The sequence below is a fragment of the Streptomyces sp. bgisy100 genome (assembly GCF_057709105.1).
In genome coordinates, this window is record NZ_JBYITE010000051.1 from 1 (window position 1) to 47,175 (window position 47,175).

45 protein-coding genes and 2 pseudogenes are annotated in these 47,175 nt (G+C 72.4%); 25 read left to right on the forward strand and 22 right to left on the reverse strand.

Features of this window, described 5'->3' with window-relative positions:
• Positions 1–113: 113 nt before the first annotated feature.
• Entirely contained in the window at positions 114–755 is a 642-nt protein-coding gene (locus tag AC3EQ1_RS26205; RefSeq protein WP_432096803.1) for a DNA-3-methyladenine glycosylase, read from the reverse strand.
• A 150-nt stretch (positions 756–905) separates the two neighbouring features.
• Between AC3EQ1_RS26205 and AC3EQ1_RS26210 the strand changes: the two genes are divergently transcribed.
• The 3 genes from AC3EQ1_RS26210 (at position 906) to AC3EQ1_RS26220 (ending at position 3,022) form a co-directional block, all read left to right on the forward strand.
• On the forward strand, positions 906–1,688 hold the full coding sequence (locus AC3EQ1_RS26210) for a sporulation protein (RefSeq protein WP_432096804.1): 783 nt from the start codon (positions 906–908) through the stop codon (positions 1,686–1,688).
• A gap of 79 nt (positions 1,689–1,767) precedes the next feature.
• On the forward strand, positions 1,768–2,307 hold the full coding sequence (locus AC3EQ1_RS26215) for a YbhB/YbcL family Raf kinase inhibitor-like protein (protein WP_432096805.1): 540 nt from the start codon (positions 1,768–1,770) through the stop codon (positions 2,305–2,307).
• Positions 2,308–2,518: 211 nt separating this feature from the next.
• Positions 2,519–3,022, forward strand: coding sequence for an HNH endonuclease (locus AC3EQ1_RS26220; RefSeq protein ID WP_432096806.1), 504 nt, complete (start codon positions 2,519–2,521; stop codon positions 3,020–3,022).
• Positions 3,023–3,135: 113 nt separating this feature from the next.
• Here the strand turns inward: AC3EQ1_RS26220 and AC3EQ1_RS26225 are convergent, their stop codons facing one another.
• The 4 genes from AC3EQ1_RS26225 to AC3EQ1_RS26240 form a co-directional block, all read right to left on the reverse strand.
• On the reverse strand, positions 3,136–3,903 hold the full coding sequence (locus tag AC3EQ1_RS26225; protein ID WP_432096807.1) for a sulfite exporter TauE/SafE family protein: 768 nt from the start codon (positions 3,901–3,903) through the stop codon (positions 3,136–3,138).
• A 60-nt stretch (positions 3,904–3,963) separates the two neighbouring features.
• Complete coding sequence (locus AC3EQ1_RS26230; RefSeq protein WP_432096808.1) at positions 3,964–4,917, reverse strand: SPFH domain-containing protein; 954 nt, start codon at positions 4,915–4,917, stop codon at positions 3,964–3,966.
• 92 nt (positions 4,918–5,009) lie between these two features.
• The gene (locus tag AC3EQ1_RS26235; protein ID WP_432096841.1) at positions 5,010–5,420 is read right to left on the reverse strand and encodes an NfeD family protein; all 411 of its coding nucleotides are present in this window, start codon (positions 5,418–5,420) and stop codon (positions 5,010–5,012) included.
• A 179-nt stretch (positions 5,421–5,599) separates the two neighbouring features.
• Positions 5,600–6,391: an ABC transporter ATP-binding protein gene (locus AC3EQ1_RS26240; protein ID WP_388855494.1), complete on the reverse strand. Its 792-nt coding sequence runs from the start codon at positions 6,389–6,391 to the stop codon at positions 5,600–5,602.
• 111 nt (positions 6,392–6,502) lie between these two features.
• Here AC3EQ1_RS26240 and AC3EQ1_RS26245 point away from each other — a divergent pair, with 111 nt between their 5' ends.
• Positions 6,503–7,315 (forward strand): hypothetical protein, encoded by an 813-nt coding sequence (locus AC3EQ1_RS26245; RefSeq protein WP_432096809.1) that lies wholly within the window; start codon positions 6,503–6,505, stop codon positions 7,313–7,315.
• Between the two features lie 222 nt (positions 7,316–7,537).
• On the opposite strand, the gene AC3EQ1_RS26250 is transcribed toward AC3EQ1_RS26245, so the two are convergent.
• The 3 genes from AC3EQ1_RS26250 to AC3EQ1_RS26260 form a co-directional block, all read right to left on the reverse strand.
• Positions 7,538–7,783, reverse strand: a complete 246-nt coding sequence (locus AC3EQ1_RS26250; RefSeq protein WP_432096810.1) for a chaplin — start codon at positions 7,781–7,783, stop codon at positions 7,538–7,540.
• A 144-nt stretch (positions 7,784–7,927) separates the two neighbouring features.
• Positions 7,928–8,578 carry a response regulator gene (locus tag AC3EQ1_RS26255; protein ID WP_432096811.1) on the reverse strand — a complete coding sequence of 217 codons (651 nt, stop codon included), beginning with the start codon at positions 8,576–8,578 and terminating at the stop codon, positions 7,928–7,930.
• A complete protein-coding gene (locus tag AC3EQ1_RS26260; protein WP_432096812.1) occupies positions 8,571–9,722 on the reverse strand; it encodes a GAF domain-containing sensor histidine kinase in 1,152 nt (383 codons plus the stop codon). Before AC3EQ1_RS26260 ends, AC3EQ1_RS26255 begins: the two co-directional genes overlap by 8 nt.
• 449 nt (positions 9,723–10,171) lie before the next feature.
• Between AC3EQ1_RS26260 and AC3EQ1_RS26265 the strand changes: the two genes are divergently transcribed.
• The 4 genes and pseudogenes from AC3EQ1_RS26265 (at position 10,172) to AC3EQ1_RS26280 (ending at position 13,703) form a co-directional block, all read left to right on the forward strand.
• A complete protein-coding gene (locus tag AC3EQ1_RS26265; RefSeq protein WP_432096813.1) occupies positions 10,172–10,870 on the forward strand; it encodes an SDR family NAD(P)-dependent oxidoreductase in 699 nt (232 codons plus the stop codon).
• Positions 10,867–11,121: pseudogene (locus AC3EQ1_RS26270) on the forward strand (S-adenosylmethionine:tRNA ribosyltransferase-isomerase); the annotation flags it as partial. The gene AC3EQ1_RS26265 and the pseudogene AC3EQ1_RS26270, both read left to right, overlap by 4 nt.
• A 618-nt stretch (positions 11,122–11,739) precedes the next feature.
• Positions 11,740–12,390: pseudogene (locus tag AC3EQ1_RS26275) on the forward strand (S-adenosylmethionine:tRNA ribosyltransferase-isomerase); the annotation flags it as partial.
• A 554-nt stretch (positions 12,391–12,944) separates the two neighbouring features.
• Positions 12,945–13,703 carry a transglycosylase SLT domain-containing protein gene (locus AC3EQ1_RS26280; protein ID WP_432096814.1) on the forward strand — a complete coding sequence of 253 codons (759 nt, stop codon included), beginning with the start codon at positions 12,945–12,947 and terminating at the stop codon, positions 13,701–13,703.
• 148 nt (positions 13,704–13,851) lie between these two features.
• Here AC3EQ1_RS26280 and AC3EQ1_RS26285 read toward each other — a convergent pair whose 3' ends face one another.
• On the reverse strand, positions 13,852–16,488 hold the full coding sequence (locus AC3EQ1_RS26285) for an ABC transporter ATP-binding protein/permease (RefSeq protein WP_432096815.1): 2,637 nt from the start codon (positions 16,486–16,488) through the stop codon (positions 13,852–13,854).
• A 757-nt stretch (positions 16,489–17,245) separates the two neighbouring features.
• Between AC3EQ1_RS26285 and serB the strand changes: the two genes are divergently transcribed.
• Positions 17,246–18,487, forward strand: a complete 1,242-nt coding sequence (serB, locus tag AC3EQ1_RS26290) for a phosphoserine phosphatase SerB (RefSeq protein ID WP_432096816.1) — start codon at positions 17,246–17,248, stop codon at positions 18,485–18,487.
• 185 nt (positions 18,488–18,672) lie between these two features.
• Here the strand turns inward: serB and AC3EQ1_RS26295 are convergent, their stop codons facing one another.
• From AC3EQ1_RS26295 to AC3EQ1_RS26310, 4 genes are all read right to left on the reverse strand, one after another.
• Positions 18,673–19,224, reverse strand: coding sequence for a SixA phosphatase family protein (locus AC3EQ1_RS26295; protein ID WP_432096817.1), 552 nt, complete (start codon positions 19,222–19,224; stop codon positions 18,673–18,675).
• 188 nt (positions 19,225–19,412) lie between these two features.
• Positions 19,413–19,556: a hypothetical protein gene (locus AC3EQ1_RS26300; RefSeq protein ID WP_432096818.1), complete on the reverse strand. Its 144-nt coding sequence runs from the start codon at positions 19,554–19,556 to the stop codon at positions 19,413–19,415.
• A 525-nt stretch (positions 19,557–20,081) separates the two neighbouring features.
• Positions 20,082–20,198: an SGM_5486 family transporter-associated protein gene (locus AC3EQ1_RS26305; RefSeq protein WP_388855531.1), complete on the reverse strand. Its 117-nt coding sequence runs from the start codon at positions 20,196–20,198 to the stop codon at positions 20,082–20,084.
• Between the two features lie 153 nt (positions 20,199–20,351).
• Positions 20,352–21,683 carry a CynX/NimT family MFS transporter gene (locus AC3EQ1_RS26310; RefSeq protein ID WP_432096819.1) on the reverse strand — a complete coding sequence of 444 codons (1,332 nt, stop codon included), beginning with the start codon at positions 21,681–21,683 and terminating at the stop codon, positions 20,352–20,354.
• 172 nt (positions 21,684–21,855) lie between these two features.
• Here AC3EQ1_RS26310 and AC3EQ1_RS26315 point away from each other — a divergent pair, with 172 nt between their 5' ends.
• A complete protein-coding gene (locus tag AC3EQ1_RS26315) occupies positions 21,856–22,545 on the forward strand; it encodes a FadR/GntR family transcriptional regulator (RefSeq protein WP_432096820.1) in 690 nt (229 codons plus the stop codon).
• Positions 22,546–22,812: 267 nt separating this feature from the next.
• Here the strand turns inward: AC3EQ1_RS26315 and AC3EQ1_RS26320 are convergent, their stop codons facing one another.
• The 3 genes from AC3EQ1_RS26320 to fabG form a co-directional block, all read right to left on the reverse strand.
• Positions 22,813–23,202, reverse strand: a complete 390-nt coding sequence (locus AC3EQ1_RS26320; RefSeq protein WP_432096821.1) for a hypothetical protein — start codon at positions 23,200–23,202, stop codon at positions 22,813–22,815.
• Between the two features lie 181 nt (positions 23,203–23,383).
• Positions 23,384–24,163 carry an enoyl-ACP reductase FabI gene (fabI, locus tag AC3EQ1_RS26325; protein ID WP_388855543.1) on the reverse strand — a complete coding sequence of 260 codons (780 nt, stop codon included), beginning with the start codon at positions 24,161–24,163 and terminating at the stop codon, positions 23,384–23,386.
• Between the two features lie 4 nt (positions 24,164–24,167).
• Positions 24,168–24,872, reverse strand: coding sequence for a 3-oxoacyl-[acyl-carrier-protein] reductase (fabG, locus tag AC3EQ1_RS26330; protein ID WP_432096822.1), 705 nt, complete (start codon positions 24,870–24,872; stop codon positions 24,168–24,170).
• A gap of 257 nt (positions 24,873–25,129) precedes the next feature.
• Here fabG and AC3EQ1_RS26335 point away from each other — a divergent pair, with 257 nt between their 5' ends.
• The 5 genes from AC3EQ1_RS26335 to tyrS all read left to right on the forward strand — a co-directional run bounded on the left by AC3EQ1_RS26335 (position 25,130) and on the right by tyrS (position 30,499).
• Positions 25,130–25,483: a hypothetical protein gene (locus tag AC3EQ1_RS26335; protein WP_351515087.1), complete on the forward strand. Its 354-nt coding sequence runs from the start codon at positions 25,130–25,132 to the stop codon at positions 25,481–25,483.
• On the forward strand, positions 25,480–25,752 hold the full coding sequence (locus AC3EQ1_RS26340) for a hypothetical protein (RefSeq protein WP_432096823.1): 273 nt from the start codon (positions 25,480–25,482) through the stop codon (positions 25,750–25,752). The genes AC3EQ1_RS26335 and AC3EQ1_RS26340 overlap by 4 nt, the downstream gene beginning before the upstream one ends.
• A gap of 161 nt (positions 25,753–25,913) precedes the next feature.
• Positions 25,914–27,437 (forward strand): TldD/PmbA family protein, encoded by a 1,524-nt coding sequence (locus AC3EQ1_RS26345; RefSeq protein ID WP_432096824.1) that lies wholly within the window; start codon positions 25,914–25,916, stop codon positions 27,435–27,437.
• Positions 27,434–28,825, forward strand: a complete 1,392-nt coding sequence (locus tag AC3EQ1_RS26350) for a metallopeptidase TldD-related protein (protein WP_432096825.1) — start codon at positions 27,434–27,436, stop codon at positions 28,823–28,825. The genes AC3EQ1_RS26345 and AC3EQ1_RS26350 overlap by 4 nt, the downstream gene beginning before the upstream one ends.
• A 264-nt stretch (positions 28,826–29,089) precedes the next feature.
• A complete protein-coding gene (gene tyrS, locus AC3EQ1_RS26355) occupies positions 29,090–30,499 on the forward strand; it encodes a tyrosine--tRNA ligase (RefSeq protein ID WP_432096826.1) in 1,410 nt (469 codons plus the stop codon).
• Between the two features lie 69 nt (positions 30,500–30,568).
• On the opposite strand, the gene AC3EQ1_RS26360 is transcribed toward tyrS, so the two are convergent.
• Positions 30,569–30,844 carry a GlsB/YeaQ/YmgE family stress response membrane protein gene (locus AC3EQ1_RS26360; RefSeq protein ID WP_432096827.1) on the reverse strand — a complete coding sequence of 92 codons (276 nt, stop codon included), beginning with the start codon at positions 30,842–30,844 and terminating at the stop codon, positions 30,569–30,571.
• A 299-nt stretch (positions 30,845–31,143) separates the two neighbouring features.
• Between AC3EQ1_RS26360 and AC3EQ1_RS26365 the strand changes: the two genes are divergently transcribed.
• Together AC3EQ1_RS26365 and AC3EQ1_RS26370 are read left to right on the forward strand one after the other, a co-directional pair.
• Entirely contained in the window at positions 31,144–31,521 is a 378-nt protein-coding gene (locus tag AC3EQ1_RS26365) for a DUF3099 domain-containing protein (protein ID WP_432096828.1), read from the forward strand.
• A 224-nt stretch (positions 31,522–31,745) separates the two neighbouring features.
• Positions 31,746–31,967 carry a hypothetical protein gene (locus AC3EQ1_RS26370; protein WP_432096829.1) on the forward strand — a complete coding sequence of 74 codons (222 nt, stop codon included), beginning with the start codon at positions 31,746–31,748 and terminating at the stop codon, positions 31,965–31,967.
• Between the two features lie 308 nt (positions 31,968–32,275).
• On the opposite strand, the gene moaA is transcribed toward AC3EQ1_RS26370, so the two are convergent.
• The 3 genes from moaA to AC3EQ1_RS26385 form a co-directional block, all read right to left on the reverse strand.
• Positions 32,276–33,265 carry a GTP 3',8-cyclase MoaA gene (gene moaA, locus AC3EQ1_RS26375; protein WP_432096830.1) on the reverse strand — a complete coding sequence of 330 codons (990 nt, stop codon included), beginning with the start codon at positions 33,263–33,265 and terminating at the stop codon, positions 32,276–32,278.
• 151 nt (positions 33,266–33,416) lie between these two features.
• Positions 33,417–35,039 (reverse strand): solute symporter family protein, encoded by a 1,623-nt coding sequence (locus tag AC3EQ1_RS26380; RefSeq protein ID WP_432096831.1) that lies wholly within the window; start codon positions 35,037–35,039, stop codon positions 33,417–33,419.
• Positions 35,036–35,365 (reverse strand): DUF485 domain-containing protein, encoded by a 330-nt coding sequence (locus AC3EQ1_RS26385; protein ID WP_351515090.1) that lies wholly within the window; start codon positions 35,363–35,365, stop codon positions 35,036–35,038. The genes AC3EQ1_RS26380 and AC3EQ1_RS26385 overlap by 4 nt, the downstream gene beginning before the upstream one ends.
• Before the next feature lie 192 nt (positions 35,366–35,557).
• Between AC3EQ1_RS26385 and AC3EQ1_RS26390 the strand changes: the two genes are divergently transcribed.
• The 3 genes from AC3EQ1_RS26390 (at position 35,558) to AC3EQ1_RS26400 (ending at position 39,540) form a co-directional block, all read left to right on the forward strand.
• Positions 35,558–35,755 (forward strand): hypothetical protein, encoded by a 198-nt coding sequence (locus AC3EQ1_RS26390; RefSeq protein WP_432096832.1) that lies wholly within the window; start codon positions 35,558–35,560, stop codon positions 35,753–35,755.
• A 549-nt stretch (positions 35,756–36,304) separates the two neighbouring features.
• Positions 36,305–37,846 carry a S8 family serine peptidase gene (locus AC3EQ1_RS26395; protein WP_432096833.1) on the forward strand — a complete coding sequence of 514 codons (1,542 nt, stop codon included), beginning with the start codon at positions 36,305–36,307 and terminating at the stop codon, positions 37,844–37,846.
• Between the two features lie 143 nt (positions 37,847–37,989).
• Positions 37,990–39,540 carry a S8 family peptidase gene (locus AC3EQ1_RS26400; RefSeq protein WP_432096834.1) on the forward strand — a complete coding sequence of 517 codons (1,551 nt, stop codon included), beginning with the start codon at positions 37,990–37,992 and terminating at the stop codon, positions 39,538–39,540.
• A gap of 219 nt (positions 39,541–39,759) precedes the next feature.
• Here AC3EQ1_RS26400 and AC3EQ1_RS26405 read toward each other — a convergent pair whose 3' ends face one another.
• The gene (locus AC3EQ1_RS26405; protein WP_432096835.1) at positions 39,760–40,803 is read right to left on the reverse strand and encodes a zinc-dependent alcohol dehydrogenase family protein; all 1,044 of its coding nucleotides are present in this window, start codon (positions 40,801–40,803) and stop codon (positions 39,760–39,762) included.
• Positions 40,804–40,846: 43 nt separating this feature from the next.
• A complete protein-coding gene (locus tag AC3EQ1_RS26410) occupies positions 40,847–41,797 on the reverse strand; it encodes a sterol desaturase family protein (RefSeq protein ID WP_432096836.1) in 951 nt (316 codons plus the stop codon).
• A 429-nt stretch (positions 41,798–42,226) separates the two neighbouring features.
• Here AC3EQ1_RS26410 and AC3EQ1_RS26415 point away from each other — a divergent pair, with 429 nt between their 5' ends.
• The 5 genes from AC3EQ1_RS26415 to AC3EQ1_RS26435 all read left to right on the forward strand — a co-directional run bounded on the left by AC3EQ1_RS26415 (position 42,227) and on the right by AC3EQ1_RS26435 (position 46,975).
• Positions 42,227–43,225: a DEDDh family exonuclease gene (locus AC3EQ1_RS26415; protein ID WP_432096837.1), complete on the forward strand. Its 999-nt coding sequence runs from the start codon at positions 42,227–42,229 to the stop codon at positions 43,223–43,225.
• Positions 43,226–43,288: 63 nt separating this feature from the next.
• A complete protein-coding gene (locus AC3EQ1_RS26420; RefSeq protein WP_351515071.1) occupies positions 43,289–43,522 on the forward strand; it encodes a hypothetical protein in 234 nt (77 codons plus the stop codon).
• A 52-nt stretch (positions 43,523–43,574) separates the two neighbouring features.
• A complete protein-coding gene (locus AC3EQ1_RS26425) occupies positions 43,575–44,357 on the forward strand; it encodes an SURF1 family cytochrome oxidase biogenesis protein (RefSeq protein ID WP_432096838.1) in 783 nt (260 codons plus the stop codon).
• Positions 44,358–44,436: 79 nt separating this feature from the next.
• Positions 44,437–46,215, forward strand: a complete 1,779-nt coding sequence (locus AC3EQ1_RS26430; protein WP_432096839.1) for a glycoside hydrolase family 15 protein — start codon at positions 44,437–44,439, stop codon at positions 46,213–46,215.
• A 4-nt stretch (positions 46,216–46,219) separates the two neighbouring features.
• Complete coding sequence (locus tag AC3EQ1_RS26435) at positions 46,220–46,975, forward strand: SDR family oxidoreductase (RefSeq protein ID WP_432096840.1); 756 nt, start codon at positions 46,220–46,222, stop codon at positions 46,973–46,975.
• Positions 46,976–47,175 lie beyond the last annotated feature (200 nt).

The window sequence follows — 47,175 nt, forward strand, 5'->3', positions numbered from 1 at the left end:
TGCCGTAGTGATGGTTGTGCCGCTTGCGGGTGGTCCGGGGTGGCCGTACGGCCTTCCCGAAGCACTGCCCGTTCAAGCGGCTCGGGCTACGTTAGGCGGTCGTCCAACCGGAGTCAAGCCCCGCTCGGGCGTCGGCGGCGTGGCGTGTGGGCCCGGTAGGGGCTCACCGTCGGGTCGCCCTCGATCCAGAACCGCCAGGGGTGGGTGGCGCCTTCGCCGCCCACACCCGTCCGGGGGCCGTTGCGCACCCGGTCCACGGACGCGGGTGCGCCGGTCAGGACTCCGAGGGGGGCGTCCGGGCCGGCGCAGATGTCGAAGCCGTTGAGGCCGCGGTCCACATCCAGAGCCGCGGCCAGGCGGGCGGGCCCCTTCGCCAGTTCGTTCTCCTTGCGGGCGGCGGGGCGGCGCTTCTGGGCCAGTTCGGCGCCCGTGGTGATCTCACCCGCCCGGAGCAGCACCCCGCTCGCGGTGCCGACCGGACCGCAGACGAGGTTGAGACTGAACCACATCCCATAGATGAAGTAGACGTACGCATGGCCGGGCGGACCGAACATCGAGGCGTTTCGCGCGGTGCGACCGCGGTAGGCGTGGGAACCGGGATCCGTCGAGCCGTTGTAGGCCTCGACTTCCGTCAGACGCAGTTCGATCGGGCCGTCGGGGGACGTACGGACGAGCGTCCGGCCGAGGAGGTCGGGGGCGACCTCCAGGACGGGCCGGTCGAAGAAGTCGCGTGTGAGCGGCGTACGGTGCGGCATGGACTCCGAGCGTAGTTGAACGCGTACGGCCCGGCCGCTGGTCATGCGACCTTCCGCTTGGAAGGCTGAGGTACGCGGAACCAGCGACGGCCGTTCCGCGTATGTACGGAGAGATCACGCGAGAATCAGGCTCTGCCTGGGAGGAAGAACATGGGCTTCAAGAAGCTGCTGGCGAGTCTGGGTGCCGGCGGGGCGTCGGTGGAGACGGTGCTCACCGAGGAGAACGTCGTGCCGGGCGGAGTCGTCCAGGGCGAGGTCCGGATCCAGGGCGGTTCGGTGGCCCAGCAGATCGAGGGCCTGACGGTCGGGCTCCAGGCCCGGGTCGAGGTGGAGAGCGGCGACAACGAGTTCAAGCAGGACATCGAGTTCCACCGGCAGCAGCTGGGCGGGGCGTTCGAGGTGCAGCCGGGGGCCGTGCACGCGGTGCCGTTCGGGCTGGAGATCCCGTGGGAGACCCCGGTGACGACGTTCCTCGGCCGTCATCTGACGGGGATGAACGTCGGCGTCACCACCGAGCTGCAGATCGCGCGCGCCGTGGACTCGGGCGACCTCGACCCGGTCAATGTGCACCCGCTTCCGGCGCAGCAGGCGATCCTGGACGCGTTCGGCGCCCTCGGGTTCCGCTTCAAGAGCGCGGACCTGGAGCGCGGTCACATCCGCGGGACGCGGCAGCGGCTGCCGTTCTACCAGGAGATCGAGTTCTTCGCGCCGCAGCAGTACCGGGGGCTGAACCAGGTCGAGCTGACCTTCGTCGCGGACGACCGCGAGATGGACGTCATCCTGGAGATGGACAAGAAGCCGGGCCTGTTCACCGAGGGCAGCGACTCGTACCGGGCGTTCACCGTCGGTCTCCACTCCTTCCAGGAGACCGACTGGGCCGCGTACCTCAACCAGTGGCTCGCCGAGGTCGGCGGCCGTCGCAACTGGTTCTAGTCACACCCCGGCGCCCGTGGGAGGCCGACGACAGGATCTAGGCTCGGAGGGCAAGATCCACCGAGCAGGAGGTTTTGACGTGACCGAGCTCAAGAGGCCGCCGCTTCCGCATGACTTCCACCCGTCGGTGCCCTCGTTCACCGTGGTGAGCGAGGACATCGCGCCGGGGGCCACGCTGAGCGACGCCCAGCTGCACGCGGGTGGGAACACCTCGCCGCATCTGCGGTGGGAGGGCTTCCCCGCGGAGACCGAGAGCTTCGCGGTGACGTGCTTCGACCCGGACGCCCCGACGGGCAGCGGGTTCTGGCACTGGGTGCTGTTCGACATCCCCGCGACGGTCACCGAACTCCCCGCAGGGGCGGCGGGCGGCGCGTTCGAGGGACTGCCCCCGGGTGTCGTGCACGCGCGGAACGACTTCGGCACCAAGGAGTTCGGCGGTGCGGCGCCGCCGCCCGGAGACCCGGCCCACCGCTACGTCTTCACCGTGTACGCCGTGGACACGGAGAAGCTGGGGCCGGACGCGGACGCCTCTCCGGCCGCTGTGGGCTTCAACCTCCGGTTCCACACCCTGGGGCGGGCCCAGCTGATCGGTGAGTACGGCGCCCCGGCGGGGAGCTGACCACCGGATCCGCTTCCGCTTCGGCACGCCGCTGCTGCCCCGGCCACCTCTCCGGTGGCCGGGGCAGTCGTCTTTTCACCGCGCCGTCGCCCGCCGTACAGGAAATTGCGTTGTCCCGACCGGGGCGTCCGGCCAGAGTTGATCCAGCCCGCCGAGCGGGGGGCGGCGCCGCGGAGCGGCACATGGACGACTGCCGGGAGGGTGGGCCGGGATGCGCGAGACCCTGGTGCTGAATGCAAGCTTCGAGCCGCTGTCGACGGTGACGCTGCGACGGGCCGTGGTGCTGGTGATGCAGGACAAGGCCGTGGTGGAGCAGGCCCATCCCGGGCTGCGGATCCGGGCCGCGGCGGTCGATCTGCCGGTGCCGCAGGTGATCAGGCTCTGCCGGTACGTCCGGGTGCCGTTCCGAAGACGGGCGCCGTGGTCGCGGCGCGGGGTCCTGGTGCGGGACCGGCACCGGTGCGCGTACTGCGGGCGCCGGGCGACGACCGTGGACCACGTGGTGCCGCGTTCGCACGGCGGTGGCGACACCTGGCTGAACACGGTGGCGGCCTGCGCCGAGGACAATCACCGCAAGGCCGACCGGACGCCGGAGCAGGCGGGGATGCGGCTGCTCGGCAAGCCGTTCGAGCCGACGCCCTCGGACGCACTGCTGCTGGCGCTGGGCGTCTCGGGCCGGGAGGTCCTGCCGGATTGGCTGCCGCTGCCGGCCTGATCGGGGCCGACCTGAAGGGGGCCGACCTAGTGGGGGCCGACCTAGTGGGGGCCGGCCTGATGGGGTCGTCCTGATCGGGGGCGGCCCGGCCGCCGGGGTCGTCCGGTTGCTGTTCAGCCGAGCAGCAGCTGGACGATCGCGGCGATGCCGACGGCGACGATGACCCCGCGCAGCACGGTCGGGGGGAGCCGTCGGCCGACCTTGGCGCCGATCTGGCCGCCGACGGCCGAGCCGGCGGCGATGAGCAGCACGGCGTACCAGTCGAAGTCGGCGACGAAGAGGAAGAAGACGGCGGCGACGCCGTTGACGATCACGGCGAGGATGTTCTTGACGGCGTTGATGCGCTGCAGGTCCTCGTGGAGCAGCAGGCCCATCAGGGAGAGGTAGAGGACCCCCTGGGCGGCTCCGAAATAGCCCCCGTACATGCTCGCCAGGAGCAGGCCGACGAGGAGGACGGGGCCGCCGTCGGGGTGGGCGTCCGTTCCGTTCTGCTCCCGGTGCCGCTGGACGGCGCGGGAGAGCCGGGGCTGGAGGACGACCAGGACGAGGGCGATGGCGATCAGGGCCGGCACGATCGCGTCGAACGCCGCCGAGGGCAGGGTGATCAGCAGGGCGGCGCCGGTGAGTCCGCCGATGAGCGCGGTTCCGCCGAGGCGGAGGACGCGTTGCCGCTGGCCGCTCAGTTCGCGCCGGTAGCCGATGGCGCCGCTGATGGCGCCGGGGACCAGGCCGAGGGTGTTGGAGACGTTCGCGGTGATCGGCGGCAGTCCGGTGGCCAGCAGCACCGGGAAGGTGATGAGCGTGCCGGAGCCGACCACAGTGTTGATCGTGCCGGCGCCGATGCCCGCCACGAAGACGGCGACTGCCTCCCAGATGCCCACGCTGCTCCCTCACTCGTGATCGGTGCCCGCTGCACCGATCATGCCCGAGGGCCGGAGGTGTCAGTCGATCGGGGGCTGCTCACGGCGCGGACCAGGGGTCTTGGCGATCGGGGTGCTGCCCCCGCCACCGCCGCCGCCCATGGGTCCGAAGTTGCCGATGGCTCCGCTGAGCCCCTTGAGGGCGTCGCCGATCTCGCTGGGCACGATCCAGAGCTTGTTGGCGTCGCCTTCGGCGATCTTCGGCAGCATCTGGAGGTACTGGTAGGAGAGCAGCTTCTGGTCCGGGTCACCGGCGTGGATGGACTCGAAGACCGTCCGGATCGCCTGGGCCTCGCCCTCGGCGCGCAGGGCCGCGGCCCGGGCCTCACCCTCGGCACGGAGGATGGCCGACTGCTTCTCGCCCTCGGCGGTGAGGATCTGGGACTGCCGGATGCCCTCGGCGGTGAGGATCGCGGCGCGCTTGTCACGGTCGGCGCGCATCTGCTTCTCCATCGAGTCCTGGATGGAGGTGGGCGGCTCGATCGCCTTGAGCTCGACGCGGTTGACGCGGATGCCCCACTTGCCGGTGGCCTCGTCGAGGACTCCGCGGAGCGCGGCGTTGATCTCCTCGCGGGAGGTCAGGGTCCGCTCGAGGTCCATGCCGCCGATGATGTTGCGCAGGGTGGTGACGGTCAGCTGCTCGATCGCCTGGATGTAGCTGGCGACCTCATAGGTCGCGGCCCGGGCGTCGGTCACCTGGTAGTAGATGACGGTGTCGATGTTGACGACCAGGTTGTCCTGGGTGATCACCGGCTGCGGGGGGAACGGCACGACCTGCTCGCGGAGGTCGATCCGGTTGCGGATGGAGTCGATGAAGGGGACGACGATGTTCAGGCCCGCGTTGAGGGTGCGGGTGTAGCGGCCGAAGCGCTCCACGATGGCGGCGCTGGCCTGCGGAATGACCTGCACCGTCTTCATGAGTGCGATGAAGACGAGCACCACCAGGATGATCAGGACGATGATGATCGGTTCCATGGATGCTCTCCGTACCCCTTCGGTTGCCTGATGATCAGTCTGTCAGAGATCGGTGGTCCGCGTCGGCCGTTCCGGTCCGCCCTGGCGGAGCGTCATATGACCACGGCCGTCGCGCCGTCGATCTCGACGACGTCCACCTGCTGGCCCACTTCGTACACCTGGTCGCCGTCGAGCGTGCGGGCCGACCAGACCTCGCCCGCCAGCTTGATGCGGCCGCCGCTGCCGTCGACCCGTTCGAGCACGACGGCCTGCTTGCCGCGCAACGCGTCCACGCCACTGGCGAGTTGGGGACGCTGCTGCCGGTGGCGGGCCGCGATCGGGCGCACCACGGCGATGAGCGCGACGGAGACGAGTACGAAGACCAGTACCTGGGGCACGGTCCCGCCGCCCAGCGCGGCGACGACGGCGCCCGCGACGGCTCCGACCGCGAACATCCCGAACTCGGGCATCGCGGTCACCACAAGGGGAATTCCCAGTCCGACGGCGGCGATCAGCCACCACACCCATGGATCCACGGGTTCATGGTAGGCGTGGTGACCTCGTCGCGGACAGTGGTCACTCAGGACCCGTTGACCGAAGGCATGGCCGAAAGACGGCGGTTGGGGGCGCGCGACGCGGCCGGGCCCTCGGGCGGGCGGTCCGCCGGGGCGGCCGGTGGGCCACCGCGGGCGGGGGCCGCGGGTCAGGACAGCGGCAGCCCCTGGGCGGTCCAGCGGTGGCCGTTGCGCTCGACGACGAGCGGCAGCCCGAAGCAGAGCGAGAGGTTGCGGGAGGTCAGCTCGGTCTCGACGGGGCCGGCCGCGAGCACCTTGCCCTGACGGATCATCAGGACGTGGGTGAAGCCCGGCGGGATCTCCTCGACGTGGTGGGTCACCATGATCATGGAGGGCGCGAGCGGGTCGCGGGCGAGCCGGCCCAGACGGCGGACGAGGTCCTCGCGGCCGCCGAGGTCGAGACCGGCCGCCGGCTCGTCGAGGAGCAGCAGCTCCGGGTCGATCATCATGGCGCGCGCGATCAGAGTGCGCTTGCGCTCGCCCTCGGAGAGGGTGCCGAACTTCCGGTCGAGATAGTCGTTCATGCCGAGGACGTCGAGGAAGGCGCGGGCGCGCTGCTCGTCGACGGCCTCGTAGTTCTCGTGCCAGTGCGCGGTCATGCCGTACGCGGCGGTGAGCACGGTCTGCAGCACCGTCTGGCTGCGGGGGAGCTTGTCGGCCATGGCGATGCCGGCCATGCCGATGCGCGGCCGGAGCTCGAAGACGTCGACGCCGCCGAGCTTCTCCCCCAGGATCTGTGCGGAACCGGCCGTCGGGAAGAGGTAGCTCGAGGCCACGTTGAGAAGGGTGGTCTTGCCCGCACCGTTGGGGCCGAGGATCACCCAGCGCTCCCCTTCGGCGACCGACCAGGAGACCTGGTCCACCAGAGCCCGGCCCTCGCGGACCACGGATACGTCCACCAGCTCCAGTACATCGCTCATGAGCGCGTTTTCTCCCATGCAGTCTCGGATGTCGCGTGTGCGCCCCGTCGGCGCAGCCCCCAGGGAAAACCTACGCCACCGCCCGACGGGGCAAGTCCCTAGGCTGGTCCCATGCTCACCGAACCCCGCTCAGGACGGCTGGCCGCATGGGGAAATGCCCTTTTGGCCGGACTTATCTCCCCCGATGACGCGGTGCACCGCGTGGTCGCGGAGGACGCACCGCACCGGATCGACGGGCTGCCGGGCGAGGACGGCCCCGTCGGGCTCAGCCTGGGGCTGGGGCGGCTGCGGGCGCTGGGGACGACCGGACTGCGGGTGGCGCTGCCGGTGGCGGGCCATCCGCTGGGGCTGAGCGGGCCGCCGGACTTCAACGCACGGGCGCTGGCCGCGCAGGAGGCGGTGATCGCCACCGGCGGGCATCCGCTGGGGCTGGTCCCGGAGGTGTACGAGGCGGGGCCGGGGGGTGCGGCGGCCGACGCGGACGTGCACCGCGAGGTGGTGTGGCACTGCCTGCCCGTACGGGACGCGCCGCCGGCGGACGTGCCGTCGCTGGGCGAGGCCGAGCGGGAGCTCGCGGAGGCCCTGCGGGACGCGACGGAGCTGCTGTCCCGGCTGGACGTGGCCGGGTCGGGGCCGGTGGCCCAGGCCGCGCTGGAGGCCTACCGGGCGCGCTCGGAGCGGGGGCGGGAGGTGCTGGCGCCGGGCTATCCGCCGCGGGCGGTCCGGGTGCTGGAGCTGGCGCAGCGGGTGGGGGCGCTGATCGCCATCGCCCAGGGTGCGCAGGGTCCGCAGGAGCACGGGAGCGCGGTGAGCGCTTCGCAGATCGCGGCGCGGGCGGAGGCGCTGCGGCCGGTGGAGCGGACGGCCCGGCGGGCCCAGGTCGCCGCGTACAACGCGTATGTGGAGGAGCGGGAGCGGCACTGAGCGGTGAGGGGTACCGACCGGGCCGGAGGTCCGGGGGGCGCCGCGACAACCCAGGCTGCGGTCCCCGGACTGCGGGTCCCCGAGCGGCAGTGGAGACATGCGTCACGTCGTCGCTGGTGCCGGCACGCTCCGCGCACGGCCCCGGACGGACCGTGAATGCAGAGGGCGGAAGGCCCCGCGGAGCGGATCCGCGGGGCCTTCGGGCGCGAGTGCGCGTGCTGATCAGCGGTTGACGGCCTCGTTGTCGAACGCCGTGTTCATCGCGCCGATCACGCTGACCGTGTTGCCGGAGACATTGACCGGGACGTGCACCGGCGCCTGAACCAGGTTGCCCGAGAGCACACCCGGCGAGCGCAGGGCCTCGCCGTTCGCGTGCGCACCATCGGTGGCGGAGGCCACACCGGCGCCGGCGGCGACGATGCCGCCCGCGACCATGGCGACGGCAGCTGCCTTCTTCAGGTTCTTCACTTTCTTGACCCTCCTCGCGGTTGCCGCGGCCAGTCGCCGCGGCACGCCATGGAGAACGGCCCGCTGCCCGCCGGGTTGCGCCGGCCGGGCTACTTACACCCGACAGTATGAATCTCAGTCCGTCATGGAACCGGCGCCGTGCGGTCAGCCGGTCACGCCGTGGCGTACGGCCCACAGCGCCGCCTGGGTGCGGTCCGCCAGGTCCAGCTTCATCAGGATGTTCGACACATGCGTCTTGACCGTCTTCTCGGACAGCACCAGCGCGCGGGCGATCTCCCGGTTGGAGCGGCCGTCGGCGATCAGCGCCAGCACTTCGCGCTCCCGCTCGGTCAGCGCGTTGCCGCGGCCCTGCGCGCCGCCCGCCACCTCCTGGGAGAGCAGGGCGCCCGCCACCTCGGGCTGGAGCAGGACATGACCGGCGTGCACGGAGCGGATGGCCCCGGCCAGCGCCTCGGGGTCCACGTCCTTGTAGACGTAGCCGGCGGCACCGGCCCGGAGCGCGGGGACGACGGTGCGCTGCTCGGTGAAGCTGGTGACGATCAGCACCCGGGCGGGGTTCTCCCGGGCGCGGAGCTGCCGCAGGGCCTCGATGCCGTCGGTGCCGGGCATCTTGACGTCCATCAGCACCACGTCGGGGCGGAGTTCCTCGGCGCATGCGACGCCCTCCGCGCCGTCGGCCGCCTCCCCCACGACCTCGATGTCGTCCTGCACCTCCAGGAAGGTGCGCAGACCACGGCGGACGACCTGGTGATCGTCGACGAGCAGCACACGAATGCTGCGGCGGGGCTCAGCCACCGGGCACCTCCATCTCGATCACGGTGCCCCGTCCGGGCTCCGACTCCACCGTCAGCCCGCCGCCGACGCCGCTCGCCCGGTCGCGCATCGACACCAGGCCGAGGTGGCGTCCGGCGCGGCGCACCGCGGAGGGGTCGAAGCCGCGGCCGTCGTCGGCGACCCGCAGGACCGCGCCCTGGCCGTGCCGGGCGAGGGAGACCGCGACCTCTTCGGCGGCCGAGTGCCGCAGCGCGTTGTGCAGGGCCTCCTGGGCCACCCGGAGCACCGCCTCCTCCTGGGACGCGGGGAGGGCCCGTACGTTCTGGGCCGCGAAGGTGACCCGGGCGGCGTGGGCGCGGTCGAGCACCTGCACCTGGGTGCGCAGGGTGGCCACCAGGCCGTCCTCGTCCAGGGCGGCGGGGCGCAGCTCGACCACGGCGGCGCGCAGTTCGTCGGCCGCTTCCGCCGCGAGGTCCGCGACCTGCTGGAGCTCCCCCTTGGCACGGGCCGGGTCGCGGTCCACCAGGGCCGCCGCGGCCTGTGCGGTGAGGCGGAGCGAGAAGAGCTTCTGGGCGACGGCGTCGTGGAGCTCGTGCGCCAGCCGGGCGCGCTCGCCGGCGATGGTGAGTTCGCGGCTGCGCTCGTACAGGCGGGCGTTGGTGAGGGCGATGGCGGCGTGCTGGGCGAGGATGCCGAGCAGGGCCTCGTCGTCCTCGGTGAAGCCGCAGCCACCCTCCGGTTTGGGGCACCGCTTGTTCGCCAGGAACAGCGCCCCGAGCACCTCGTCGCCGTCGGCGACGGGCAGGCCGAGGAAGTCGGACATCTCGGGGTGCGCGGCGGGCCAGCCCTCGAACCGGGGGTCGGTGCGGACGTCGGCCAGCCGCTGCGGGGTGGCCTCCTTCAGCATGGCGGCGAGGATGCCGTGCTGGCGGGGCAGCGGGCCGATCGCCTTCCACTCCTCGTCGGTGACGCCGTCCACGACGAACTGGGCGAAGCCGCCGTGATCGTCGGGGACGCCCAGGGCGGCGTACTCGGCGTCGAGCAGCTCCCGGGCGGACGCCACGATCGTGTGCAGCACGTCACGGACTTCGAGGTGGCGGCTCATGGCGAGCAGCGCGGCGCTCACCGCGGCGAGTCCCGATCCGGGCGCGGAACCGATGGTCATGGGCTCACGGTACCGGCGGGGCGGCCCGGTGGGATCGGACCGCGGAGGCAGGGGCCTCGGTCCCCCGGCCGAGGCCGTGGAGAGCCGGAAGTCCTAGGTCCTGTCGGATGCGTCCCGCGCGGGCGGGGCGGTGTCCAGGCTCGCCGCCTTGCCGGGCTCGGCACAGCCCCGCTCCCGTCCTCTCCCCCTGGGCCTGGCGGCCCGGGAGGTGCCCCCACCTGGGCCTGGCGGCCCGGGAGGTGCCCCCCCACTCTCCGCCCGGCGGTCGCCCGCACCGGACACCGCCGCTGGGCCCTCCGAGCGGACGACGCCGTATGGCGCGCGAGGCCTAGGGCGAAGGCCCTTGAGCGGTCCCGCCCCGTGGCCGAGGTGCCGGGCGCGGCGGCGTTCCTACGGTGAATGCACGGTCCGCCCACGAGGGCGGCGGCACGGCGAAGGGGATGGGCCACATGCCGGTTGCGATCATCACAGGTGCGTCGAAGGGGCTGGGCCGCGCGCTGGCGGCGGCGCTCGCCGGGCGCGGCTGGGATCTGGTGCTGGACGCGCGGTCCGCGGGGCCGCTGCGGTCGGCCGCGGAGGACCTCCGGGCCGGCGGGAGCCGGGTGACGGCGCTGCCGGGGGATGTGACGGACGCCGCGCACCGGGCGGATCTGGTGGCGGCGGCGCGGGCGTTGGGCGGCCTGGATCTGCTGGTCAACAACGCGAGTGCGCTGGGGGCCGAGCCGCTGGTCCGGCTGGACGCGCTGCCGGTGGCGGGCCTGCGGGCGGCGCTGGAGACAAATGCGGTGGCGCCGCTGGCCCTGGTGCAGGAGGCGCTCGTGCTGCTGCGGGAGTCCGCCGGAAGCGTGCTGTCCGTCAGCTCGGACGCGGCGGTGGAGGCGTATCCCACCTGGGGCGGCTACGGGGCGTCGAAGGCGGCGCTGGACCAGCTGTTGGCGGTGCTGGCGGAGGAGGAGCCGGGGCTGCGGGTGTGGTGGGTTGACCCCGGGGACCTGCGGACGGACCTCTACGCGGCGGCCGTCCCGGACGACGCCCCCTCCGGCCGTCCGCTTCCGGAGAGCGCCGTCCCGGCCCTGCTCGGGCTGATCGACGGGGCGGCGCCGAGCGGCCGGTACTCCGTACCCGCGCTGCAGGCGGTGGTCCGATGACCGTGTTCGAGGCCCTGCGGGTGCCCGAGGAGCTGTCGGCCCGGATCCCCGCCGAGCAGCGCGGCCCGGGGCTGGGCCGGGACTCGGTGCGGCTGCTGGCCGGACGGGGCGCGGCGCTGTCGCACCGGTGGTTCCGGGACCTGCCGGAGCTGCTGGGCGCCGGGGACGTGCTGGTGGTGAACACCTCGCGGACGCTGCCCGCGGCGGTCGACGGGCGGCTCGGGGACGACCGGGGTGAGCCGGTGGTGGTGCACTTCTCGACCCACGGCGGCCCGGACCGCCCGGGATCCGGGCCGGACGGGGAGTGCTGGTCGGTGGAGCTGCGGAGTCCGGACGGCAGGGGGAGCACGCTGCTGCGGGCCGTGGGGCCGCGGGGCGCTCTCGTCCGGCTGCCGGGCGGGGCGCTGCTCCGGGTCGAGGAGCCGTTGAACGGGCCGGGCTCCCGGCTGTGGTGGGCCACGCTGCTGGCCCCGGGGGCCGGGGGCGGGCAGTCGGCACCGGGGGACGCGGGGGCGCGGGCTTCCGGTACGGGCACGGGGGCCGGCGGGCGCGAGGGCTCCGGCGTGCGGGCGGGAGCGGGCGCGGGGACGGGATCCGGCGCGCCGACGGGCTTCGGCACGGGCACCGGGACGGGAGCCCGTCCGCAGCCGACGGGCTTCGGTACGAGCTCAGGGACGGAATCCGGCGTGCGGACGGGCTTCGGCACGGGCGCGGGCTCCGGCCCGGAGGCCGAGGGCGCGGGCTCCGGCCCGGGAGCCGAGGGCGCGGGCTCCGGCCCGGGAGCCGAGGGCGCGGGCTCCGGCCCGGGAGCCGAGGGCGCGGGCTCCGGCCCGGGAGCCGAGGGCGCGGGCTCCGGCCCGGGGGCCGAGGGCGCGGGCTCCGGGGGTGGGCCTGCAGGGCCGGTCACGGGGGTGTCGGCCCTGCTGCACCGGTACGGGCGGCCCATCCGGTACCGCTACACCGAGCGGGACCAGCCGCTCGCCGCTCACCAGACGGTCTTCGCCGCGCCCTCGCCCGACGGGGACGGTTCGGCGGAGATGCCGAGCGCCGCCCGGCCCTTCACCGCCGCGATGGTGGCGGAGCTGGTCAGCCGGGGTGTGCAGTTCGCTCCGGTCACGCTGCACACGGGGGTGGCGTCGGCGGAGTCCCACGAACCGCCGTACCCGGAGCGCTTCGCCGTGCCGGAGTCCACGGCCTGGCTGGTCAACGCGGCGCGGGCGGGCGGTGGCCGGATCGTGGCGGTGGGCACGACGGCGGTACGGGCCCTGGAGTCGGCGGCCTCGCCGTCGGGTGTGGTGCGTCCCGCCGCCGGCTGGACGGATCTGGTCGTCACCCCGCGGCGCGGTGTCCGGGCCGTCGACGGCCTGCTGACCGGGCTGCACGAACCGCAGGCCTCCCATCTGCTGATGCTGGAGGCCGTCGTGGGCCGGGAAGTGCTGCGCCGCAGCTATGAAGCGGCGCTGGCCCACCGCTATCTGTGGCACGAATTCGGCGATGTGCATCTGATGCTCCCCGGCTGATAAACAGGCCCGGGGCAACTTTCCCGGTCCACCGGAACGGCCCGCGGAAGACCATCCGGCCTTCTGTCGGGCCTTCCGTGCGTCTCCGGGCGGCGCCCGGACCCGTTGAACGGGCCGGGACGGCCTGGAATCGGGCCCGGAATGGGCCGCTGTGGCCGCGGGCCGTCGCGGATCACGGCGCAGCCAGAAAATCGGCGACGCTGGGTGCCACCCCGGATTCATCCGGTGAAATCCACCCGGGCCGAATGTGAGCCCGCACATAGGACGCACATCACTTACGACCTGCCTTAGTGGATGCATAAAGGTCGGGTGAGCGGTGACGGAACCCGCTGGAATGCGTTCGCGGGACCCCCTTTCCAACGACTCCCGGTAGTACGTCACATCATTGCCAAAGGCATTTTGGGCCCGCTAAGAATTGCTCCCGTCGCACGGCGCCGCAGATCGAAGGCGGCGCTTTCTGCCGGACGGCGAGCGAATCCCTGCCGCTCAGGGATCACCCGCTGCCGACACCGACCCGGCCTCTGCGACACCAGCTATTGGAAGAGGTCCCACGCATGCCCGTCCCCACGTTTTCTGGTTATCGCCGTCTGACCAAGACCCACCGTCTCTCCGCCGCGGGTGTCGCCGCAGCGGGCGCCGCGGCCCTGGCCTTCGCGGTCGTACCCGGTTCCGCCGAGGCCGAGCAGGCGCCCAAGGCCCAGGCGCTCTCCGCGAAGCCCGTCGCGGAGCAGCACGCCGGTAGCGTCGGCAAGATCGAGAAGGACAGCCTGACCCAGCAGTCCGCCGAGGCCGCCAAGAAGGCCCAGGCCGCCAAGGCCAAGGCCGAGGCCGAGCGGCAGAAGAAGGCCGCCGCGGAGATGGCCAAGAAGAAGGCTCAGTTCGCCGCCGAGGCCAAGGAGAAGGCCGCCAAGGCCAAGGCCGCCAAGGAGCGTGCCGCCAAGGAGGCCGCGAACCGGTCCAAGGCGCGCGCGGCCGTCGCCCCCAAGCAGTACCCGAACAACCTCGACGGGTGGATCCGCGAGGCCATGGACATCATGAAGAAGCACGACATCCCTGGCTCGTACGAGGGCATTCACCGCAACATCATCCGTGAGTCCGCCGGTGACCCGAACGCGATCAACAACTGGGACATCAACGCCCAGAACGGCGTTCCGTCCATCGGTCTGCTGCAGGTGATCAAGCCGACCTTCGACGAGTACCACGTCGAGGGCACCAAGAACTCGCAGTACGACCCGGTCGCCAACATCGTTGCCGCGTGCAACTACGCCGCCGACCGGTACGGCTCGATGGACAACGTGGACTCCGCGTACTGATCCGTCCGGCCCGTACGGCCGAGGCCACGCACCACCGCGATTCCAGAACGCGGAGCGTCGCATGCACGAGGGCGGCCGCAACCCCTGAGGGTTGCCGCCGCCCTTCGGCACGTCCGGAGCCGGGCGGCGCCGGCCCGGATGTGTGCCGTTACTTGCGCATGACCTCCGGCTCGTGGCGGCGCAGCAGCCGCGCCACGAGGAAGCAGCAGCCGACGCCGAGCGCGATCAGCAGGGTCATGTCGATGCCCCACTGGGCCGCGGAGTGGTCCCAGAGCGGGTCGAGGTCGGTGGGGTTCTGCGGGTCCCACGGCGGCATGAGGCGCGAGAGGTCCAGCGTGGCACCGGCGGCCCCGACCGCCCAGCGGGACGGCATGAGCCAGGCGAACTGCTCCAGACCCGGCTTGCCGAAGATCTGGAACAGCACTCCGGTGAAGACCAGCTGGACGATGGCGAACATGACCAGCAGCGGCATGGTCTTCTCGGCGGTCTTCACCAGCGCGGAGATGACCAGGCCGAACATCATCGAGGTGAAGCCGATCGCGATCACCGACAGGCACAGTTCGACCGCCGGTGAGCCGAACACCACTCCCTCCTCAGGGAGTTTGCGCACCGAGAATCCGATCGCGCAGATGATGACCGCCTGGAACGCCGTGGTCACGCCGAGCACGATCACCTTGGACATCAGATACGCGGACCGGGACAGCCCGACGGCGCGTTCCCGCTCGTAGATCACCCGTTCCTTGATGAGTTCCCGGACGGAGTTGGCCGCTCCGGAGAAGCACATACCGACGACCAGGATCATCATGATCATGCCCGCGCCGCTGTTGAAGCGGTCGGGGGGAGTCGGGAAGGTGAGCCCGTGCTTCGCCGGGATCACCACGCTCACCCCGCCGAGGATGGCGGGCAGCAGCACCATCAGCCCGATGAAGCCCTTGTCGGAGGCGATCACCGACACATAGCGCCGGATCAGCGTCCACAGCTGGGATCCCCAGCTCTGCGGTTTGGGCGGACGGGTCTGCTGCGGCTGCACCTGCGAGGTCTGGGGCGCGACGGCGTCGAGGTCCGCGGCGTACATCTGGTAGTGCTGCGAGCCGCGCCAGCGGCCCGTCCAGTCGTAGTCGCGGAAGTTCTCGAAGGCCGAGAAGACGTCCGCCCAGGTCGGGTAGCCGAAGAAGTTGAGGGCTTCCTCCGGCGGGCCGAAGTAGGCCACGGAACCGCCGGGGGCCATGACCAGCAGCTTGTCGCAGATCGCCAGCTCGGCCACGGAGTGGGTGACCACCAGGACCGTACGGCCGTCGTCGGCCAGGCCGCGGAGCAGCTGCATGACGTCGCGGTCCATGCCCGGGTCGAGGCCGGAGGTCGGCTCGTCCAGGAATATCAGCGACGGCTTGGTCAGCAGCTCCAGCGCCACGGAAACCCGCTTGCGCTGGCCTCCGGAGAGCGAGGTGACCTTCTTGTCCTTGTGGATGTCGAGCTTGAGTTCCCGCAGCACCTCGTCGATACGGGCCTCGCGCTCGGCCTCCGCGGTGTCGCCGGGGAAACGGAGTTTGGCCGCATACTTGAGCGCGGTGCGGACCGTCAACTCCTTGTGCAGGATGTCGTCCTGTGGGACCAGACCGATACGCTGCCGCAATTCGGCGAACTGCGTGTAGAGATTTCGGTTGTCGTAGAGGACATCGCCCTGATCGGCCGGCCGGTATCCGGTCAGCGCCCGCAGCAGCGTGGACTTTCCGGAGCCGGACGGGCCGATCACCGCGATGAGCGATTTCTCCGGAACGCCGAACGACACGTCCTTGAGAATCTGCTTGCCGCCGTCGACCGTCACCGTGAGATGGCGGGCCGAGAAGGAGACGTCACCGGTGTCGACGAATTCCTCGAGCCGGTCACCGACGAGCCGGAATGTCGAGTGACCGACACCGACGATGTCCTGCGGGCCGATGATCTGACTCTGGACCGGCTGGCCGTTGACATAGGTGCCGTTGTGGCTGCCCAGGTCGACGATTTCGAACCGGCCGTCCGGAGTGGCCCGGAACTCCGCGTGGTGCCGGGAGACCTGGAGGTCGGAGACGACGAGTTCGTTCTCCAGCGCACGGCCGATCCGCATCACGTGGCCGGCGGCGATCCGGTGGAACGACGTCGGGCTGCGGTCGCCGTTCGCCGGGCGGGCCCCGGCGGAGCCGGCGCCCTGCTGCGGGACCTGCCCCTGTCCGGCCTGCCCCTGTCCGGCCTGCGCCGCCCCGGCGTGCCCCGGCCCGGCCTGCGCCTGCTGCCAGTCGGACTGCGGGGGCACCTGTCCCTGCGGGCTCTGCGCATACGGGGCCTGGGCGTACCCGGCCTGGGCCGGGGCCTGCTGGGCCTGAGCCGCAGCCTGGTGGGCCTGGGCGTGCTGTTGAGACTGCTGTCCCTGAGCCTGCAGGCCCTGCGCCACCCAGTCGGGCGTGGCCTGCTGCGGCGCGGCCGACGCGGGCTGCCCGCCCTGCCCCGCCGACGCCGCGGCACCGCTGAGGTTCAGTCGCGGACCGTCGGTCGCGTTGCCGAGGTGTACCACCGAACCGGGTCCGAGCTCCAGCTGCTGAATACGTCGGCCCTGCGCGTAGGTGCCGTTCGTGCTTCCGTGATCCTCGATCACCCAACTCTGTCCGCTCCAGCGGATGGTGGCGTGCCGCCAGGAGACCCTGGCGTCGTCGATCACCATGTCGCCCTGCGGATCACGTCCGAGGTTGTACGCCCTGGACGCATCGAGCGCCCAGGTCCGTCCGTTCAATTCCAGTACGAGTTCCGGCACTCCATGCCCCACTAGTTGTCCCCCGAGTGACTCCCTGCCCGGGAGTCTAGGGATGGTGAACATCGTCAGGAACTATTTCAGGCTCAACACCCGAACTGAAAGTCGGGCCTTGGCAACCGGGACCCTCGTCCGCCCCGACCCGCTGAAAGGCGCCCAGAGAGCCGTATTCGCTGCGCGATATCCATGGATCATCGCCAAACGGGCAACTCGACGGGCCGGTGGCGCCCCCGCGCGGGCTCATCGGGGCCTTCGTCGGGCTTCGCGGGGATCCATGCCGCATCGCGACCGACGGCCTCGCTCCGTGGGGCGTGCGCCGGGCGCCAGGCCATGGGCCCGGCCCCGCTCCCCCGCGAGCCCGGGCAGCGGGCGGGCAGCAGCCGCAGTGCGAGGCACCGGGCACCGGTGACACATGCAGCGGAAGCCGACTGCCGGGTGTCGATATCGCGCCACGCGGCGGCGGCAACACCACTCCCCCGCGCCAGGCGCGCCACCGCCCGTCCGCCCACCTACACGCCTCCGCGCCCGGGGCGCACAGCCCGAGTACCCCGCGCACGCCGAACACGTCGCACACCTCCCACCGTCCACCCGACGGATACATACGGTGACCCACCGTGCGCGCCGGGCACCCCGGTGTCTCCCTGCGGTGCGTGCGGGCCACGCGCGCGGTGCGTACGGGCCGCGTGCCGGGCCGGATCACGTCCCGTACTGCGGGACTGGCGCGCGGCCTCCTCCGCGGCCCCGATACGGTGGGTACACCATGAGCGCATCGCAGAACGCACCCGCCACCGGGGTTCCGGGAGACGACGCCCCCACCCTGCTCGTCAAGATCTTCGGCAAGGACCGTCCCGGTATCACCGCGGGGCTGTTCGACACCCTCGCCGCCTACTCCGTCGACGTCATCGACATCGAGCAGGTCGTCACCCGGGGCCGCATAGTGCTCTGCGCCCTGGTCACGGCTCCGTCGGGCGGGGGCGACAGCGTCACCGAGGGTGAGCTCCGGGCCACCGTGCACAGCTGGGCCGAGTCGCTCAAGCTGCAGGCCGAGATCATCTCCGGCCGGGGCGACAACCGGCCCCGGGGTACGGGACGTTCGCATGTCACCGTGCTCGGCAACCCGTTGACCGCCGAGTCGACGGCCGCCATCGCGGCGCGCATCACCGGCACCGGCGGCAACATCGACCGGATCTTCCGGCTCGCGAAGTACCCGGTCACCGCGGTGGAATTCGCCGTGTCCGGCGCGGACACGGAGCCGCTGCGCACTGCTCTGGCGACCGAGGCGGCCGCGCTGGGCGTCGATGTCGCGGTGGTCGCCGCCGGCCTCCAGCGGCGGGCCCAGCGGCTGGTCGTGATGGACGTCGACTCGACCCTCATCCAGGACGAGGTGATCGAGCTCTTCGCGGCCCACGCGGGGTGCGAGGACAAGGTCGCCGAGGTGACGACGGCCGCGATGCGCGGCGAACTCGACTTCGAGCAGTCGCTGCACGCCCGCGTGGCGTTGCTGGCGGGCCTCGACGCGTCGGTCGTCGACAAGGTGCGCGCGGAGGTCCGGCTGACACCGGGCGCTCGGACGCTGATCCGCACCCTGAAGCGCCTGGGGTACCAAGTGGGTGTCGTGTCCGGCGGATTCACCCAGGTCACCGACGACCTCCAGGAGCGGCTGGGGCTCGACTTCGCCTCCGCCAACACCCTGGAAGTGGTGGACGGGAAGCTGACCGGCAAGGTGATCGGCGAGGTGGTCGACCGGGCCGGAAAGGCGCGGCTGCTGCGTCGGTTCGCCGCCGAGGCAGGGGTTCCGCTCGATCAGACGGTCGCGATCGGCGACGGCGCCAATGACCTGGACATGCTCAACGCTGCGGGGCTCGGTGTGGCGTTCAACGCCAAGCCGGTCGTCCGCGAGGCGGCCCACACCGCCGTGAACGTCCCGTTCCTCGACACGGTGCTCTACCTGCTGGGTGTCACCCGCGAAGAGGTCGAGGCGGCGGACACGCACGCCGACTGAACGGTCCGGGGACGGCAGGGGGCTTCCACGGCCCGGTACACAGTCGTGGGCCTGCCCGGGACAGTGCACCTGCTGCCCGTTGAGCGGGGGCTGCCTGCCCGGGAAAGCGGGTGCCGCCCCCGCACAGAGCGTCGGCCTCCACCGCCCGTCAGGGGTGAAGGCCGACGACTCAGCGGTGCCGGGGGTCACTCGTGGGGCGTCCAGTAGTCCAGGAGCTTGCCGACGCCGTGCTCCACCGACTTCCACGAGCCGTGGAAGCCGACGACGGCTATCGCGGCGGTCGGGAAGCCCTTCCGCTGCATGCGGGCCAGGGCGTCCGCGTCGGCCGCCCCCGCAAGTGCGTCGGCCAGGGCGTGCATCCCGGGGTTGTGGCCGATGACCATCAGGTCCTTCACGTCGTCGGGCGTCTCGTTGAGCAGGGCGATGAGCTCGCCGAGGGAGGCCTCGTACAACCGGTCCTCGTAAACGGTCTTGGGCCGCTGCGGCAGCTCGTGCACGACGAGCTTCCAGGTCTCGCGGGTCCGGGCCGCGGTCGAGCAGAGGGTGAGATCGGGGCTGATGCCCATCCCGGCGATCCGGCGGCCGGCGACGGGGGCGTCCTTGCGCCCGCGGTCGGCGAGCGGGCGTTCGATGTCGGGGACCTCCGGCCAGTCGGCCTTGGCGTGGCGGAGGAGGACGATCCTGCGGTTTTCCGAGGGTCCGGGGGTGGTTTCCGGGGAAGTTGCAGCGGCGCTCATGCGTCCCAGCTTCGCATGAAACCAGCGGTGAGGCGCGGGGTGTTGAGAGCCTCACCCGTGACGGGTGATCTGCCCGCCCACCAGGCACGGTCACCGGACACCGCCGGGAACTCCTCGCACCGCGACCACCGAGGACGGGCCTCGGCCGGACACCGCCGGGCTCTCGGCGGGACACCACCGGGATCCGGTCACGGAGCGCTGTCCGGCAGAAACACCCGGACATGCTCCAGGATCCGGGCCAACGCCGGTGACGGGCCGGACGCCGCGTGGGCCTCGGACGGGCCGAGGACGAGCGCCAGCAGGGCCAGGAACGCGAGAGCGGGCAGTGCCACGGCCCACCAGGGCAGCTGCCCCGCGGATGGGCTCCGCCTCCGGGTCCCGGCCGGGGAGGCGCCGCGGACGGGGGCACCGACGGCCGGGACCCGTGGGGGCGCGTTCCGCTTCGGGTTCCGGTTGCGGGCTCCCGGCCCGGTACGAGTTCGGGCACCGGTCTGCATACGGGCACCGGTCCATGTACGGACACCCGTCCGCGTACGGGACGACAGCGTGGGCGCCGCCATGGGACCCGCCTCCGTAGGTCGCGTAGGACGGCGCGGCCGCCTGCCACGGCCGCGCCCACCGCACGGCGCGGTGTACCCCGAACCTACGGACGCCGGCCCACCGGGCCCATCCGGTGATCCACCCATGCACCCCTGATCCCCGTCCCCTAGGGGAAGCAGGTCCACCCGGGCGCCGCTCCCGGCGTCGCTCAGCGGGCCGGGGCGCCTGCCGGGTCCTCGAGATCACGGAGACGAGCGGTGACGGCGGGTTGGCGCGCTGGGCACGCCCCGCTCACGGCCTCACCGCGGCCGCACGGCTCAGGGGGAGGCGACGCTCGCTATCACGCCGATGACCACGGTGATGACGAGCATCAGACCGAGGACGGCGAGCAGCTTCTTCTGGCTGTTCTGGGGGTGGGGATCCAGCACTGGCATGCGGCCAGTCTCGCACCCCGGGCCCGGGCCTCCCCCCTCGGGTCCGGCCGCGAGCGCCCCGGGCCACGGGATGCCGAGCACGGCCGGGGGCCGCCGGACGGTCCCTCCCCGGGTCACGGGACCGTCCGGCGGCCCCCGGCCGTCGGCGTCGGCTCACCCGCCGAGTTCGTCCTCCACGAAGCGGTTCCGCCCGGCCAGCAGCCCCAGTCCGATCTGCGGCACCATCAGGCAGGCCATCAACGCGAGGGGCAGCCCCCAGCCACCGCTGTGCTGGTAGAGCACGCCGATCAGCAGCGGCCCGGGGATCGAGATGAGGTAGCCGACGCTCTGGGCGAAGGCGGAGAGCCGCACCACCGCCGCCCCGGTCCGGGTGCGCATCCCGATCAGGGTCAGGACCAGCGGGAACGCACAGTTGGACACTCCCAGGAGCAGCGCCCAGCCCCAGGCTCCGGCCGCCGGGGCGAGGTACAGACCCGCGTATCCGGTGAGTCCGCAGAGCCCCAGACCCATCGCCAGCAGTCCCTGGTTCCGCATCCGGGCGGCGAGCCGCGGCAGGACGAAGGAGAGCGGCACGCCGAGCCCCATGGCCACGGCGAGCAGGACACCGGAGGTGGCCGCCGGGACTCCCGCGTCGCGGAAGATCTGCGGCATCCAGCCCATGGTGATGTAGGCGGCCGTCGCCTGGAGGCCGAAGAAGCAGGCGAGGGCCCAGGCGGTGCGGCTGCGGGCGATGCTGCGGCCCGCGGCGCGGGAACCGTCGGCGGCCTCGCCCCGCCCGGGAGCCGGGGCCTCACCCTGCCCGGGAGCGGGGGCGGACGCCGCCGAGCCGCGGTCGCGGTCACGGAACAGCGGCAGCCAGGGCAGGACGGCGAGGAAGGCCGGGAGGGCCCACACCACCAGCCCCATGCGCCAGCTGTCCCCCAGCACCCCGGTCACGGGCACGGTGACGGCCGCGGCGAGGGCGGTACCGAGGGCCAGCCCCATGGAGTAGAGACCGGTCATCGTGCCGACACGGTCGGGGAACCAGCGCTTGACGATGGCCGGCATCAGCACGTTGCTCACGGCGATGCCCGCGAGGGCGAGCGCACTGGCGGCGAGGAAGCCGCCGGTGGATCCCGCGAACGGCCGGATCAGCAGGCCCGTCGCGATGGCCGCCATGCCCGTGCCGACGACGGCGCCGGCGCCCCAGCGGCGCGCCAGCCGGGGTGCCGCGACCCCGAAGACCGCGAAGCACAGCGGCGGGACCGAGGTCAGGAGCCCCGCGACCGTACCGCTCATCCCGAGGCCGTCCCGGACCTCCTCCAGCAGCGCTCCGAGGCTGGTGATGGCGGGGCGGAGATTGAGGGCGGCGAGCACCAGCCCGACGACGACCAGCCGGGTCAGCCAGCCGGGCACGGCCTGCTGCGGGCCGTGGGCGGGCTCGGCACGGGAGGGCTCGGTGGCGGTGGATCGGTCAGGACTCAGGGTGGAGGTGTCGTCGGCCATATGCGCCATCATAGAATCATGGGATGATTGCCTGTCCAATCGATTCGGCTCATGGCCGCTCCCCTCGCCCCGACCGGCGATCCCCTGACCCCGACCGCACCCATCACCCAGCCCCTTCCGACAGACTCGACCCGACACACAGATCCGACCGACCCGACCGTTCTGGAGAGCCATGCCGCTGACCAGCCCCCGGCGTTCCGCGCTCGTCGACCAGGTGATCACCGAACTGCGGAAGCAGATCGCCTCCGGCGAGTGGCCCGTCGGTTCCCGCATCCCCACGGAACCCGAGCTGGTCGAGCAGCTGGGGGTGGCCCGGAACACGGTCCGCGAGGCGGTGCGCGCCCTCGCCCACAACGGGCTGCTGGACATCCGGCAGGGCTCGGGCACGTACGTGGTCGCGACGAGCGAGCTGGCCGGGGTGATGCAGCGGCGCTTCGCGGACGCCGCCCCGCGGCACATCGCCGAGCTGCGGAGCACGCTGGAGTCGTCGGCCGCCCGACTGGCCGCGGAGCGCCGCACCGAACGCGATCTCGCGCAGCTCGACGTGCTTCTGGAGCGGCGCGACGCCGCCTGGGAGTCGGGCGACATCGAAGCCTTCGTGGAGGCCGACGCGACCCTGCACCTGGCGGTGGTGGCCGCCTCCCACAACGACGTGATGACCACGCTCTACGCCGATCTGCGGGACGTCCTGCGGGACTGGCTGCGGAGCGATGTGCCCCATGGGATGCGGCCCGAGGACTACATGGAGCACGCGCGGCTGGTCGAGGCCATCCGCGCCGGTGACGCCGAGGCGGCGGGCGCGGAGGCCGCGGGGTACGCCCTGGCGTGCCACCGCGAGCGGATCGCCGCCGACGGCCGCTGACGCCACGGGGCCCGGCCGGGGAAGGCCCGTGCCCCGGCCCCGGAAGCGCCCGGCTTTTCGGGAGCGCCCGGCCCCGGCTTCGGGAGCGCCCGCCCCGGCCCCGGAAGCCCCCGGCCCCGGCCTCGCGGAACGCCCCGCCCGGTGCCCGTCGCGGACGGCCCCGGTCACCGGGCCGCCCACGTCCCGGCCCCCGGAACCCCGAGCCCTGGAGCCCAGGACCCGGCCGTGCCCCGGTTCAGGCTCCGAGGACCCGCCCGCCGCCCGCCGTCACCGCGGCGCCGGGGTGTGCGTGACCCAGACGGCGCGTATGTCCATCCAGCAGCGGTCCGCCAGCTCGACGGTCCTGGCCGGGCCGACGTCCACCGGCTTGCCGTCCACGTCCGGGTCCCACCACCGGTCGCACTCGATGTGCAGCTGGACCAGGTCGCTCTCCGGATACGGGTTGTGGCAGGCCACCACGGCCCGCGACCCCTCGATGCGGGTCCGGCACTCCGCGCGGTACGGCGGCCAGGGCTCACGGCCGGGGTCCGGGCGCGCCGGACGGGGCGTACGGGAGGTGCCGGTGTCCGGGGCCGCGATGGCGGCGGCGGACGACGGGGAGATCACAGCTGCGGAGAGCACCAGCACCGCTGCGGCGGCACGACGGAGAACACGCACTTCGGGAGACCTCCTCGGCCGTACTGCGGGGACACCGCGGCTGCACCACAAGGGGTCGTACCTCACCAGGGTCCCCGGCACCGGGGAGCGGCGCCCGGGGTACTGGGCCGAACGGGCGATGCCCCGCCCCGCGCGGTTGCGCGGGGCGGGGCATCGGTGCCGGTCGGGCGGGTGCCGGAGGTCAGGCGCCCATCATGTGCACGCCACCGTCGACGTGCACGATCTCGCCGGTGGTCTTGGGGAACCAGTCGGAGAGCAGGGCGACGACGCCGCGGCCCGCGGGCTCCGGGTCGGAGAGGTCCCAGCCGATGGGGGCGCGGGTGTTCCACACGTCGGCGAGCTCCTCGAAGCCCGGGATGGACTTGGCGGCCATCGACTTGATCGGGCCCGCGGACACCAGGTTGCAGCGGATGTTCTTCGAGCCCAGGTCCCGGGCGAGGTAGCGGGAGGTGGCCTCCAGCGCGGCCTTGGAGACGCCCATCCAGTCGTACTTCGGCCAGGCCATCTGCGCGTCGAAGTCCATGCCGACGACCGAGCCGCCGCGCTTCTCCAGCAGCGGGAGCAGCGCCATGGTCAGGGACTTCAGGGAGAACGCCGAGACCTCGACCGCGGTGGCGACCGACTCCCACTCGGTGTTCAGGAAGTTGCCGCCGAGCGCGTCCTGCGGCGCGAAGCCGATGGAGTGCACGACGCCGTCGAGGCCGATGCCCTCGCCGAGGTGCTCGGCGACCTTGTCGGCGAGACCCGCGAGGTGCTCCTTGTTCTGCACGTCCAGCTCGATGACCGGAGCGGGCTTGGGCAGCCGCTTGGCGATGCGCTCCACCAGGCTGAGCCGGCCGAAGCCGGTGAGCACGACCTCGGCGCCCTCCTCCTGGGCGAGCTTGGCGACGTGGAAGGCGATCGAGGAGTCGGTGAGGACTCCGGTGACGAGGATGCGCTTGCCGGCGAGGATTCCACTCATGTGATCAGTGACCCATGCCCAATCCGCCGTCAACCGGGATGACGGCTCCAGTGATGTACGAGGCGGCGTCCGAGGCGAGGAAGCGCACCGTGGCGGCGATCTCCTCGGGCTGCGCGTAGCGGCCCAGCGGCACCTGGCCGACGATGCCCTCACGCTGCTCGTCGGTGAGGGCCTTCGTCATGTCGGTGTCGACGAAGCCGGGGGTGACGACGTTGAAGGTGATGTTGCGGGAGCCCAGCTCACGGGCGAGCGAGCGGGCGAACCCGATCAGGCCGGCCTTCGAGGCGGCGTAGTTGGCCTGGCCCGCCGAGCCGAGGAGGCCGACCACCGAGGAGATGAGGACGACGCGGCCCTTCTTGGCGCGCAGCATGCCGCGATTGGCCCGCTTCACGACCCGGAAGGTGCCGGTCAGGTTGGTGTCCAGGACGGCGCTGAAGTCCTCCTCGGACATCCGCATCAGGAGCTGGTCGCGGGTGACACCCGCGTTGGCCACCAGCACCTCGACCGGGCCGTGCTTCTCCTCGATCTCCTTGTAGGCCTGCTCGACCTGCTCGGGGTCCGTGATGTCGCAGCGCACGGCGAGGAAGCCGGCGGGCGGCTCCCCGGACCGGTAGGTGATGGCGACCTTGTCGCCGGCGTCGGCGAAGGCGCGGGCGATGGCGAGGCCGATGCCCCGGTTTCCTCCGGTGACGAGAACCGAGCGGCTCAACGGATCACCCTTTCGATAGCGGTCAGGTACCCAAAAACTATCGGTCTGGGAGGCGCCACGGAGAATCGACCCCCGACAGGGGGATCACCCGGTCACTGTTGGATCCCTACAGAACCCCCACGCTCAGGACGCCGTCGCCGCACGGCGCGGAGCGGCGTCAGAACTCATCCATCGCATCACTCGGACAGTTGACCTCCGCGTCCTTGCCACTGAGTAGTCTGGCCCCACGGCCCAGAATGCCGCTCATGGGAGAACGTATGACCGCCACAGCCTCGGAGCAGCCCCGCATCCCCCGGCCTCCGGCGACCGTGACCGCGCTGCGCCAGGCTGTTGCTCAGATCGCCCCGGCCGCACTGCCGCCCTTCACCCGGGAGCTCGACCAGGCTGCGGACCAGGCCAGACAGGGCTCCGACCTGACTCCCCTCCAGCAGTTCACCGCACGCTGGGCCGTCTATGTGGAGATCCAACGTCGTCCGGTCGTTGCCGCCCGGTTCCGTGAACTGGAGGACCTGGCAGCGGCGGGCGACGCGACCGAGGCCCGTCGGGCGGCGGCCGAGCTCGGCCGCATCCTGGACGAAGCCCGGGCCGCCCTCTCCCAGGGCGAGCGGTGAGCGGTTCCTGGACCTGGGAGTACTACCCGGACCAGCGGCATGTCACCGACGGGTTGCCGTCCGGCGTCGTCGCCGAGGTCGAGCGACTCGTCGCACAACTCGTGGAACTGGCCGACACCGGCGTCGATGTCACGGACCTGGGAAGCGGTCCCCGTACCGGCGGGCTGCGCCACCTGGACGCCGCGGGTGGGTTCTTCTACTTCCTCGTCGCGCCCCGGCAACGGCTGGTCATCGTGGTCAGGATCGTTCCGCCCGGCGACAGCCTCTGACCGCCGGCTCGGCCTTCCCCGCTCATGACCTCCTCGGCTCCCTCGGCGCGGACCCGCCCGACGGACGGCCCCGCGCCGTCCGCCCCGTGCGCGCCCGGAAAATGCAGCCGCCGCAAGCGGCTTCTGCGGCATGATCGGGGCAACGACCCCGGGAGGATGACGTGCCCCATTCCATCGACGAGTCCTTCTTGGCGCTGCCGCTCCGCGCGCTCGCGGACGCGGCGCTCGCCCGTGCCCGCGCGCTGGGCGCCGAGCACGCGGACTTCCGGTTCGAGCGGGTGCGCAGCGCCGCCTGGCGGCTGCGGGACGCGCGGCTCGCGGGCTCGTCCGACACCACCGACCTGGGATACGCGGTGCGCGTGGTGCACGGCGGCAGCTGGGGCTTCGCCTCCGGGGTGGACCTGACCCCGGATGCCGCCGCCGCGGTGGCCGACCGGGCGGTGGCCATGGCGAAGCTCTCGGCGGAGGTGATCGCCGCCGCCGGATCGGACGAGCGGGTGGAGCTGGCGGACGAGCCGGTGCACGCCGACCGGACCTGGGTCTCCTCCTACGAGACCGACCCGTTCGACGTCTCCGACACCGAGAAGCGGGAGCTGCTCGCCGAGTGGAGCTCCCGGCTGCTGGCGGCCGACGGCGTGGCACACGCGGACGCCTCGCTGCTGACCGTCCGGGAGAACAAGTTCTATGCGGACACCGCGGGCACCACGACCACCCAGCAGCGGATCCGGCTGCACCCGCAGCTCACCGCGGTCGCCGTGGACCCGGTCAGCGGTGAGTTCGACTCGATGCGGACGATCGCCCCGCCGGTCGGGCGCGGCTGGGAGTACCTGACCGGCACCGGCTGGGACTGGGACGCCGAGCTGGCCGAACTGCCGTCGCTGCTGGCGGAGAAGATGCGGGCGCCGAGCGTGGAAGCCGGCGCGTACGACCTGGTCGTCGACCCGTCGAACCTCTGGCTGACCATCCACGAGTCAATCGGCCACGCCACCGAACTGGACCGGGCCCTGGGGTACGAGGCCGCGTACGCGGGGACCTCCTTCGCCACCTTCGACCGGCTGGGCGAGCTCCGGTACGGCTCCGAGCTGATGAACGTGACCGGGGACCGGACCGCCGAGCACGGCCTGTCGACGATCGGCTACGACGACGAGGGCGTGGCCGGGCAGTCCTGGGATCTGGTCAGGGACGGGGTGCTGGTCGGCTACCAGCTCGACCGCCGGATCGCGAGGCTGACCGGCTTCGAGCGCTCCAACGGCTGTGCGTACGCGGACTCCCCCGGCCATGTGCCGGTTCAGCGGATGGCGAACGTCTCGCTCCGGCCCGCGCCGGACGGGCCGTCCACCGAGGAGATGATCGGCGGGGTGGAGCGCGGCATCTACGTCGTGGGCGACCGGTCCTGGTCGATCGACATGCAGCGCTACAACTTCCAGTTCACCGGGCAGCGGTTCTTCCGGATCGAGAACGGCCGGCTGGCCGGGCAGCTGCGGGACGTCGCCTACCAGGCGACGACGACCGACTTCTGGGGGTCGATGACCGCGGTCGGCGGTCCGCAGACCTATGTGCTCGGCGGGGCGTTCAACTGCGGCAAGGCGCAGCCGGGACAGGTTGCGGCGGTGTCGCACGGCTGCCCCTCCGCGCTGTTCCGCGGCGTCAACATTCTCAACACCACCCAGGAGGCAGGCCGATGACCCGCACGACCCAGCCGCATGAGGTCGTGGAGCGCGCCCTCGAACTCTCCCGCGCCGACGGCTGTGTGGTGATCGCCGACGAGGGGTCCAGCGCGAACCTGCGCTGGGCGGGCAACTCGCTGACCACCAACGGCGTGACACGCGGCCGGACGCTGACCGTCGTCGCCCTGGTGGACGGGGCGGAGGGCACCGCGTCCGGCGTGGTCTCGCGGGCGGCCGTCACCGCGGACGATCTGGAGCCCCTGGTGCGGGCGGCCGAAGCGGCGGCCCGCGAGGCGGGGCCCGCCGAGGACGCCCGGCCGCTGGTCGAAGGGGTGCCCGCCGCCCCGGACTTCACCGAGGCGCCGGCCGAGACCTCCTCCGCCGTCTTCTCGGCGTTCGCGCCCGCGCTCGGGGAGGCGTTCGCCCGGGCCCGGGACGGCGGACGGGAGCTGTACGGTTTCGCCAACCACCAGGTCGTCTCCAGCTATCTGGGTACCTCGGCGGGGCTGCGGCTGCGCCACGACCAGCCCACCGGCACCCTCGAGCTGAACGCCAAGTCGCCGGACCGCACGCGTTCGGCGTGGGCGGGGCGGGCCACCCGGGACTTCACCGATGTCGACCCGGCCGCGATGGACGCGGAGCTGGCCCGGCGGCTGGCCTGGGCCCAGCGGCGGGTGGAGCTGGACGCCGGACGGTACGAGACGCTGCTGCCGCCGACGGCCGTCGCGGATCTGCTCGTCTACCAGCAGTGGTCCGCCACGGCCCGGGACGCGGTCGAGGGCCGTACGGTCTTCAGCAAGCCGGCCGGCGGCACCCGGCTGGGCGAGAAGCTGTCCCCGCTGCCGCTGACACTGCGCAGCGACCCGCACGCGGCCGGGCTGGAGTGCGCGCCGTTCCTGCTGGCGCACGCCTCGGGCGACGACGCCTCGGTCTTCGACAACGGCCTGCCGCTGGAGCCCACCGAGTGGATCAGTGAGGGCCGGCTGAGCCGTCTGGTCACCACCCGGCACACCTCCAAGGTGACCGGCATGCCGGTGGCCCCGCCGACCGACAACCTGATCCTGGACGGCGGCGGCGAGCAGTCGCTGGAGGAGATGGTCGCCCGGACGCGGCGGGGGCTGCTGCTGACCTGTCTCTGGTACATCCGGGAGGTCGACCCGGCGACGCTGCTGCTCACCGGGCTCACCCGGGACGGCGTCTATCTGGTGGAGAACGGCGAGGTCGTCGGGGAGGTCAACAACTTCCGCTTCAACGAATCACCGGTCGACCTGCTGTCCCGGGTGACCGAGGCGGGGCGCACCGAGCCGACGCTGCCGCGGGAGTGGGGCGACTGGTTCACCCGGGCCGCGATGCCCGCCCTGCGGATTCCGGACTTCCATATGAGCTCGGTCAGCCGGGGCGTCTGACGAGGGCGGATCCGTCGGCCTGCCGGGGCGGCCGGGTCCGGCCCGGCCCCCCGCCCGCACACCCGCGCCCACGCCCCCGGCCGCACGTCCACGCTCACCCGCACGCACGCTCACGCCCACGCTCACCCCGCGGCCCCGGACACGGCCCGGCAGCGCCGCCCTTCTCGCCGGACCGGCCGGGGCGCGATGCCCGGCCGGGCCGCGGTCCCCGACCAAATAGAATTCACCCCGTCCACCTGTCCGTCCCGATCCTCCAGGAACGTCATGACACGCCTCGGCGACTCCGTCGCTCGCACCAGCGCACTGCTGGCGCAGGACCTCTCCTCCGACAAGACCGTGGAGCAGCTGCTCACGGAGACGAAGGCGAGGCGCTATCTCGACCTGTCGGACCTGTCGGCGAAGGACCAGGCGGAGCTGATCGCCCGGCGCACGGTGGATGTGATCCCGTCGGTCAGCAGGCTGGCGGAGCGGATCGAGGAGCGCCGGGCCGGGGGCCGGGGGCTGAGCCTCAAGCTCGGCATCGACCCCACCGCGGCCGATGTGCACCTCGGCCACACCGTCCCCATGATCATCCTCAGCCGCTTCCAGCGCATGGGTCACGATGTCACCCTGCTGATCGGTGACTTCACGGCCAAGATCGGCGACCCGTCGGGCCGGACGGCCGAGCGGCCGCCCCTGACGGACGAGGACATCGCCGCGAACCTGGCCGGTTACCGGGAGCAGGTGCGGCCGTTCTTCGACTTCGAGAAGGTCCGTTTCCGGCAGAACAGCGAGTGGCTGGCGCCGTACACCTTCCCGGAGCTGCTGGGCCTGCTCTCCCAGGTGCCGGTCTCGCAGCTGCTCCAGCGCGACGACTTCCGCAACCGGCTCGCGGACGGGTCGGGGCTGACGATGTCGGAGCTGCTGTACCCGATCGCCCAGGGCCTGGACTCGGTGGCGCTGGAGTGCGACGTGGAGCTGGGCGGCGCGGACCAGCTGCTGAACCTGCAGATGGGCCGCAAGCTGATGGAGCTGCGGGGACAGCAGCAGCAGCTGGTCGTCACCATGCCGCTGATCGAGGGCACGGACGGCTCGGGCGCCAAGATGTCCAAGTCCAAGGGCAACTACGTCGGTCTGAACGCGACCGCGGAGGACGTCTTCGGCAAGATCATGTCGGTGCCGGACCGGCTGATGGAGCCGTACCTGAAGGCATGGACCGAGTGGACGGACGAGGAGATCTCGCTCGCGCTGTCCCGGATCGAGGAGAAGTCGCTGCACCCCATGGACCTGAAGAAGGTCCTGGCGGGTGAGGTCGTGGCGGCGCTCTACGGCGTGGACGCCGCGATGGCGGCCCGTGCGGGCTTCATCGCGCAGTTCTCGAAGAAGAGCTTCACCGAGGTCGAGTCGCTGCCGTCGGTGGACGCCGCGGAGCACGGCGGGGAGACGGTGGCGACGGTGCTGACCAAGGTGCTGGAGTTCACCCAGAGCGCCTCGGCGGCCCGTCGGCTGGCCAAGCAGAACGGGCTGCGGCTGGTCGTCGAGACCGGGACCGGCCAGCAGACGGCGGTCCTGGACGAGGCGGCCGCCACCGGCCCGCTCGGGGAGGTCGTCCCGCGGGTGCTGGCGGAGAAGGGCCTGAGCGGCACCGTCTACCTGAAGGCGGGCCGGAAGATCGCCGAGATCCGGGGGCTGTAGCCACCGCGGGCACGACGGCGTACGGCGACGGCGGCGGGACGCGAGGCGCGTCCCGCCGCCGTCGGCCGGTCAGGCGGTGTGTCTCCGGCCGCGGATCTGCGCCCACAGCGGGGTGCCCAGGGCCACGATGAGCACGGCTCCGGCGATCTGCAGCAGATGGCGGCCCCAGTCGATGCCGCTCGTCTCGCCGATGCCGAGGGCACGGGCCACGGCGTTGCCGATGAGGCTGCCGATGATGCCGAAGACGATGGTCAGCCAGACGGGGATGTTCTGTCGGCCGGGCAGGATCGCCCTGGCCAGCACCCCCAGTACGAGTCCGACGATGATGGCCCACAACCAGCCCATGGCTGCCTCCTCGCGCCGCGCGGTAGGACGCGGACAGGAGGTGCCGACGGGTCGGGCCGGCACCCCTCACGGCCAGTTTCGGCCCGGCCGCGGTGTGGCGCACCCCGGGGGCGCGGCGCTCCGGACGGGCCGCCACGGCGGCCGGTGCCCCGGCCTCGGGCGGCGTACCCCCGCCCCGGCGGAAGGGCCCGGGGCACGCCGGAAAGGCCTGACCCGGGTGCGTGGACGACGGTGCCACGGCGTACCGTTGAACATGTCCGGACCTTTCAGGCTCGGCACGGGATGTCAGGTGGTGGAACGTGAGGCGGAAGCAGCACGGCGACGGGGTCTTCCGGATCACGGGAGCCCGTCAGGGGCTGGCCGAGGACGTACGGGGCCGGCAGCGCCGGTACGTCATCTCGATGCTGGTGCGCACCGTGTCGTTCCTGCTGGCGGTCGTGCTGTGGAACGTGGAACGGCCGGTGGCGATCGTCGCTCTGGTGCTGGGCTTCGCGCTCCCGTACATTGCCGTGGTGATCGCCAACGCGGGCCGGGAGAACGCTCCTTCACTCCCCTCGACGTTCATTCCGCCGCCCGAGCGGCCGGCGCTGAACCGCGGTACGGAGGAGGACGGGGCGCATGAGGCCCCCGGGACTTCCGGTGCGGAGCACGACCAGCAGCCGCAGCAGCCCCGCTGAGCTGCGAGGATCGCCAAAGCTCAAGAAAAGCTCAGATCAATCCTGCGGATCGGGTGCACCCGCCAGGGTCCCCCGTGACATACTTCGTACGCGCTCCGCATCCCCCGTCGGAGCGACGGACCGACGCCGGGCGGCTCCCCCCGTGGCTGCCCGGCGTCGCCATGTTCCGGGCCGTTCGGCCCCCGCGCGCCGCCCCTGCCCCGCGATGATGCAGGCTTGGCCGTGTGACTGACACTTCTCCGATCTGCTCGGCCAAGGGCTGCCGTGTCCCCGCGGTGTGGGTACTGGCCTGGAACAACCCCAAGCTGCACACTCCGGAGCGCCGGAAGACCTGGCTGGCGTGCGAGGAGCACCGCGAGCATCTGTCGTCGTTCCTCGGGGTGCGGGACTTCCTGAAGGAGGTCGTGACGCTGGAGGAGTGGGAGCGGCGCTCCGAGGCCGAGTGACCGGACGCCGGCTGACCGGACGGGGGTGACCGGGACGCCGGGTCGCCGAACGCCGCGTGACAGGACGGCATGTGACGGAGCGCCGGGTGCGGGGCACCGAGTGACTGCGCGTCGAGTGACCTGGCGCCGGGTGACAGGGCGTCGAGTACCGGAGGGCTGAGTCGTCGCCGGGCCCCGGACGTCGCCGGGGCCCGGGGCGCTGGACATCGGAGCCCGGAAGGCGAAGCCCGGCGGGCCGGGCGCGGGACCCGGCGCCGAAGAGCGCGGAGTCCGCGGCCGGGGCCCGGGATCGCTGGTGCTGCGTCCGGTCAGCCGCCGATGGCCGACATCGGGCGCTCCGGCTGGAGGAACCACGGATCGTCCAGCCCCGAGCCGGCCTTCTTGCCCCACATCGCCGTCCGCCACAGCCCGGCGATCTCCTCGTCCGTGGCGCCGGAGCGCAGCGCGCCGCGCAGATCCGACTCCTCCCGGGCGAACAGGCAGGTCCGGACCTGGCCGTCGGCGGTGAGCCGGGTGCGGTCGCAGGCCCGGCAGAAGGGGCGGGTGACGGAGGCGATGACGCCGACCCGGGCCGGCCCGCCGTCGACCAGCCAGCGTTCGGCGGGGGCGGAGCCCCGCTGCTCCTCGCCCTCGGGGGTGAGCTCGAAGCGGGTGCGCAGGCTCTCCAGGATCTGCGCGGCGGTGATCATGCCGTCGCGCTTCCAGCCGTGCTGGGCGTCGAGCGGCATCTGCTCGATGAAGCGCAGTTCGTAGGCGTTCTCGACGGCCCAGGACAGCAGGTCGGGCGCCTCGTCGTCGTTGAGGCCGGGCATCAGGACGGAGTTGACCTTGACGGGGGTGAGGTCCGCCTCGCGGGCGGCCTCGAGGCCGCTGAGCACGTCGTGATGGCGCTTGCGCCGGGTCAGCGCCTGGAAGACCTCGGGGCGCAGGGTGTCGAGTGAGACGTTGACCCGGTCGAGCCCGGCGTCCTTCAGGGCCCGGGCGGTGCGCCGGAGGCCGATGCCGTTGGTGGTGATGGACATCCGGGGGCGCGGTTCGAGGGCGGCGCAGCGCTCGACGATGCCGACGAGCCCCGGCCGCAGCAGCGGCTCGCCGCCGGTGAAGCGGACCTCGTCCACGCCGAGGGTGGTGACGGCGATGCGGATCAGCCGGACGATCTCGTCGTCGGTGAGCAGGTCGGGCTTGCCCAGCCACTGCAGGCCCTCTTCGGGCATGCAGTAGGTGCACCGCAGGTTGCACCGGTCGGTGAGCGAGACACGCAGGTCGGTGGCGACCCGACCGTAAGTGTCGACGAGCATGGTTGCGGCCCCTCCCACGGATGCTGCGGACCAGCCTGACGAGGATGTCCCTGTCTTTGCAGCCTACGCGATCGGTCCGATCTTCAACAGATCGTTGAAGCCGGGACCGGTCACGTTCCGTGAGAGGGGCCGGCCGGAGCCCGTCGGAGTGTCAGTGCGCGCCGGTTCCGGTGAGCGAGCGGACCTCCAGCTCAGCGTACTTGGCCGCGTCCGGCTGTTCCTTGGAGAGGACCGAGCCCAGCCAGCCGAGCAGGAAGCCCAGCGGGATGGAGATCAGGCCGGGATTCTCCAGCGGGAACCAGTGGAAGTCGACGCCCGGGAACATCGAGGTCTCCTTGCCGGAGACCACCGGCGAGAAGAGCACCAGCAGCACGGACACGGAGAGGCCGCCGTAGATCGACCACAGCGCGCCCCGGGTGGTGAAGCGCCTCCAGAACAGGCTGTAGAGGATCGTCGGCAGATTGGCCGAAGCCGCGACCGCGAAGGCCAGCGCCACCAGGCCGGCGACGTTGAGCTTGCCCGCGAAGATCCCCAGCCCGATGGAGACGGCGCCGATCGCGACCGCCGAGATCCGGGCCGAGGCGACCTCCTCCTTCTCGGTCGCCTGCCCCCTGCGGATGACATTGGCGTAGATGTCATGGGCGAAGGACGAGGACGAGGCGAGGGTGAGTCCGGCGACGACCGCGAGGATGGTCGCGAATGCGACCGCCGAGATCACCGCGAGCAGGATGGCGCCGCCGGTCGAGCCGCTGCCGCCGCCGACCTGCTCGGCGACCAGCACGGCGGCGGTGTTGCCCGCCGGGTTCGACTTGGTGATCGTCTCCTGGTCGAGGAGGGCCGCGGCACCGAAGCCGAGCACGATCGTCATCAGGTAGAAGCCGCCGATGATCCCGATCGCCCAGATCACCGACTTCCGGGCGGCCTGGGCGCTGGGCACGGTGTAGAAGCGGATCAGGATGTGCGGGAGCCCGGCGGTGCCGAGGACCAGGGCGACGCCCAGCGAGATGAAGTCGATCTTCGACGTGGCGGTGGCGCCGTACTTCAGGCCGGGTTCGAGGAAGGCGGAGCCCTTGCCGCTGTTCTCCGCGGCGGCGCCGAGCAGCTGCGAGATGTTCCAGTCGAACTTGCTCAGCACCAGCACGGTGATCAGCAGGGTTCCGGCGATCAGCAGGACCGCCTTGACGATCTGCACCCAGGTGGTGCCCTTCATCCCGCCGACCGTCACGTAGAGGATCATGATGATCCCGACCAGGACGACGACCAGGTTCTTGCCGGCCTCCCCGGTGATGCCGAGCAGCAGCGCGACCAGCGCACCGGCGCCGACCATCTGCGCCAGCAGATAGAAGATGGACACCACGATGGTGGAGACCCCGGCCGCCGTCCGCACCGGCCGCTGCCGCATCCGGAACGCGAGCACATCGCCCATCGTGTAGCGCCCGGAGTTCCGCAGCGGCTCGGCGACCAGCAGCAACGCCACCAGCCAGGCCACGAGGAAGCCGATGGAGTAGAGGAATCCGTCGTAACCGGAGAGGGCGATGGCGCCTGCGATCCCCAGGAAGGACGCGGCCGACATGTAGTCGCCGGAGATGGCGAGGCCGTTCTGGAAACCGGTGAAGGAGCGGCCGCCGGCGTAGAAGTCGGTGGCGTCCTTGGTCTGCCGGCCGGCCCAGACGGTGATGCCCAGGGTGGCGGCGACGAAGACCGAGAACAGCGTGACGATCAGGGTGCGGTGCTCACCCGCCCCGTCGGCCGCGAGCTGCAGCGTCGGGCTCATGCGTCGCCCTCCAGACGGGACTTGATGGCCTCGGCCCGGGGGTCGAGCCGGGTGGCCGCGTGGCGCGCGTACCACCAGGCGATGAGGAAGGTGGTGACGAACTGGGCGACGCCGAGGACGAGGGCGACGTTGATGTTGCCGAGCACCTTGGTGCCCATGAGGCCACCCGCGTAGTTGGACAGCAGGACGTACAGCAGGTACCAGGTGACGAAGGCCACCGTGAGCGGGAAGGCGAAGGAGCGGTAGGTGTGACGCAGTTCCGTGAACTCCGGGCCCGCCTGTACCGCACGGTACGGCTCTTTGCCCGATGTCCCCTCTCCCGGCATGGTCGGTTCGGTGTACACGGGATCTCCTGTGGTGCGGTCTCGGTCGGTAGGCAGGTGGGGGGTGACGTCGATCACGGGCCGGTTCGGCATGCTAGGCGCGGTCGACGCGATCCAACAGGGGTGCAGTAGTTGAAATTCGCAGGAGCGACGATCGGGCCGACACCCAGCGGGTTCCGCTTCGTTGATCCCGGCGTGAGCGATCCGTCGAACCAGCCGCCCCCCGGCCCGGCCCGCCGGCCGTACGGCATGGTGCGGCTGCCCGGACCGGTGACGGCCGTCCGGATCGCCCCGCGCTCCGCCCCCGTGGAGCGGCGGCGCTGGTACGGTCCGCGGGTGGCTCTGCCGCCCCTGAGCATCCGGGCGCTGCGTATCGATCCGTCAGGTCGCTGACGGAGCAGGGGCGGTCCGGAGCGCCGCGCGCCCCCGGCCGTCGCCGCGCGGCCGGACACCCTCGACCCGCGTACGCACTTCGGTCCCGGCTCGCCTGCGGGGGCCGGTCCCGGCCCGCGTTCGGACGCCGGCGCCGGCTCGGGAGCCGGCCTGCCCGCGGACGCCGGTCCGGACCCCCGTACGGCCGGCCCCGGCACGGACGCCGCCGCGCCGGTCCGCCACACGGTCGCTCCCGGCCGCGTCGGCGCAGCCGGGCCGGGGGATTCCGCAGCCGCGGCCCCCCGCACACATCTGCCGGTCTCGTACCACTCTGGGGCTCTCCTGGGGAAATGCTTGATTTGTCTCATCTTGTGGGGGCACGTGACGCGACTGGAGCGCGGTTCCGGCCGGAGGGAAGTATTCAGCCGTCCGGACCAACTGCTACGGAATTCTCGCTTTTTGCCGGAATCCATTGATCAGATCACCGGATCGGCGCTAGCTTCCGTCGTCATGTACCCGTCCATGCGCACATCCGCGCGCGGAGGGTCTTCTCGATGATGTGGAGAACCCATGGCTCATCCCCGCTCCAGACGCAGGCGCGTCGCCGTGGCGGTGCCGGTCGGGCTCGCGCTGACCGCCGCCTTCGGCTTCCTGCCCGGTTCCGCCACGGCTGCCCCGCAGGACGCGCCCGCGTCGGCCTCCGCCGCGCAGGACGGCCCCCGCCTGTCGTACGTGGTGAACACCGCGACCGACGCCGGCACCGTCGCCGCGGTGAAGAAGGCGGTCGCGAAGGCCGGTGGCACGATCGTCACCACGCACGCCGGGATCGGCGTTATCGTGGTCCACTCGGCGAACCCGGACTTCGCCAAGACCATGCGGACCGTCAAGGGCGTCCAGTCGGCGGGCGCCACGCGCACCGCGCCGCTGAAGTCGGCCGCCACCACCGACGTGGGCAAGCCCGAGAAGGTCGCCGAGCCGCGCTCCGCCGCCGCGCTCGGCGCCGCCAAGGCCTCGGGCAAGGAGCCGCTCGAGCCCCTGCAGTGGGACATCCCCGCCATCAAGGCGGACAAGGCCGCCAAGGTGAACCCGGGCAGCAAGAAGGTGACCGTCGCGGTCATCGACACGGGCGTCGACGACACCCACCCGGACCTGGCCCCCAACTTCTCCGCGAAGCAGTCGGCGAACTGCGTCGGCGGCCTGCCGGACACCCGCAAGGGCGCCTGGCGGCCGTACAACCCGGACGAGGACTACCACGGCACGCACGTGGCCGGCGAGATCGCCGCCGCGCGCAACAACGTCGGCGTCGCGGGTGTCGCCCCGGGTGTGAAGCTCTCCGCCATCAAGGTCAGCGAGCCGGAGACCAGCCTCTTCTACGCCGAGTCCGTCGTCTGCGCCTTCGTCTTCGCGGCCGACCACGGCGTCGAGGTCACCAACAACAGCTACTACGTCGACCCGTGGCAGTTCAACTGCAAGGACGACCTCGACCAGGCCGCGATCCTGGACGCCGTCGGCCGGGCCGCGAAGTACGCCCAGCGCAAGGGCGCGATCAACGTCGCCTCGGCGGGCAACTCGGCCATGGACCTCGCGGCCAAGGAGCTGACGGACACCACCAGCCCGAACGACACCACCCCGGCCGAGCGGAAGATCAACCCGGCGACCTGCCTGGACGTTCCGACGCAGCTGCCCGGTGTGGTGACGGTCTCCGCGACCGGCCCGAAGGCCCTGAAGTCGTACTACTCCAACTACGGCCTCAACCAGATCGACGTGGCGGGCCCGGGCGGCGACAAGTACCAGGTGCCGGAGTCCCCCGCGAAGGACGGCCGCATCCTCTCCACGATGCCCGACGGCGACTACGCCTATCTGCAGGGCACCTCGATGGCCGGCCCGCACGTCGCCGGTGTCGCCGCGCTGCTCAAGAGCAAGCGCCCGGACGCGACGCCGCAGGAGATCCAGTGGCTGCTCAAGGCCCAGGCGGACAACCCGGGCTGCCCGACGGCGCCGTACGACCCGGACGGTGACGGCAAGGTCAACGCCGAGTGCGTCGGCACCAAGCACATCAACAGCTTCTACGGCTTCGGCATCGTCGACGCCCTGGACGCGGTCAAGAAGTGACCCACCGGGCCGTGCCGCCCGAGGCGGCACGGCCCGCGGTCCCGGCCGCGGCCCCCTTGCCCCGGCCGGGGCCGCTCCGCACGCTCGTCCTCGCTCCTCCCTTCCTGTGCACGCCCCGTTCCGTGACCGAAGCAGGAGATTCCATGACGTCGCGCTCCGCCCTCCGCTCCCGCCGCGCCCTCGCCGTTCCCGCCGGGATGGCGCTGGCCACCGCCCTCGCGTTCCTGCCCGCCGCGGCCACCGCGGCGCCGCTGCACCCGGGCGGCACCACCGCCGCACCCGCGCCCCGTGCCGAGGACGGCACCGCGCTCAGCTACGTCGTCAACGTCCAGCGCCCGGACCAGGTCACCATCGCCCGGGTGAAGAAGGAGATCGTCCGCGCGGGCGGCACGGTCGTGCAGGTCTACGACCGGATCGGCGTCGTCGTCGCCCACGCGTCGGACCCCGGCTTCGCGCAGCGGATCCGCGCCGTCCAGGGGGTCCAGTCGGCCGGGGCGACCCGGACCGCGCCGCTGCCCGCCCAGTCCACCACCGCCGTCGGCGAGCCGAAGCGGCTCACCGCCGAGCAGGCCCGCGCCGCGGCACGGCAGGCGGCCCCCGGGCAGGACCCGATGCAGCCGCTGCAGTGGGACCTGCCCGCGATCAAGGCGGACAAGGCGCACGAGAAGACCCTGGGCAGCCGCGATGTGACCGTCGCGGTCATCGACACCGGCGTGGACGACACCCACCCGGACATCGCGCCCAACTTCGACCGGGCGGCCTCGGTCAACTGTGTCGGCGGCAAGCCCGACACGACCGACGGCGCCTGGCGCCCCGGGGCCCACGAGAGCCCGCACGGCACCCATGTGGCGGGCGAGATAGCCGCGGCGAAGAACGGCGTCGGGGTGACCGGGGTCGCACCGGGCGTCAAGGTCTCCGGCATCAAGGTGTCCACCGAGGCCGGCTTCTTCTACACCGAGGCGGTCGTCTGCGGCTTCATGTGGGCCGCGGAGCACGGCGTGGACGTGACCAACAACAGCTATTACACTGACCCCTGGTACTTCAACTGCACCACGGACCCGGACCAGAAGGCGCTGGTGGAGGCGATCACCCGGGCGACGCGGTACGCCGAGCGCAAGGGGGCGGTGAACGTCGCCGCGGCGGGCAACGAGAACTTCGACCTCGCCGCGGACTCCCTCACCGACACCTCCAGCCCGAACGACAGCACCCCGGGCACCCGCACCGTCGACCCGTCGGTGTGCCTGGACATACCCACCCAGCTCCCCGGTGTGGTGACGGTGGCCTCCACCGGCGCCAAGGGCCTGAAGTCGTCGTTCTCCAACTACGGCCTGGGAGTGGTGGACATCGCGGCCCCCGGCGGCGACAACACCCGCTATCAGACCCCGGCACCGCCCGCCGTCAGCGGCCTGATCCTCGGCCCGCTGCCGGGCGGCGGCTACGGCTACATGGCGGGCACCTCGATGGCCTCCCCGCACGTGGCGGGCGTCGCCGCGCTGATCAGGAGCACCCACCCGAAGGCCTCCGCGGAGACGGTCAAGTCGCTGCTGCGGGAGCAGGCCGACGACACCGCGTGCCCGTCGCCGTACGACATCGACGGCGACGGCACGGCCGACGCGGTGTGCGAGGGCGGGGCGCGCCACAACGGCTTCTACGGGGCGGGCATCGCGGACGCCCTGGACGCCGTGCAGAAGTGAGCCGGTGAGCCCCTGAGCCACTGACTCGCTGAGCCCGTGAGCCGACGGGAGCGGGCGGTGCCCCACGCGCTTCGGGGTACCGCCCGCTCTCCGTGCCGGGGCGCCGCGGACGGGGCGTTCCGGATGTGCCGTGGCGCCGCGGACGGCCGCCGGCGGCCGTCCGCCGCTGCCGGACGGTCGGTTGCGGAGGGTCGGTTACGGGCGGCCGGTTGCGGGTGGTCAGTTGCGGACCAGCACCTTGAGGGAGGTGCGCTCGTCCATCGCCTTGTAGCCCACCGGCACGCCGTCCAGGTCCACCGTCCGGTCGAAGACCGGGGACGGGTCGATCGTGCCGTCCAGGATGTCCGGCAGCAGCTCGGGGATGTAGCCGCGGACCGGGGCGATGCCGCCGCGCAGGGCGATGTTCCGGCCGAACATCACGCCCAGGTCCACGCCGGTCCCGCTGCCGTGCGGCGCCCCGACGTAGCCGATCGCGCCGCCGGGCCGGGTGATGCCGACGGCCGTGGCCATCGACTGCTCGGTCCCGACGGCCTCGATGACGGAGTGCGCGCCCTGGCCGCGCGTCAGTTCCCGCACGGCCTCCACCGCGGCCTCGCCGCGCTCGGCGACGACGTCCGTCGCCCCGAAGGTACGGGCCAGGTCGGTACGGGTCCGGTGACGGCCCAGCGCGATGATCCGCTCGGCGCCCAGCCGCCGGGCGGCCAGGACACCGCAGAGCCCGACGGCGCCGTCGCCGACCACCGCGACCGTGGCCCCCGGGCGCACGCCCGCGCCGACGGCCGCGTGATGGCCGGTGCCCAGCACGTCGGAGAGGGTGAGCAGCGCGGAGAGCAGCCGTTCGTCGGAGGCCGCCTCGGCGGGGAGCTTCACCAGGGTTCCGTTGGCGTGGGGCACCCGTACCGCCTCGCCCTGGCCGCCGTCGGAGCCCGCGTTGCCCCAGAAGCCGCCGTGCTCGCAGGAGGTGGTCAGGCCCTCGGTGCAGTAGTCGCACACCCCGTCGGACCACGTGAAGGGGGCCACGACGAGATCGCCGGGCGTGACCCCGGTCACCTCGGAGCCGGTCTCCTCGACGACGCCCAGGAACTCGTGGCCGATGCGCTGCCCCGGCTCGCGGGCCGCCTCGCCCCGGTACGCCCACAGGTCGCTGCCGCAGATGCAGGACAGCAGCACCCGCACCACCGCGTCGCCCGGCCGCTGGATCACCGGGTCGGGCACCTCCTCCACGCGGATGTCGTGCGGGGCGTGAATGACGGTGGCGCGCATGGTGGTGCTCCTTGCGGACTGTACAAGCGTTCGGTGCAGCCCCTCACCGTACGCCCGCTCCGCCGACCGGCACCTCGGCCGGGACGTCGGCCGGGACGTCGGCCGGGACGTCGGCCGGTGGTACGGCCGCCCCGTCCGCCGGCACCGCCGGCCCGGGCTCCCGCGCCGCGGGCTGCCACCCCGGTCCGCGCAGCAGCCGCCCCGCCCGCTCGCTCCAGCTCCGGGCCGCGCGCAGGTCGCGGGCGATGGCGACGTACTCGTGGGTGGCGACCCGCAGCACGTTGTAGGTGGCGATGTTCTTGGTGAGGCCGTAGACGGGGCGCTCGGTCTCCGGGGTGAAGGAGCCGAACAGCCGGTCCCACACGATGAGGATGCCGCCGAAGTTGCGGTCCAGATAGCCGCCCTGGGAGGCGTGGTGCACCCGGTGGTGGGAGGGCGTGTTGAGGAAGAACTCGACGGGCCGCGGCAGCCGGCCGATCCGCTCGGTGTGGATCCAGAACTGGTACACGAGGCTGACGGACGAGCAGAACGCCACCGCCGCCGGGTGCACCCCGCAGGCGACCATCGGCAGATAGAACGGCCAGACCGTGAGCGAGGTCCAGGGCTGCCGGAGCGCCGTGCTGAGGTTGTACTTCCGGCTGGAGTGGTGCACCACATGGCAGGCCCACAGCACGCGGACGACATGGTGGCCGCGGTGGGCCCAGTAGTAGCAGAAGTCCTGGGCGAGGAGGAGCAGCGGAACCGTCCACCAGACCACGGGGACGCGCAGCGGGGTGAGTTGGTGGACGGCGATCTGGGCGGCGACGGCCGGGACCTTCCACAGCAGGTCGAAGGCGAGGCTGCCCAGCCCCATCGTCAGGCTCGTCGCGGTGTCCCGGGCCTCGTAGCCCGCGGAGTCCTCGTCGGGGTGCAGCCGGTGGCTGACCATCTCGACGACGGTGAGCAGGACGAAGGCGGGTATCGACCAGAGCACGACATCGGGGAGGTGCGGCATGGCCGCACCCTAGGGCGGTCCGGGGCGCCGGAACAGAGGCCCGGCCGGGGGCGTTCCGGCCGCTGCCCGGGCCGGACCGGAGCCCGGACAACAAGGGCGGGGATCCGGCCATGGCACCGTCGCCGTCCGGACCCGCCGGGCGCGGACGGCTCCACGGCGCGCCCGCCCCCGGCGCAGCCGTTCCGCATCACCGCCCCCGCCGCGGCTTGACGGTGCGTCGCCCCGGAGCGCGTACGGCCATCGACCAAGTCACCGCAGGACGAAACGGACTTCTCGCTCCGCCCACCGACGCCGGCCGGGTGCGGCGCGCCCCGGCGCGGCGGTTCCGCTTCCGGTCCGGTGGTCAACCGGCCCCGGAATCCGCCCCCATGACGCCTTCCGCCCGGGGCGTTCGGGAGCTGTCAGCGGCGGCCCGTATCCTCAGGGACCATGCTCGAAGACCGCACGGCAGCCGCACCGTCCATCGCGCCGCAGCCCGGACCGCCGGCGCCCGCGTGGCCGCCCGCGTACCCGCAGGGGTACGCCGTGGTCGACGTGGAGACCACGGGGCTCGCCCGGGACGACCGCATCGTGTCGGCGGCCGTCTACCGGCTGGACGCGCGGGGCGATGTCGAGGACCACTGGTACACGACGGTCAATCCGGAGCGCGATCCCGGGCCGGTCTGGATCCACGGTCTGACGAGCGAGGCGCTCGCGGACGCCCCGCTGTTCCCGGAGATCGCCGACGCCCTGTCCGAGCGGCTGGCCGACCGGGTGCTGGTCGCGCACAACGCGGTATTCGACTGGTCGATGATCGCCCGGGAGTACGCGCGGGCCGGCCGGACGGCACCGGTCCGGCAGCGGCTGTGCACCATCTCCCTCTCCAAGGAGCTCGGCCTCCCGCTGCCCAACCACAAGCTGGAGTCGCTGGCCGCCCACTACGGCGTCGTCCAGCAGCGTGCCCACCACGCGCTGGACGACGCCCGGGTGCTGGCCGAGGCGTTCCGGCCGAGTCTCCACCTGGCCGCGGACGGCGGGGTGCGGCTGCCGCTGCTGGCCTGCCAGCCCCTCACCGAGTGGTCGGACACCCCGCGCACCATCGGCTACCAGTACCGTCCGACGAGCTGGCGCCCCAGCCGCAAGCGCCCCGCCTGCCCCTACCCCAACCCGGGCCGGTACGAGCCGGGCGCTCCGCTCGTGCAGGGCATGCGGGTGGCGTTCTCCGGCGACACCTCGGTCGACCGGGAGCTGCTGGAGGACCGCGCCTTCGACGCCGGGCTGCACATCGCGACCAGTGTGTCCCGCCTCACCAGCCTGCTGGTGACCAACGACCCCGAGGCGTCCACGTCCAAAACGGTCAAGGCCCGCTCCTTCGGCACCCCGGTGATCGACGAGGCGGCCTTCATGCAACTGCTCCAGGACGTGGCGCCCGCGCCGTCATCCGGGTGAAGCACGGCGACGCGCCCGCCGGTCGCGCCCGCTCCGCGGCCCCGCCGCCGCACCCTGTGGCCCATGGCACGTTGTGAGGTATGCGGAAACGACTACGGCATGACGTTCGAGGTGCACGCGCAGGGCGCGGTGCACGTCTTCGACTGTTTCTCCTGCGCCATCCACAAGATGGCCCCGGTCTGCGAGCACTGCCGGTGCGCGATCATCGGCCAGGGCGTGGAGGCCGACGGCCACTTCTACTGCGGCGCCCACTGCGCCCGTGCGGAGGGGCAGGTGGGACTCGTCGACCACGTCTGAAGAGCCACCCCCGCCCGTCCTGCACCCCACGACCGAGTTGTACGGTCGTGGGGTGTACCGCTTCCTGTTGTCCCGGCAATGGGTGATTCTCACCCTGGTGGCTCTCGGCCTGATCCCTGCCATGATCGAGCTGGGCTTCTGGCAGTTCCACCGCCACGAGCACCGGGTCCGGCAGAACGCCCAGATCGCCCGGAGCCTGGAGGCGTCCCCGGTACCGGTCGGCCGGCTCACCTCGCCCGGCCATGAGGTGCCCCGCGCCGACACCTGGCACCCGGTCACCGCGACCGGACGGTACGACACCCGCCACGAGGTCGTGGTCCGCCAGCGCACCGCCGCCGACGAGCAGAGCATCGGCTACTACGTCGTCACTCCACTGATCATGAAGGACGGCCGGGCGGTGCTGGTCAACCGCGGCTGGATCCCGACGAACGGCCCGCTCACCACCTTCCCGAAGGTTCCCCACGCGCCCTCCGGCGAGGTCACCGTCACGGGCCGGCTGATGCCCGACGAGACCACCGCCGAGAGCGGCATCAAGGACAAGCCGGGCCTCCCGCCGCGCCAGGTCATGCTGATCGACAGCCGCCGCCAGTCCCTGTCCGAGCCGGTGCTGGGCGGCTACGTCGAGCTCACGAGGACCGCCCCGAAGGCCACCCGTCAGCCGGAGCAGGTCCCGGAGCCGGATCACGACAGCATCGGGCCGCACATGGCGTATGCCGTCCAGTGGTGGCTGTTCGCCGCGGGTGTCCCGGTCGGCTGGGTGGTGCTGGTCCGCCGGGAGCGCCGGGACCGGCTGGCGGCGGAGCAGCCGCAGGAAGCGGTGCCGGTCCCGGCCTGAACCCGTCCGGTGGCAGGCCGGAATGCCCGGGGCCCGCTCCGGGCAGGGGAGAACACGGAACCGTGGGAAAGGCGGCACCGTGCCCGGACAGATCGAGGACTACGCCCTCATCGGCGACCTGCAGACCGCCGCGCTCGTCGGCAGGGACGGCTCGATGGACTGGCTGTGCCTGCCGCGCTTCGACTCCGCGGCGTGCTTCGCCGCGCTGCTGGGCGACGAGGACAACGGGCAGTGGAGGGTCGCCCCAGCCTCGGGCGGCACCTGCACCGACCGCGCGTACCGCGGCGACACCCTGGTCCTGGACACCTTCTGGGAGACCGGTACCGGCACGGTCAAGGTCACCGACTTCATGCCGCAGCGCGACAGGGCCCCCGACGTCGTACGGATCATCGAGGGCGTCTCCGGGTCGGTGGAGATGCGCAGCGAGATCCGGCTGCGCTTCGACTACGGCAACATCGTCCCCTGGATGCGCCGCACCAACGGGCACCGCATCGCGATCGCGGGCCCGGACTCCGTCTGGCTGCGCAGCGAGCCGCCCGTCCCGACCTACGGCAAGGACTTCGCCACCTTCGCCGAGTTCACGGTCTCCGCGGGCGAGCGCGTCGCGGTGGTCCTCACCTGGCACCCCTCCCACGAGCCGCAGCCACGCCGGATCGACCCGTTCGCCGCGCTGGAGTCCAGCGTCGAGGACTGGGAGAAGTGGTCGGCCCGGTGCAGCTACGACGGCCCCTGGCGGGACGCGGTGATGCGCTCGCTGATCACCCTCAAGGCCCTCACCTACGCCCCGAGCGGCGGCATCGTGGCCGCCGCGAGCACCTCCCTGCCGGAGGAGATCGGCGGGGTGCGCAACTGGGACTACCGCTTCTGCTGGCTGCGCGACTCCACGCTCACCCTGAACGCCCTGGTCTCCAGCGGCTATCTGGACGAGGCGGCGGCCTGGCGCGACTGGCTGCTGCGGGCCGTCGCCGGTGACCCCGCGGACCTGCAGATCATGTACGGGCTGACCGGCGAGCGGCGGCTGACGGAGTTCGAGGTCCCCTGGCTCCCCGGCTACGAGGCCTCGTTCCCGGTCCGGATCGGCAACGCCGCCGTGGAACAGCTCCAGCTCGACATCTACGGCGAGGTGCTGGACTCCCTCTTCCTCTCCCGCGAGCGGGGCCTCCCCCAGGAGGAGCACTCCTGGAATCTCCAGCGCGCGCTGATGGACTTCCTGGAGACCCAGTGGCGCGAGCCGGACGAGGGCCTGTGGGAGGTCCGCGGGCCGCGACGGCACTTCGTCCACTCCAAGGTCATGGCCTGGGTCGCCGCCGACCGGGCCGTCCGCACCCTGGAACAGTCCCCGGAGCTGGGGGGCGACGTGGACCGCTGGCGCGCCATGCGGGACACCGTCCACCGCGAGGTGTGCCGGCACGGCTACGACGCCGACCGGAACACCTTCACGCAGTCCTACGGCTCCACCGAACTGGACGCCGCGACCCTGCTCATCCCCCAGGTGGGGTTCCTCCCGCCCTCCGACCCCCGGGTGGTGGGCACCGTCGACGCGGTGCGCCGCGAACTGGACCACGGCGGCTTCGTCCGCCGCTACACCCCGGACCACGTGGACGGCCTCCCGGGCGACGAGGGCGCCTTCCTCGCCTGCTCGTTCTGGCTGGCGGACGCGCTGTGCGCCACCGGCCGCACCAAGGAGGCCCGGGACCTCTTCGAGGAGCTGCTGTCCCTCCGCAACGACGTGGGGCTGCTGGCCGAGGAGTGGGACCCGGCGGCGCGGCGCCAGCTCGGCAACTTCCCGCAGGCGTTCAGCCACGTCGGCCTGGTGAACACGGCGCTCGCCCTCTCCCGGAGCGATAGGACACCATGAGGCCATGGATCTTGAACTGAAGGACCGGGTGTACGTGGTCACCGGCGCCAGCCGGGGCCTCGGGCTGGCCGCCGCACGGGAACTCGTCTCCGACGGCGCCAAGGTGGTGCTGAGCAGCCGGGACGAGGAGGCCGTCACGGCTGCCGCCGCCGAGCTGGGGCCGAACGCCGCGGCCATCACCGCCGACAACGCCGACGCCGGGACGCCCGAACGGCTCATCGCCACGGCCCGGGCCCGTTTCGGCCGCTTCGACGGCATTCTGATCAGCGTCGGCGGCCCGCCGCCCGGTCTGGGCACGGACAACACCGACGAGCAGTGGCAGGCGGCCTTCGAATCGGTTTTCCTCGGCGCGGTCCGCCTGGCCCGCACGGCCGCGGCCGAGCTGCCCGAGGGCGGCGTGATCGGCTTCGTCCTGTCCGGTTCGGTGCACGAGCCGATCCCCGGCCTGACGATCTCCAACGGCCTGCGCCCGGGCCTCGCGGGCTTCGCCAAGTCCCTCTCCGTCGAACTCGGCCCCCGCGGCATCCGCGTGGTCGGCCTGCTCCCGGGCCGCATCGACACGGACCGGGTCCGCGAACTCGACGCCCTCTCCGGCGACGCGGACGCCGCCCGCACCCGCACCTCGGCGGGCATCCCCCTCCGCCGCTACGGCCACCCCGAGGAATTCGGCAGGACGGCGGCCTTCCTCCTGTCCCCCGCGGCGTCCTACGTGACCGGCATCATGCTCCCGGTCGACGGCGGCTCCCGCCACGGCTTCTGACCACCCGAACTCCAACGGTCACGGGAGGGTGCGGCAGGACCGAGGCGGGCCTGCCACCCAGATGCCTGGAAAGGCCTCGGAGCCACCGAGCGAGGTGAGGACGGACTCGCGGTGCCACCGGCCCAGTGGTCCGGACGTCAGGAGTGGGGCCGCAGGGCCGGGTGAACGTCAGGGGGTGGGGGCGCAGGGGTGGGGGGTTC

Bases quoted from the DNA above. Each gene is read 5' to 3' on its own strand.
- AC3EQ1_RS26205 (WP_432096803.1), bottom strand. From the start codon at position 755: ATGCCGCACCGTACGCCGCTCACACGCGACTTCTTCGACCGGCCCGTC.
- AC3EQ1_RS26210 (WP_432096804.1), top strand. From the start codon at position 906: ATGGGCTTCAAGAAGCTGCTGGCGAGTCTGGGTGCCGGCGGGGCGTCG.
- AC3EQ1_RS26220 (WP_432096806.1), top strand. From the start codon at position 2,519: ATGCGCGAGACCCTGGTGCTGAATGCAAGCTTCGAGCCGCTGTCGACG.
- AC3EQ1_RS26230 (WP_432096808.1), bottom strand. From the start codon at position 4,917: ATGGAACCGATCATCATCGTCCTGATCATCCTGGTGGTGCTCGTCTTC.
- AC3EQ1_RS26240 (WP_388855494.1), bottom strand. From the start codon at position 6,391: ATGAGCGATGTACTGGAGCTGGTGGACGTATCCGTGGTCCGCGAGGGC.
- AC3EQ1_RS26245 (WP_432096809.1), top strand. From the start codon at position 6,503: ATGCTCACCGAACCCCGCTCAGGACGGCTGGCCGCATGGGGAAATGCC.
- AC3EQ1_RS26260 (WP_432096812.1), bottom strand. From the start codon at position 9,722: ATGACCATCGGTTCCGCGCCCGGATCGGGACTCGCCGCGGTGAGCGCC.
- AC3EQ1_RS26265 (WP_432096813.1), top strand. From the start codon at position 10,172: ATGCCGGTTGCGATCATCACAGGTGCGTCGAAGGGGCTGGGCCGCGCG.
- AC3EQ1_RS26280 (WP_432096814.1), top strand. From the start codon at position 12,945: ATGCCCGTCCCCACGTTTTCTGGTTATCGCCGTCTGACCAAGACCCAC.
- serB (WP_432096816.1), top strand. From the start codon at position 17,246: ATGAGCGCATCGCAGAACGCACCCGCCACCGGGGTTCCGGGAGACGAC.
- AC3EQ1_RS26295 (WP_432096817.1), bottom strand. From the start codon at position 19,224: ATGAGCGCCGCTGCAACTTCCCCGGAAACCACCCCCGGACCCTCGGAA.
- AC3EQ1_RS26305 (WP_388855531.1), bottom strand. From the start codon at position 20,198: ATGCCAGTGCTGGATCCCCACCCCCAGAACAGCCAGAAGAAGCTGCTC.
- AC3EQ1_RS26310 (WP_432096819.1), bottom strand. From the start codon at position 21,683: ATGGCCGACGACACCTCCACCCTGAGTCCTGACCGATCCACCGCCACC.
- AC3EQ1_RS26315 (WP_432096820.1), top strand. From the start codon at position 21,856: ATGCCGCTGACCAGCCCCCGGCGTTCCGCGCTCGTCGACCAGGTGATC.
- fabI (WP_388855543.1), bottom strand. From the start codon at position 24,163: ATGAGTGGAATCCTCGCCGGCAAGCGCATCCTCGTCACCGGAGTCCTC.
- AC3EQ1_RS26335 (WP_351515087.1), top strand. From the start codon at position 25,130: ATGACCGCCACAGCCTCGGAGCAGCCCCGCATCCCCCGGCCTCCGGCG.
- AC3EQ1_RS26350 (WP_432096825.1), top strand. From the start codon at position 27,434: ATGACCCGCACGACCCAGCCGCATGAGGTCGTGGAGCGCGCCCTCGAA.
- tyrS (WP_432096826.1), top strand. From the start codon at position 29,090: ATGACACGCCTCGGCGACTCCGTCGCTCGCACCAGCGCACTGCTGGCG.
- AC3EQ1_RS26360 (WP_432096827.1), bottom strand. From the start codon at position 30,844: ATGGGCTGGTTGTGGGCCATCATCGTCGGACTCGTACTGGGGGTGCTG.
- moaA (WP_432096830.1), bottom strand. From the start codon at position 33,265: ATGCTCGTCGACACTTACGGTCGGGTCGCCACCGACCTGCGTGTCTCG.
- AC3EQ1_RS26380 (WP_432096831.1), bottom strand. From the start codon at position 35,039: ATGAGCCCGACGCTGCAGCTCGCGGCCGACGGGGCGGGTGAGCACCGC.
- AC3EQ1_RS26385 (WP_351515090.1), bottom strand. From the start codon at position 35,365: ATGCCGGGAGAGGGGACATCGGGCAAAGAGCCGTACCGTGCGGTACAG.
- AC3EQ1_RS26395 (WP_432096833.1), top strand. From the start codon at position 36,305: ATGGCTCATCCCCGCTCCAGACGCAGGCGCGTCGCCGTGGCGGTGCCG.
- AC3EQ1_RS26400 (WP_432096834.1), top strand. From the start codon at position 37,990: ATGACGTCGCGCTCCGCCCTCCGCTCCCGCCGCGCCCTCGCCGTTCCC.
- AC3EQ1_RS26405 (WP_432096835.1), bottom strand. From the start codon at position 40,803: ATGCGCGCCACCGTCATTCACGCCCCGCACGACATCCGCGTGGAGGAG.
- AC3EQ1_RS26410 (WP_432096836.1), bottom strand. From the start codon at position 41,797: ATGCCGCACCTCCCCGATGTCGTGCTCTGGTCGATACCCGCCTTCGTC.
- AC3EQ1_RS26415 (WP_432096837.1), top strand. From the start codon at position 42,227: ATGCTCGAAGACCGCACGGCAGCCGCACCGTCCATCGCGCCGCAGCCC.
- AC3EQ1_RS26420 (WP_351515071.1), top strand. From the start codon at position 43,289: ATGGCACGTTGTGAGGTATGCGGAAACGACTACGGCATGACGTTCGAG.
- AC3EQ1_RS26435 (WP_432096840.1), top strand. From the start codon at position 46,220: ATGGATCTTGAACTGAAGGACCGGGTGTACGTGGTCACCGGCGCCAGC.